Below are 49610 nucleotides of genomic sequence, written 5' to 3'. Positions count from 1 at the left end.
CAACACCCAATCAGGTGCACAATAGAAAAGGCCAGCTACGGGAGCTGGCCTAAAAACTGTCAACCTATATTAGGACGAGACATCTCTCGGTATTATGCGAAAGAATCACGCAGTGCAACCGTACGATTGAACACCAGATGATCAGCACTGGAATCCTTGCAGTCAGCACAGAAATAGCCTTCCCGCTCAAACTGATAAGCTTTCTCAGCAACAGCATCTACCAAACCTGCTTCCACAAAACCATGACGCACAACCAGTGAATCTGGGTTTAATGCTTCGTCCAAGGTATCAGCGCCAGCCGGATTCGCAGTACTGAACAAACGATCATACAAGCGGAACTCAGCAGGCAGCGCTGTAGCTTTATCCACCCAGTGAATGACGCCCTTAACCTTACGACCGTCGGCAGGATTAGTCCCTTTAGTATCAGCATCATAGCTACAATATACTGTGGTGACATTACCCTGTTCATCTTTATCACAACGTTCAGCTTTTACAATGTATGCGTTACGCAGACGAACTTCCTTACCCAATACCAGACGTTTGTATTGCTTATTGGCTTCCTCGCGGAAATCTTCGGCATCAATATACAGTTCAGCGCTGAAAGGTAACTCACGTTCACCCAGCTCTGGTTTATTTGGATGGACCGGAGAACTGATAATTTCAGTCTGACCTTGCGGGTAATTTTCAATCACCATCCGAATAGGGTTGATCACTGCCATTGCACGTGGAGCATTTTCGTTCAGCTCTTCACGAATACACGCCTCGAGCATACCGATTTCCACCAGGTTATCTTGTTTGGTAATACCAATACGCTCACAGAATTCCCGGATAGACGATGGGGTAAAACCGCGACGTCGCAAACCGGCAATCGTCGGCATCCGCGGATCATCCCAACCGTTAACTAATTTACGCGTTACCAGCTCATTCAGCTTGCGTTTAGACATCACGGTATACTCAAGATTTAACCGTGAAAACTCATACTGACGGGTACGACCTTCATAGTTAAAATCGTCCAGGTGATCCAACACCCAGTCATACAGACGACGGTTATCCTGGAACTCCAGCGTACATAAACTATGCGTAATATGTTCCAACGCATCAGAGATACAATGGGTAAAGTCGTACATTGGATAGATGCACCACTTATCCCCAGTCTGATGGTGATGAGCAAACTTGATGCGATACAGGACCGGATCGCGCATGCACATGAATGGCGATGCCATATCAATTTTGGCACGCAGACTACACTCACCTTCCTTGTAATCACCCGCACGCATTTTCTCAAATAACGCCAAGTTTTCTTCAATTGAGGTGTCGCGGTAGGGACTATTTTTACCCGGCTCCTTAAGCGTACCGCGATATTCGCGCATCTGTTCGCCATTCAGGAAACAGACATACGCTAAGCCTTTTTTGATCAGCTCTACAGCATAACCATGTAGCGCATCAAAATAATCGGATGAATAATGAATATTGCCACTCCACTGGAAGCCGAGCCAGCGCACGTCCTCCTTGATAGAATTGACGTAATCAATATTCTCCTTTTCCGGATTGGTATCATCAAAACGCAGATTACATTGTCCCTGGTAGTCGCGGGCAATACCGAAGTTCAGGCAAATAGATTTTGCATGACCGATATGGAGGAAACCGTTAGGCTCCGGCGGAAACCGGGTATGCACACTGGTGTGCTTGCCACTGGCTAAATCCTCATCAATGATATTGCGAATGAAGTTACTCGGACGTACTTCAGTGTCCAGCTGACTCATGTAATTCCTCTTTGCGAACCTTGCAATCTTTATAAAACGGGCATGATCCTACAGATCATGCCCGCTGACAATGCTTCTAGGATAAAAACTGTAACAACGCCCGTCAACGTTCCTTCAAAAAGAAAAAAGCAGCAAATAGCGCTGCTTTTTCAATCTAATGTCCGGAAATTACTCAGTAATAATTTTTATTCCGGGAATGATTTGCTGAGTCCGTTTGGCTTTACGTTTCAACCACAGATAAAAACTGACCAACGCCGCAGCGAAAAATGCGATCCAGGAACATGATTGCACCGGATGCTGAGGAATGGTTGCAGCTTGGTACACCACGGTTGAAGTGCCATAAGCTAAAGCCAGCGTCCAGCTTGCGGCAAAACTGGCCCAACGCGGTCCAAACTCATTCACTAAGGCTCCCATTGCGGCGACACAAGGTGTGTAAAGCAGGATAAACAACAGGTAAGTAAAGGCAGATAGCTGACCACTAAATCCTGTCTGTAATGCACTAAATGTGGTTTGTTCTACCCCCTGCTCTGCTGCTGCCTCATCGACATTATCAACATGGCCAACGGACAAAGACAGCGGATCACCAAGATTAATCCCTAATAAATTTTGCGGAATGGTGCTCAGTGCCTGTTTAAAGCTATCACTCAGAGGGGTTAATTCACCTTGAGTCTGGGACTGGCTGCTATACAGATTGTTGAGTGTACCGACTACCGCCTCTTTGGCGAAGATGCCCGTAACAATCCCAACGGTTGCCTGCCAGTTATCCGACTGTAATCCCATAGGGGCAAACACCGGCGTGATCTTCTGGCTTGCCACACTTAGTAAAGACTCTTTACTGTCCTGGTGACCAAAGGTGCCATCGGTACTGATAGAGTTAATAAAGTTCAGTACAGTTACGACTAACACGATGGTTTTACCAGCACCCAAAATAAAACTTTTAGTTCGCTTGCCGGTACGGCCTAAGACCATCCGCGGTTTAGGTAATTCATACGTTGGCAGCTCCATCACTACCGCAGTACTGTTGCCCGGTAACAAGGTTTTGCGCAACATCAAACCAGTGCCGATAGCGGCAAAGATCCCGATGACGTAAAGCATAAATACCAAATTCTGTCCGGATTCTGGGAAGAAAGCCGCAGCAAACAATGCATATACAGGTAACCGCGCACCACAGGACATAAACGGGGCCATCATACCTGTGACGATACGCTCACGTTCACTCCCTAAGGTCCGAGTCGCCATGATTGCAGGAACAGAACACCCGAAACCTACAATCATCGGCACAAAGGCTTTACCGGGAAGACCGATACGGCGCATCAGACCATCAACGACAAATGCAGCCCTTGCCATGTAGCCAGAACCTTCCAGTACTGACAATGCCAGGAATAACGCTGCAATTACCGGAATAAAGGTACAAACGGTTTGGATACCTTGACCGACACCACCAGCAAGAATAGTAATCAGCCACTCAGGGGCATGTGCACTCTGTAGCCAGGCACCGAGATGGTCAACAAACAACGCACCGGCAGAGATATCAAAAAAGTCGATAAAAGCACTGCCGATATTGATGGCGAACATGAAGGTGAGGTACATAACCAGCAGAAAGATGGGAACACCCCATATTGGATGCAGCACTATCTGGTCAAGCCGATCGCTAAACGTTGGTTTGTCTTCCGCATGAATTGCTGCTTGATAAAGGGCTTCAACAAAATCGAACCGAGTTGCCGCCGCATGGATCTCAATATCTTTACCATCTCGAGCAAAGGATTCTGCGCATTGTTCAACTTCTTGATTATTAGCGCCATGTTGACAGGCATTACACCCTTTTGCGTTAGCGAGCTTTGCCAATGCACGGCCACGGCTAAGGTTGGGCTCAGCTTCACGTAATGCGGCAACACTGGCTTCAATTTCAGGGCCGTAATCCAATAATAAAGGTGCAGATGACACATGGCCTTCAAAAAACTGCACCACCAGCGCTTTCACTTTTTCGACATCTTTAGCATCGCGAGAGGTCACACCAATCACAGGACAGCCAAGTTTTTTACTCATGGCTGCTGCATCAATGTTGATCCCACGCTTGGTGGCAGCATCGATTTTGTTCAGCACTACAACCATAGGGATACCCAGTTCCCTAAGTTGAACCGTTAAATACAGATGGCGCTCAATATTGGTGGCATCGACCATATTGATAATGCCATCCATTTTCTGAGTGGCGAGAAACTGCTGGGCAATCTGTTCGTCCAAAGAACAGTCGCAGTCGCTTTCTGATGGCAGAATATCGTATATGCCCGGCAGATCTGTCAGGAATACATCAACGCCATGTAGCGTGAAACGGCCGGTTTTTTTCTCAACCGTCACCCCTGCCCAGTTACCAACCTGTTGGTTAGCTCCAGTCAAAGCGTTAAACAGCGTTGACTTACCAGCATTAGGGTTCCCAACAGTGACACAATGAAACTGCTTAATCATCTGCCCTCTCCACTTCAACTATCTGTGCCAGCTCTTGGCGCACACACAATTTACTGCCACGGATTTCGAGTTCAAGACCCGACCCCATCGGTGCGCGACGAATAAGTGAGAAATGCGTATTGGGTGTAATCCCCAGAGACAAAAGCTTGCGTTTAACTGCGGATGGCAGTTCCAAACGCCCGATATCAGAAATTTTTGCGCGATCGCCGGGGTTCAATTCACTTAACTTCATAGCCTCTACCACTTAACTGCTAGCTCTGCACTACCGTGAGGCAACTGCAAGAGTCATTATTAACGCTAACTGTAAACGATAATAATTTTCAATTGTGTCTGTATTATGTGTCAAATCTACGCAGGAATAAACGGTCAAATGAAAATAAACTGCTGTTTGTGGCAACTTTGTGTGCTTGGTCAGAAAATTAGGGAACAGGCTAATTTTTGCGTCACAAAAAGGAGATATACATCAAGGTTTATCACTCAGCGCTGCGGCAGGTATTGTAATGCGGTTTTACAGTGCGCGTCGTCTACAACGCAAAAAAATTGTTGCCCAGATCGCTGCCAGATACTACGGCAAGCATTGCAGCGGCTCTGTCTGTAGGTTTGCTCAAAATGAAAAATGATTCATTTTTAAGATGAATTCCCTATTCATCAGTCTTTTAATAACCACTTTGTAAATTTGTCCAGAAACCTTACTAGTCGTTTATAAATAGTCAGATCTCAATCACATAACCTGGCTAAAATAACTGCGAATTGACTTACATTTGGATAGCCTTATGTATGGAAATCTCACTCCACTCACTGTAGCGACAACTCCAAAACTAATGCCCGTTACAGAGAGAACTATAAACCTTGCAGGGATACATAATGATGAAACGGTTTAATTTCAATGCCGCGAGCAAAGCGCTGTTGGGAGCCGGGCTGTTGTCTTTGGTGCTCGCCGGCTGCGGCGGAAGCGATGGCACAGACGGCCAAGACGGAGCCCCCGGTGAACCCGGATTAACTACGCTCAGCATCGACAACGCTACTACGCTAAAAGCCGATTTTACTGATGCTTCTATTTCCAACGGCAGCGTTAGCGTTACCTTCTCTTTAACTAATGCCAATGGTGTGGCGGTTGTCGGTCTTACCAAGGATTATGATCTACGCTTTGGCATCGCCCAATTAACCCACGTAGTTGACACAAATTCTGATGGCTCCACCGGTTTTGATCACGGTTACCAATGGCAGTCGTACATTAACGTCACCAAAGCGCCTTCTAACGTACCGACTGACGTAGACAACCTCAATCCATCCACTCAAACTCAAGCAACTGTTGAGTCTGTATCAAATTGCGACAATTGCCTGGTGGATAATGGTGATGGTACCTATACCTATACCTACCAAAACAATATCGCTAACGTGACAACGCCAGTCTCAGTGACTTATGACGCCGATGATACTCAACGTGTCACACTGGAACTCAAAACTGACACTCTCGCGGTCAATGCGCATTTTGACTGGCAGCCGTCCAGTGGCATGACCTCTGGTATACAGACCCGCAACGTCGTATCGATTGATGCTTGTTATACCTGTCACCAACCAGACAGTCTGAAAGCTCACGGCGGCCGTCGTCTGGATCTGGCAAACTGTGAAGCTTGCCATACGGCAACTTCCGGTGACCCAGAATCAGGCAATAGCATTGACTTCACTTACATGATCCATGCAATTCACCGCGGTTCCGCTCGCGTTACTTACGATGCGGATGGTAATGAAGTTGCTGACCCATACAAGATCGTTGGTTATGGCGGCAGCGTCGAAGATTTTAGTGAAGTTAACTTCCCGCAGACTCCTGCTGCAGATTGTTCCGTCTGTCACGTACAAGGTACTAATGCACCTAGTGATGCGGCACTGTTTACTGAAGAGAAAAGCAATACTGCGTGTATTGCCTGTCACTCAGAAAAACCTTCAGCCCATCACGACAGCACCGACTGTATGTCCTGCCACAATGCTGAATCTCCATATACCGGTACGGGCAGTGCAGTTAAACGTCATGGCGATGTGCTGAAAGCTTACACATTGGCACAAGAGATGAGTGTAAAAGTGTCCAATATCGGCCTTGATGCCAATGGTAAGCTGACCTTCGGTGTACAGGTACTGGATGCGGATGGTAATGCTGTCGATCAGACTTATATCAACCAAAGCAGTCGTATGGTTGTGGGCTGGGACATCGACAAAGACTTCCCAGCATACAGTGAAGCGTCATATAGCAACCGCCGCGCTAGTTTAAGCGCCGGAACATATGATGCCGCTACCAAGACTTACACTGTGACAATGACCAGTATGAATATGCCAGCAGATGCCAGCGGCAAGACTTTTGAAATTTGGTCTACGCTGCAAGCCTGCTTCAACAACGGCGGTTATGGCGTTGATGATATTCAGTTAACTGATTGCAGTGCAGACAACGTTCGTAAAGTTTATATCAAACAGGACCCGTATCGATTTGTTTGGGGCGATAACGGCGAAGATAGCAGCGTCACTGCGGCTACTCGCCGGACCATTATTGATACCACAAAATGCCAAGGCTGCCATGGTGAAGAGATCCACCACTATGACAACGGCGTGAACTGCCAGACTTGCCACACACCTGACAAACCATTGATCAGCAGTAGTACATACGCTGGTGGCAAAATCCCTTCAAGTTTCATGTTTAAAGCCCATGAACGGGATGGCCATTACCTCAAGTACAGCGGCTTAGGTTCAGGGACAGTACTGAAAACCGACTGTGAAACTTGTCATACTAGCACCGGAATTACCTTGGGCCGAGATCCGGATCGCGCTTGGCGTTATGGCGATACTGCCAATAATGGCGCAGAAATCTGGGTATCCTCCGATGCGGGTGTATGTTTGAGTTGCCATCAGCAATACCTGACCGATGCGGCTAAATCTCATATTGAGACCAATGGTGGGATTCTCGATGGCAGCAGCATCAGCGATGTACAGCAACGTGCGGCAGAAACCTGTAAGACTTGTCACACACCATCACAGCTGATGGAAGCTCATGGCAACTAACTAAGTAAGCGATACCACAAAAAATGAAGGAGGCCTAGTGCCTCCTTCATTTTTTGTAAACAATAAGTTAGATAGTGTATCAAGTTATTTAGTAAAAGCTGTAGTACAAGTTTCATTAGTTAACTATCTCTTTCAAAATAGAAAGATCCAAGTCACACATTAACGCCTGTTTAGAAGCATTTATTGATATTCTGCGTTAGCCTTTCCGTGGGAGATACTTTATCCAGCATGGGGTCAACAAGCTGATTACAACACCAATCTACCGGACAAAAACGGCAGGATGTTGACCGAGTGCTTCCATATTGCAGGGAAAAATAATGATGAACGCAAGTAACTCAAAATTCGCACTACTGCTTGCTGCCGGTGCGTTATCCATGACCTTAACGGGTTGTGGCGGCAGCGATGGAGCAGATGGTGCAGCCGGTTCTGACGGTTCGGCTGGTGGCAGCCCCGCCATGACGATCGATGCTTTAAACTTTACCTTTTATGATGAAACTATCACCGATGGTGTTGCCAGTCTTCGTTTCCAGGTAACCAACCAGGATGATCAAGCTGTGGTCGGGCTGCAAAAAATGCGTTTCTATGCATTGCAGCTGTTACCTCAGGGAGCAACTGGTGTCGGTAACGCCACACAATGGCAGTATATTGTCGATGAAACCTGTGACCTTGCTAGCACTTGTCCAGGTACCTTTGTAGACAAGAAAAACGGTGTATATACCTATACCTTCTCCACTAATTTCGCTGACACCTCTGCTACCAGAACCACTTTTAATGCAGAGCTCGCACAGCGTTTCATGATCCGTGCTTATAACACACCGTTACCTGATGGCACCGCAGTACCTAACTCTAATGCCATTGTTGACTTCACCGTTTCCGGTAACGAGCCCGGTTATTCCCGCAAGATTGTGGCCACGGCTAGCTGTAACAAATGTCACGGAGATGTGAGCACTGCACATCACAGCGGTTCTTATAACGACGTCAACATGTGTGCTAGCTGCCATACACCTAATCGTTTGAGTAACTCTGATGATCAGTTCAGCATGTTGATCCATGCTAAACATTTTACCGTCGATGCTGATGGTGTACCGCAACCGGTATATGAAAGCGAAGCACTTAAAACCTGTAGCACATGTCACAACGATCAGGGGGATTTAACTCCTGATTGGGGTAACTGGTCTAAGGTACCAACCGCTCAGGCCTGTGGTAGCTGCCATAGCGATATCGATTTTGCTACTGGCCAAGGTCACAGCCAGCAGTCTGACAACTCTAACTGTGTGGCTTGTCACAACAGCGAATGGACTGAAGAAGTTCACTCCACAGACTATCAAAACAAAGAAGCAGTGATCGCTAAACGCGGTATGACAGCTACCCTGGTTGCTAATGATGATGACAGCGCCACACTGACCGTTACGTTGATTGATGCTAATGGCAATACTTTGGACGCCAGTTCTGAACTGAGCAAAATTAAGCGCCTGGAAACTATCACCAACGTTGGCCCTGAATTCCCAATTATGGGTTACAACGTTAGCCCCGGTTCAGGTGTGGCCCATGTCACTAAAGACCTGATTACCGACAATACCTTGCAGAGTGATGTCAGTATTGTCGATGGCAAACTGGTTTACACTACACCAGCCTTACCCTTTGGTAGCGGTGATACAGACACAGCATTTACTTTCATCGGTCTGGAAATGTGTACTAGCGGTGCAGATCTAATTGCTTGTACCAGTGACAGTGATACTACCAGTATGAAAGCACAGCTGGCCTTTGGGACTAAGTCTGGCGATGCACCAACCTATCGTCATACTGACTCTGTTAGTTTTGCCGCTTGTCAGAAATGTCACGGAGATAGCTTCCAACTGCATAAAGGCCATCACACTGGGTTCGTGCTGAGTGATCAGTTGGGTCGTGAAGTGAATGGTGAAATGACTGTTGGTCTTGACGGTTGTGTTGCCTGCCATACTCCAGATGGCACATACGCCAGTGGTGCCAACAAAGGCGCATTTGAAATGAAACTCCACGTAGTTCACAACGAAGTGGGCGTTATCACTGAGTGTACTCAGTGTCATACTAGCTTCAATCTGGATTCATTTAAAAACAAAGGCGCACTGGCAACTGCTGCTGGTGAATACACCACACCGATCACAGCCGTTTGTACTTCCTGTCACGCACTGGGATCTGATGGTTTGCATTCTCAAGAAACACTTGAAAGTTATGGTGCGGTAGTCAACGGTGATTACACCGCTGCCAACCAAGCCGCGCAGTCAGAAACTTGTTTCTACTGCCACAAACCAACAGCTGCAGACCACACAGTGGTGAATATGTAATTTGCCCGAACCGCAGGGAGGAAACACCTCCCTGCTTTCTCCGAAGTTTGGACAAATCAAGGATGCCAAATGATGAATACAAACCAAAAAATACAAGCAATGCTGAATACTACGTTAGTGGCTGCAGTATTGTCTTTAGGGCTAGCCCATACTGCGCATGCCGCACCGTGGGATAAAAAAATGACTCCTGCGCAGGTAGAAGCTGCCCTCGATAAAAAATTTGAAGAAGGTAAATACTCACCTAAAGGTGCTGATACCTGTTTAATGTGTCACCGCAGAACCGGCAATGTCATGGAAATTTTTAAAGGGGTCCATGGCGCCATAGATTCCAGTAAAAGTCCGATGGCGGGATTACAATGTGAAGCTTGTCATGGTCCTCAAGGTAAACACAAAGGCGCTAATGAGCCGATGATTACCTTTGGTAAAGGGTCAACGCTGTCACCACAGAAGCAGAACTCAGTATGCCTTAGCTGTCATACAGATGATAAACGCATGAACTGGGAAGGCAGTCACCATGACAATGCTGATGTAGCTTGTGCTTCTTGCCACACTATCCATGCGGCTCAAGATCCTGTTCTGTCGAAAGCTACAGAAGTAGAAGTTTGTACCAGCTGCCATACCAAAGAAAAAGCGGATATGAACAAGCGTTCTGCACACCCGCTGAAATGGAATCAGATGACCTGTACCGATTGCCATAATCCTCACGGTACCAGTACCGAAGCGGATTTGGTAAAACCAACGATCAACGAAACCTGCTACAGCTGTCATGCCGAGAAACGTGGTCCAAAATTATGGGAGCATGCCCCTGTCACTGAAAACTGCGACAGTTGCCATAACCCACATGGCTCAGCTAATGAAGCCATGTTAAAAGCTCGGGCACCAATGCTGTGTCAACAATGTCATGCCAGTGACGGCCATACCAGCAATGCCTATCTGGGTAATACCGGATTAGGATCAACTGTGAATGGTAGCGCCTTTACCGGTGGTAGAAGCTGCCTGAACTGCCACAGTCAGGTACATGGTTCTAATAATCCATCCGGCAAATTGCTGCAGCGTTAAGGGAGCAGGAAGATGAAATTTAAATTTAATTTGATCACTATTGCTTTACTGGCCAACGCTAGTGCAGCAATGGCAGCAGATGGTTATGGCATCGCAGATGCCAACACTGCCCATCTCAATACAAAAAACTGGAAGTGCAGTGCCTGTAAGATTGAAACAGGCGCAACTGGAAGCGTTAGTGTCGGAGCCGGATACAATAACGGTGATGATATCCACTCAGCTAACGCGCTGGCCGCAGAAAATAAAATTGTTGGCAAAGTCGACGCAGATGTGACTTATCGTGGAAAAGATGGTTACAAAGCTGAAATTAAAGCCACTAATCTGGGCATGGAGAACGGCCGCGCTGAAGTGAGCTCAGGTAAGATTGGTAAGTACAAGGTTACTGCCAATTACCGTCAGATTGCCACGTACGGTAGCGAAACCGGAATGACACCGTATTCCGGTATTGGCTCAAGTTATCTGTCTCTTCCAGATAGTTGGATAACCGCAGGTTCCAGTGACAGCATGACCGGGTTACAATCAAGCCTGACTACATTCGAACAATCACTTAAGCGTAAACGCTATGGTATTGGCTTGGAGTACCGGGCAGATCAGCTCTGGAGTACATTTGTCAATTACCAGCGTGAAGATAAAACTGGTGTAAAAACGACTTCCGGTACCATCTATAATCAATCCACCATGTTGCCAGAGCCTGTCGACTACAGCACCGACACTGTCGCTGCGGGTGTCAAACTCAACGGTGAGCACTGGTTTACTGAGCTGTCTTATAACGGTTCATTCTTCCGCAATGATAATGAGAGCCTTGGTTTTGATAGCGCCTTCACTACCTTGGATGGGTCAACTTCTGGCTATAAATCACTAGATCCTGACAATGATGCCCACACGGTATCACTGAGTGGTCAGTACCATGGTGGTGGCAGTATGGTTAGTGGCCGGCTGATGATTGGCCGTATGTCACAAGATTCAGACTTTGTAACTTCCGGCTACAGCTACGCCTTACCAGAAAGTAATCTGGATGCAGAAGTCGATATCACCGATATGGATATTCGCGCGGTGCATAAGATCAGTAATGATCTGCGGATATCCGGCAGCTATGACTATTACGACCGTGATAATCAGACCGATGTTTACGAGTGGACCCAGATCAGTGTCAACAACGTTACCGGCAATGCCGTGTACAACACGCCTTACGACTCTACTAAACAGAGAGGTAAGCTGACAGCGGACTATCGCATTATCAGTGGTGTGAAACTGACCGGTGGCTATGATTACGATCGTACCGAACGTAACTACTCAGACCGTGAAATCAATGACGAAAATACAGTGTGGGCCCGCCTCGGGGTCAGTACTTTTGAGCACTGGAATATGTCAGTAAAAGGTAGTTGGGGCAAACGCGATGGTTCTAATTATGATGCCTCGCAATGGACCTCTTCTGAATCCAATGCCCTGTTGCGCAAATACTATCTGGCAAATCGCTATCGTAAGATGGTGGAAGCCCACGTGACTCATACACCACTGGAAAATCTTACCATTGACGTAGGTGGTCGATATGCACTGGATGACTACAGCGATACTGAAATCGGTCTGACACAATCACGTGACATGAATTACGATGCCAATATCAACTACCAGTTGCTTAAAGATCTGAACTTAAACCTGTTCTACAGTTATGAGAATATCAAGAATGAACAGGCTGGTAGTTCTACCTACAGCACACCTAATTGGTTCGCTAACACCGAAGACAAAGTGGATGTAGCGGGTGCGGGAGTATACTACGACAACTTGTTGGAGAAAAAACTGCGCCTGGGACTGGATTACACTTACTCAAAATCTAGCTCTACCACTAAAGTACGTCAGGGTGTAACCGGTGATTATGGTGATTACTATTCCAAGGAACATGATATCAATGCTTATGCTCAATATCAGGCCACAGAAAAAGTAGCACTTCGTCTGGATTACAAAATGATCAAGTATTTGGACAACGACGATGCCAATGATCTGGCCGTCGATAGTATCTGGAACGTACTCAGTTTTGGTGATACCAGCCACGATTACACCGCGCATTTAGTGATGCTAAGTGTCAACTACAAGCTCTGATATAAAAAAACGATTAGAAAGCCCGCATGTCGCGGGCTTTTTTCTTGCCAGAATAATCCATTAGTCTAATTTAAGCTGTTGAATCACAAAGATTCTATATTTCTCTTGCCAGCTGTGAAAACCTAACATAGAATCGCATTACATTTATTTAACATACAGATGTTATACTCGTTAAATAAGCATGAATTCCGGTTGTCAAACCGTCACAATTTTACCTTGTGATACTCAGGCGGAGGGACCCGCCCAATTTTTTACAAGGAATGTGACTCTCGGTGCACACAAGCCTTGCAACTAGCGCCGGTTTACGACAAGGTATGTCGGATTATTTATAACAAGCCCCATACGGTATGAACTCCAGTTCCTTTCTTCTTCGCATACGCATAGTTTTTGCAACCATTTTACTCACCAGTTCCCTGCCCGCTTTTGCTGATCAAACTAATGGCGTACTCGCCAGTGTCTTTGTGATCCTGGGGTTAGGTGGCTTCACCCTTGTGAATTTAGCGTTGCAGTTACTATTTTATTTTAACGGTCAGTACAACAGTCGCCGGTTTGTCATTACCCATACCTCGCTTTCGTTACTGATGCCATTAATTGCCGCTGCGATGGTCTTGGCGGATAACAGTTCTACCGCATATCTCACCCTAAATTTGGGGCTGATTATTATTGCAGCCGCCTTGGCATTATTGCCGCTTCAACTAAAAAACTCTCCCCGCAGAAGCGGTCCGCATGCGGGTTGGATAATGTTAGCTGCCGCCGCAGTACTGTCTTTATTATCCCTGTTAGCCTGGCCGTTATCTGTCATTGCAGCAATTCTCGCTTGGTTTACCGTCAATCGCCAACCCCAGGAAAACCGGTTGTTCAAAAGCTGCCGCTGGTTGTTAATATTACTACCTGCAGGCTGGTGTGTTTATAAGTTGTATTACATTTGGCAACTCTTACTGGGAAGTTAGTCTAGTGCTAATGAAATTTCCGTCAGACAGTCTGTTACAACAGGTAAGAGCCTGTAGTTTATGCCGGGAATTTTTGCCATTACCGCCCAAGCCCATATTACAGGCTGCCACCCCCGCTAAAATCTTGATTGCCGGACAGGCTCCCGGTCGGGTAACTCACGAGCGTGGGCTGCCTTTTGATGATGTCAGTGGGGACAGGCTTCGGCTATGGCTAGGGGTCAGTCGAGAACAGTTTTATGATCCACAACTGTTCGCACTCGTCCCCATGGGATTTTGTTATCCCGGTACTCAGGAAAAACAGGGGCGTCGCCAAGGCGATCTGCCGCCGAGGCCCGAATGTGCCCGCCAATGGCGACAGCAACTATTGAATGCCTTACCTAATATTCAATTGACTTTACTATTGGGAAAATATGCCATGGCGTGGCACTTAGCAGGCACCGAATTTGCCAAAGCCAATCTGGCTCAGGCGGTTGCCGCTTGGGAGTCACTCTGGCCCAAATTATTGGTGCTGCCACACCCCAGTCCACGTAATCGACTGTGGTTAAAGCAACATCCACTCTTTGAACAGACATTGTTGCCCTTATTGCAGCAGCGTATCGCTGAGCTGATAAACGGATAACCATCATGTACTTTCTCGACGCTGCCACCGCCCAACAGATTGTCGATCGCACCATGCGCATTATCGACCACAACATTAATGTCATGAATAGTCAGGGAGTTATTCTCGGTTCCGGCGACAGCAGTCGTATCAATACTATTCATGAAGGGGCGCTGCTAGCCATCAGCCAAAACCGCACTGTAACGATTGATCAAGGCAGTGTTCAGAGTTTGCATGGTGTGAAGCCCGGAATTAATCTGCCGTTGCATTATCATGGGCAGATCATCGGCGTGGTGGGTATTACGGGTGCCCCAGAGCAATTAGCCCAGTATGGCGAATTGCTAAAAATGACGGCTGAAATGATGGTGGAGCAGGCAAACTCCATGGAAGTGGAACAATGGCGGAAGCGACAACGGGAAGAATTCATTCTGCAGTTGATACGCCATGAAGGAACCTATCCAGAAGAGATGCAAACCTGGGCCAAGCAATTGCAGATTGATCTCAGTCTACCGCGAGTCGCCGCAGTTATTGAATTACCGTCACAGGAACAACAGCATACGAGTCTACGAGACATTCAATTGCTCCTGGAATATCCACAGCGTAACAACTTAGTCGCGCTGACAGCGATGGATCAACTGGTCATCCTCAAACCAGCATTTCTTGATGGTTGCAGCTGGGATCCCTCACTCGAAGATATTCGAATTGAAAAACTATTGGCACGCTTACCCACAGATACCAAAGGCCGACTGAAGATTGCATTGGGGCATTATTTTCCGGGTGCAGGCGGTATCGTGAAATCTTACCGCACCGCCTGTGAAACCTTAGCGCTAGGAAAGAAACGCGCGCCAGAGCAGACAAAATACCTGTATCAGGATCATGTGTTATCGGTATTACTGTCAGGACTTGGGGACGATTGGCGCGGTCAGGAACTTGCAGCCCCATTTCAATTGTTGCAAAAACGCGATCGCCGCGGCGTTCTGACCAAAACCCTGCAGGTATATCTGCAACATTTTGGTGATCAGCAACGTTGTGCTGATGCTTTATATATTCACCGCAATACACTGCGTTATCGGCTGGAAAAAATCACCCAAATCACCGGAATTGATCTGAACTCGCTGGATGGCTTACTACAGCTTTATCTTGGTGAAGTGCTGGAACGACTGCGCTCCTAGACTTTTTGTGCAAACCTCCAAAAAATTGTGATATCCAATCGCAATTTCCGTGATCATCCCCAAAGCCATTCCAGCCCTCCCTCCCGCATAATGGCAGAGTCCTTGTACCTATTAGATACGGGATATAAACGCCTATTGATACACCCAAATAACAAAAAATTAAGGGACCATCATGAACCTGGTATTGATATTACTGGGAGTGATCATTTTTATCGTGATCGCCACATCCAAACTTAAGCTTCATCCGTTTCTCACGCTGTTGCTGGCAACGTTTATCGCTGCACTCTGCTTCGGCTTACCGCTCAAGGATATTGCGAAAACCGTCAGTACCGGTTTCGGTGGTATTCTGGGTTATATCGGTCTAGTGATTGTATTGGGGACAATCATCGGAACTATTCTGGAAAAAAGCGGTGCTGCTATCACCATGGCAGACTCAGTAGTTAAATTACTGGGTAACCGTTTCCCCACACTTACCATGTCCATCATTGGTTATATTGTGTCAATTCCGGTGTTCTGCGACTCCGGCTTTGTCATTTTGAACAGTCTGAAACAATCCATGGCTAGTCGTATGAAAGTTTCCAGTGTTGCCATGAGTGTGGCGCTGGCAACAGGTCTGTATGCGACTCATACATTTGTACCACCTACACCGGGTCCTATTGCAGCAGCTGGTAACCTCGGCTTAGAAGATAGCTTAGGCTTAGTGATTGGGGTTGGTCTGGTCGTCGCTATCATTGCTGCGGCAGCCGGCTTATTGTGGGCCAATCGCTTTATGAAGGATGTGCCAGAAGGCGAAGGTGCTGATGAACTAGTACATCAGGCAGAAGAGTTCGAAAAGGTTAAAGCATCATACGGTAAACTGCCGGGCGCAATGGCCTCTTTCGCGCCAATCTTTGTTCCGATTCTGCTGATCTGTATTGGTTCTATCGCTAACTTCCCGTCAAAACCACTCGGCACAGGCAATCTGTTTGCATTACTGCATTTCGCAGGTCAACCGCTGATTGCGTTGATGGTAGGATTATTGTTGTCATTACTGTTACTGAAACCAGAAAAGCGCATGCATGAATTTTCTCAGCGCATTTCTGAAGGCTTAACCAGCGCTGCGCCCATTTTGCTGATCACCGGTGCCGGTGGTGCATTTGGGGCAGTGATCAAGGCCACCCCCATTGGTGATTACCTGGGAACTACCCTGTCTGCACTGGGGATTGGTATCTTTATGCCATTCATCGTTGCAGCAGCACTTAAATCCGCCCAAGGTTCCTCAACTGTAGCGTTAGTAACGACCTCTGCCATGGTAGCACCTATGCTTGAGTCAATAGGTTTAGGTTCTGAAATGGGCCATGTGTTGACCGTAATGGCTATCGGTGCCGGTGCAATGACAGTATCTCATGCAAATGACAGTTTCTTCTGGGTGGTTACCCAGTTCAGCCGCATGAGTGTGTCACAAGCCTATAAAGCTCAAACCATGGCAACGTTAGTTCAAGGTATAGTGACCATTATCTTTGTATGGTTGCTGAGTTTGGTATTGTTGTAATATTCCGTGTTGCTGCCGTCCCATTGGGCGGCAGCCTGCTGTAACAGGATCAATCAATGAAAATAGTCATCGCGCCGGATTCATTTAAAGAAAGTCTGAGTGCTATGGAAGTTGCGGCTGAGATAGAAGCAGCCTTTAAGCTTCACTTACCCCATGCTGAATATCTGAAAGTCCCGGTTGCCGATGGTGGCGAAGGTACTGTGCAATCAATGGTAGATGCCACTAATGGCAGCATCATTGAGATACAGGTGACTGGTCCGTTAGGAAATAAAGTCAGTGCCCACTACGGTATTCTTGGTCAAACCGCAGATGCACCGCTAACTGCGGTGATTGAAATGGCGGCAGCCTCAGGTCTGCACCATGTCAAAATGGCCGACCGCAATCCACTGTTCACGACGACTTATGGCACCGGTGAACTGATTAATGACGCATTGTCTCGCGGTATTCGTCATATCATTCTGGGGCTAGGCGGTAGTGCAACCAATGACGGTGGAGCAGGCATGGCACAGGCGCTTGGTGTCAGATTATTGGATCAGGCTGGTGAAGAATTGCCGGTTGGCGGTGGCGCATTGTCACAGCTGGCAAGTGTCGACCTGTCACAACTGCAACCGCTGTTGTCAGAATGTACGGTGGAAGTTGCCTGCGATGTTGATAATCCGCTCTGTGGTGAACGCGGCGCGTCAGCGGTATTTGGACCACAGAAAGGCGCGACACCCGAAATGGTACAACTGCTGGATAAGGCACTTGGGCATTATGCAGATGTGCTTGCTCGTAGCGGTTTTGCCGACCTACGTGAACAACCAGGGGCAGGAGCTGCTGGCGGTATGGGCCTCGGAGTGATGGCTTTTCTGGGGGGCAAATTGCGCCCTGGCATTGATATTGTCATGGAAGCTGTGGGACTGGCAGAAAAGCTCATTGGTGCACATCTGGTCATTACCGGTGAAGGGCGTATTGACGGTCAGACTATCTATGGCAAAACCCCAATGGGCGTTTTGCGACTGGCCAAAGCTCAGCAGATCCCAGTGATCGGTATTGCTGGATGTCTTGGTGATGGAGCAGAAAAAGTTCTGGAAAAAGGAATGGACGCCATTTTTGATGTGATCCCGGCGGCCACTGATATCGAACATGCATTGCAGCATGCCCGCCCCAACCTGCACAGAGCCGCCCGAAATATTGCCGCCATGTGGGCATTAGGACAACAAAGTAAAGCTTGATTGTACCTGTCCACTGTCGATGACCTGGAACGTGCTCCGTGCGGTTCCGGGTCATTATCTTCAGCCACGTGATCCAACTCCCACTCTTCAGAACTTGTCGCCATAAACGGCTTGCAGTAAAGTGAGCACCCCAACCAATTTCGCCGAGCCTTAGGCTGGCGTTTGTAAGCTGAGTTCCAAACCATACATGACTGAAAAGCCACGCAAAGCAACTGCCTCCACGCAGAGCATGATGCGCATCTTCACTGTGCCAGAAGCGCCTGAGTCTACCCTCAGCAAAATCGAACATGCATTGTCTGAAGATCTGGCTGGCTTTTTGACGCAGAGCATCGTTGCGCTGGAAAAGCCATTGGGTGAGATTGAAAAGGATTTTCAGGCTTACGACATTCCCATGGAACCGACATTTGTCTCTGATTACACTGAAGAGATGATGCAAAATTTGGTAGCGCACTCAGTGCACACCGCGGCACCGAGTTTTATCGGTCATATGACCTCCGCCATGCCCTATTTTGTGTTGCCACTGTCAAAAGTCATGGTGGGGTTGAACCAGAACTTGGTCAAAATCGAAACCTCAAAAGCGTTTACACCATTGGAACGCCAGGTTCTTGGCATGATGCATCATCTGGTATTCGGAAATGAAGCCTCGTTTTATGACCGCTGGATGCACAGTGCGGACCATTCGCTGGGCGCGTTCTGTTCCGGTGGTACCATTGCCAATATCACGGCATTGTGGATTGCCCGAAATCAGTTGTTAAAAGCCGATGGTGATTTTCCTGGTGTCACCAGTGCCGGATTGATGGCAGCACTACGTCATTATGGCTGGCAGGATTTGGCCATTCTGGTCTCTGAGCGTGGTCACTATTCCTTGGGGAAAGCGGCCGATCTGTTGGGGATTGGGCGGCAAAATATTGTATCGATCCCTACTGATGCCAATAACAAGGTTGATGTTGCGAAGATGCGCGCCGAAGCGGAACGCTTGACGGCTGCCGGCATTCGCGTGATGGCTATTGTAGGTGTTGCTGGCACCACTGAAACCGGTAATATCGACCCACTCCCCCAACTGGCCGATCTAGCAGCGGAATTCCAATGCCACTTTCACGTCGATGGCGCTTGGGGGGGAGCCAGCTTGATGTCATCGAAGTATCGTTATCTATTAGACGGTATTGAACGCGCCGACTCAGTCACGATTGATGCACATAAACAGTTGTATGTACCAATGGGAGCCGGCATGGTGTTATTCCGTGACCCAAAACTGGCACGGGCGATCGTACATCATGCCGAATATATTCTGCGGCGAGGCTCAAAGGATTTAGGATCACAAACACTAGAAGGTTCTCGTCCCGGGATGGCGATGCTGGTGCATGCGTGTCTGAATATTATCGGACATCATGGTTACGAAATTCTTATCAACAATTCACTGGAAAAAGCCCGCTTTTTTGCCGGACTCATCAAAGCAGATCCAGATTTTGAACTGATCAGTGAACCCGAGTTATGTTTGCTCACCTATCGCTATGTGCCACAGCAAGTGCAGCAAGCACTCAGCGCAGCAATCGCGGCCAACGATTGGGAAAAGGTTAATTGTATCAACGGGCTACTGAACGAACTCACGCAGGTTGTACAAAAAACTCAACGCGAACAGGGGATTTCCTTTGTTTCAAGAACGCGTTTGCAACCTGCACGTTATCAGCGACAAACCGTCACCGTATTTCGTGTCGTGCTGGCGAATCCATTAACCACCGAACAAATTCTCAAAGATGTGTTGGCAGAGGAACAATTACTCGCCAGCCAACAACATGGACTACTGATGAAGTTACAGGCCGCCTGTGAATAATCGGATAGGTACGGGCATGGTTTGATAAGCACAAAGCTAAAAAAGTTGAGTACGACATGAGATTGTCGTCCAATTCTGTGGTTATCGTCTTTACCGAAATGGCCTAAATTTCTGATAGATAACCATTGCCAAACGGCACATAATTGCACTGTTACACAGACGCAAAAATTCGCCCATTCTTTGAATGAGCCTAGTGCTAAGAGGTGAATCGCTATGCAATGTAATGTGGGAACAACTGATAAAGTCATTAGGGCCATTATTGGCCTCGCTATTATGGCCGCTGGCTATTATTACCAGTCTTGGTGGGGCATTATCGGCATTATACCGCTGCTTACCGCCGTCTTTGGCTGGTGTCCGCTATACGTGCCATTGGGCATTTCAAGCTGCAAGAAATAATGGCTTATCAGATTAAAACGCCGACATTGAACGTCGGCGTTTTTCATTTCAACTGTATGTTATTGCGGCAAAGAAGCCTGATGCTGTTTTATTAAGACATCCATCCGCAGATTACCTCTTGATTCAGCCGCCTCAAGATTGTCCTGTGGTAACAATGGCTCCACCAACTGGTAATAACATTTAATTTTGGGTTCGGTGCCGGATGGACGGACCACTACCCTACCACCATTCTCCAAATGATAAATCAGCACATCACTAGCAGGGAGATTAATCACCTCCACATGCCCGTCAGCAAAAACTTGCTGATGGGTCTTCAAATCAGCCACAGATAACACTTTCATACCGGCGATCGTTTGCGGCGGATTCTGGCGCAACCCACCGCCAATATCAGGAGTATCAGGCTTAAGTGCAATACTCACTTGCCGATTGAGATAGATTCCGTGTTCACGATAAATCGCTTCCAGTTGCTGCCACAGACTCTTACCTGCTGCAATAACTTCTGCCGTCATCTGCACAAAGGCCAACAAGGCTGATAATCCATCTTTATCCCATACCAAATTGCCAACCGTGTAACCCAGAGCCTCTTCATAAGCGAACAGGAATTGTTGCTTATCGCTCTGCTGTTTCATTCCCACATTGGCTAACCACTTAAATCCGGTAAGGGTGGTATAACATTCACCACCAGCAGCCTTGGCAATTTGCGAAAGTAACGCAGAAGACACAATAGTGGTGCCCACCAACCGTTGGTGCGCTGGTGCCTTCTGTAATAAATAATGGCCTAACAACGCGCCAACTTGATCCCCTGATAACATCTGATAATTATCACCACGACGCACAGCCACGGCGAAACGGTCAGCGTCTGGATCGTTGGCACAAGCGAGTAACGCTTGATACTTGCTTGCTTCTGCGATCACCAGATCCATTGCACCGGCTTCTTCTGGATTAGGAAAATTGACGGTTGGGAAGTGCCCATCAGGTTGTTCCTGTGCAGCGACTGAATACACCCGCGTGAAGCCCGCATCAGCCAATAGCACCTTGGCCATTTCAGCGCCCACACCGTGCATCGCAGTATAAGCAATACCCATATCTTTCTTGCGAGTGCTTGCTTGTAACAATGGCATCGCGCCAACAGCCTTACGATAACTCAGATAAAACGCATCCCCCAGCCATTGCAGCAGCCCTTCTTCTTCAGCATCAACCAATGATTTCACGGGCACTTTGTGAATGGCGGCATCGGTGATACAAGCAGCGATACCCGCGTCGTGCGGCGGAATAATCTGAGCACCATTGCCCCAATACACTTTAAAGCCGTTATATTGCGGCGGGTTGTGACTGGCAGTGACCACCACGCCAGCCGCAGCACCAAAATGTTTAACGCCATAAGCCACCAGAGGTGTTGGACAAACACGGCGGGTAATTCGCACGGTAATTCCCTGAGCAGTCAGCACTGCGGCAGTATCTGTGGCAAATCGCGCCGAATCCAACCGACCATCATAACCAATGATAACTCCGCGACTCTTGGCATCCGGGAGCTGCTGTAGCAAATACTGCCCCAGACCGGCAGCAGTCTGTCGGATCACTAATTGATTCATCCGAGTGGGACCAGCACCAACTTCGCCCCGAAGTCCTGCGGTACCAAAGGCTAAGCGTCCAGCAAAGCGCTTAACCAATTCTTGGTCATCGCGTTGCTGCATTAACTGTTGCAATTCTTCACGCGTCTGGGGATCAGGATCCATTTCCAGCCAGGCATTAAGTTGCATTGCCAATCGACTATCCATTTTCATCCTCTATTTTGGCAACTGAATGGCATTCACCATAGGCAAATTGCCCTTGCTTCTCAAGTCACATTGCCATCATTGGCGAGTTTCTCACCGTCCCAAAAAGAAGCCACCATAAATGGTGGCGGCTAATGTTTTTACGTTGTTTATTGCGCTCAGTGGTGTAACACAAACCAACATTAAGCGATCAAATTAAACCTTCGGCTTTCATGGCACGTTGTACCGCTGGTCGCTCAGCAACTTTGCCACACAATGCCTGCAATGTTGGCCATGGGCTTAAATCAAAGTTCACCAACCGCGCCCACCCCAACACGGTAAACAGGTAAGCATCTGCCGCGGTGTAACTATCACCGGTCAAATAGGGCTTGCCGGCCAATTCAGCGGCAATCCAGTTCAGGCGACGAGTTAACAATGTTTGAGCGGCTGCACGGGCGTCGTCACTCGCGTTAGGATTAAATAAAGAACCCATCGGTTTATGGATTTCGGTGGAGATATATACGAGTAAACTCAACAGTTGGTAACGTGCCTCACCGGCGGCGGGTATAAGTCCGGCCTCAGGTTTCAAATCAGACAGATATTGTGCCAGCACAGAAACCTCTGTCAGTACATGACCATTATCCAGAACTAACGCGGGGACATATCCCTTGCTGTTTATTGCAGAAAAGTCTGCGCCGCTTTTGGTGGTTTTAGTTTTTAGGTCCACCTGTTCCAGCTCGAATGCCAGTCCCAGTTCTTCGAGCAAAATATGCGGTACCAATGAGCAAGCGCCCGGAGTGAAATACAGTTTCATAAAGAGCAATCATCCTTTGTAAGTTAACTGGGTGATATACACCGCGGAGAAGAAACACCAGTCTACTGTTACATTTGTGGCAGACAAGTACTTACTGTGGAGTAAGTATCTGCCTGCGAATAACATTCATCCCATTTAAGCCGTAGCTAATTGCGGACGTTTTGCATAACGATTGGCTAGGATCGCACAGTAAAAAATCTGCAACGGGTGGTACAACATAATCGGCAGCAGTAGCATGCCAAGGCGCGGATCCGCACCAAAAATCACTTTCGCCATGGGGACTCCTGCCGCCAGCGTTTTTTTAGTTCCGCAAAATAGTGCTGCGATCTCATCTTCTACCGGGAAGCCTAAACCTCGGGTCAGTCGCTGTAACAAGTACACCACCAGCAATAGGATAATCACACACAACGCGATTGCAGTCGCCAACATTGGCACCGAGAAATCGTGCCAAATCCCTTGCGTGACCGAATCACAAAAAGCGTTATAGATAATCAGCAAAATCACCAATTTATCAACTTTGCCAGTCAATGACTTATGCCGTTGTACCCAGCCGAGCAGTGTCGGACGCAGTAACTGCCCGGCAATCATCGGTAACAACAACATTTCGGCGATGCTGACAATCGTATGTGTCAGATCCAGAGCACCACCGGCAACCCCCATAAACCATCCCACCAGCAACGGCGTGATAAAAATGCCGATGATATTGGAAAGCGAAGCATTAAATATGGCTCCTGGCACATTACCGTGCGCCACACTAGTCATGGCAACTGATGAAGAGATAGTGCTAGGCAACACTAGCAAATAACAAAATCCCAGGGCCAAGGCCGCAGGCAATAACAGATTGAACAACCAAGCAAAACAAAGCCATAACAGCGGATATAACACAAAGGTGGTGCTTTGGGTCAGCAGGTGCAAACGCCAGTTGCCTAGTCCGGCGCGGATCGCCGCAGGCGACAAACCAACCCCGTGTAAAAAAAAGATAATCCCGATACCAATACCGGTAATTTTATCCAGATGCATCACGCCACCAGAATGGCCAGGCCCGGGAAACAATGCGGCCAAAGCGATAGCCAATACCATGCCTAACAGGAACCACTCTTTTTTCAAGGTTTTTACTAACGATGTATACAGTGCCATTTTCTCTTCCATTAATACGGTGCGTATATTTACACATTGGCAATGTGCCGATAATTGCCCTAGAGTAATCCTCAGGAATTTTCCGACTAACGGCAAAAACCAAAAAAATGTCGAAAATAAGACAAAAGCGATTGATCCCGTCATTGACTGCCCTACCGCGACCGGTTTATGCGCGGGCAGAATCCTGGAGCGAAAATGGTAGCCAGACAGATTGGCATTGCCATCCTTGGGGTCAGCTGTCTTACGCATTGTCGGGTATCTTAATCGTCAACACCCGCCGTGGCCGCTATGTAGCGCCACCGCAATATGCCATCTGGTTGCCGCCCCAAGAACAACATGAAGTGGTATCTGGTGGTGCCGCAGTGATGCGCAGTCTATATGTGGATTCGTCGCAACTACTCCACCCCCGTTGGCAACAGCCTTTGGTATGCGAAATTACACCACTGATGCGAGAACTGATTATCCGGTTCAGCGCTAATCCAGCAGAATATCTGGCAGATACCCCCGCTGCACGTCTGGCTCAAGTGCTGCTGGATCAACTGGCTGAGCTGCCATCCGCGCCACTGCAACTACCCATGCCACAAGATCGACGACTCCAGCGCTTATGCCAGCAATTACAGCAAACAGATGACAATGTACCGCTGGCACAACTTGCCCTGTCACAGGGATTAAGTGACCGCAGTATCAGCCGGTTATTTAAAGAAGAAACCGGCATGACCTTCCGCCAGTGGCGCCGCTCATTACGCTTATTCAAAGGGCTGGAAGCTCTGCGTGATGGCACATCAGTCACCACGGTCGCCCTCGATTGCGGCTATGATTCAGTCTCAGCCTTTGTGGCCGCTTTTCGCGAACAATTTGGCAAAACACCAGGACAATATTTCAAAACCTGAAGCGTCTCAACGCACTAATGGTGACCGAGCGCGCCAATTTTTGCGCCAGCACTCTTTTCGCGTTGAATCTTATGTGCTTCTATAACCGCATCACTGTTAACGGACCAACGAAATGAAAGATGAAACGATTGCCATCCACTATGGCTACCAGACTGACCCCACCACCAAATCTGTTGCCGTGCCGATTTTTCAAACGGTAGCGTATGAATTTGATAACGCCCAGCATGGTGCTGATCTGTTCAATCTGGCAGTTCCCGGCAATATCTACACACGATTGATGAATCCAACAAACGACGTGCTGGAAAAACGTCTGGCGGCACTCGAAGGGGGTGTCGGTGCCCTGGTCGTCAGTGCCGGTGCCGCGGCAATTAACTACGCCATCCTCACATTGGCACAGGCAGGCGATAACATCGTCTCTACGCCGCAACTATATGGTGGTACCTATACGTTATTTGCCCACATGCTGCCGAGCCTTGGCATTCAGGTGAAATTTGCCAAAGATGATAAGCCAGAAAGTCTCGCGGCACTGATCGACGATAAAACGAAAGCGGTCTATTGCGAATCTATCGGCAATCCGGCAGGAAATATTGCCGATCTGGAAAACATCGCCAAATTGGCCCACGCGCAAGGCGTACCGGTAATTGTCGATAACACGGTTGCCAGTCCGGTGTTATGCAAACCCATTAATTTTGGCGCCGATATCGTGGTGCATTCCATCACCAAATATGTTGGCGGTCATGGGACGTCGCTTGGTGGTGTCATTATCGACTCAGGCAAATTCCCTTGGGCGGAACACAAAGAACGGTTCCCGGTATTTAATCAACCAGAACCCTCTTATCATGGTGTTGTCTATGCAGAAGCCTTTGGACCTGCCGCCTTTATCGGTAGAGCGCGTACAGTGCCACTGCGTAACACCGGCTCAACACTGTCGCCAATGAACGCATTCCTGTTGTTGCAAGGACTGGAAACCTTGCCGCTACGTATGGAACGTCATTGCTACAACGCAGCCAAAGTTGCCGAATTCCTCAAGGCGCATGACTTAGTCAGTTGGGTAAGTTACGCAGGACTGGAAGAATCCCCCTACTATGCACTGGCGCAGAAATATATGAACGGCACACCTTCTGCGATTCTGTCTTTTGGTCTGAAAGGCGGCTATGAAGCTGGCGTACGTTTTTATGATGCACTGAAGATGATTAAACGCTTGGTAAACATTGGTGATGCCAAGACCCTGGCATGCCATCCAGCGTCAACCACCCATCGTCAGATGGAGCCTCATGAACAGCTGCAAGCTGGCGTAAAACCGGAGATGATCCGCTTGTCCATCGGTATTGAACATATTGATGACATCATCGCCGACCTGGATCAGGCGTTGAAGGCTTAATGTCACTACGGGGCAGTTGCTATGCTGCCCCTGTTCAGGAACGTTTATGCATCCCGACAAAGTCGAACGTGACCAAGTTCACCAGCTGACTGACTTGCCGAATATTGGCAAAGCGATGGCGAAAGATCTTGAGCAACTGGGGATCTCTACCCCCAAACAGCTGTGTGGACGAGATCCATATAAGTTGTATCTGGCTCTGTGCGACTTGACGGGGCAACGTCAAGATCCCTGCGTATTAGATGTATTTATTTCAATTACTCGGTTTGCCGACGGTGAACCGCCAAAAGCCTGGTGGCATTACACTGCCGAGCGCAAAACTCGCTACCGTTTATAATGTCGGACGGTCGTTTTCCTCAGCTTAAGTATTAGTCAGTGTAGCGATAATCTGAGGCATCCGCTGTTTCATATTTTCAACAAACTGCCTTAACTTTGCCGGATAAAAGTACGCGCCGAAATGAATGCGGATTTTTAAACACATCCCCTGCACGTATGCACAGACCGTTGTTGACGCCTTCAATTTTGCAGCATAGATCTCATTTTCAATTTTGCATAATTAGCCGAACTTCACATTCTGATATCAGCAAAATCTAATCAGCTTTTTTTTTGACCAATACCGCAATTTCTATGTTCTCGTCCGGGTATTTTTAACATCCGGGCGTGATTAAATCGCCTTGAAATCTCCCCAGCAAAGCAGATCCGTCATGCGGCACAGGGTGTCACTTTGGCAGATCGTAAGGAAATCATCACATGAAAACAGCGGTTTTGGTTATAGACGTACAGCGCGCTTTTTTCGAGCAGGAACCTCTGCCATATAGAGCCTCCGCGACTGTCAACAACATTAACTCAGTAACTGAATGGGCAAGAGCACAACGCTATCCGGTTGTCTATGTTCAACACCAACGACCAGGGTTGGAACCCGGCAGTGACGGCTGGCATTTGCAGCTGGATTTGTTAGTTCGTCATGGTGATCAGTTTGTACAGAAGAGCACCCCAGATGCCTTCCAAAACACTATTTTGAAACCATTACTGGATCAGCATGGTATCGAGCACCTGATCATCTGTGGCTTCGCCACTGAATTCTGTGTAGATACGACTGTGCGCCGTGCCGCGGCCCTGGGATATTCCGTAGATTTGGTTGCAGATGCTCACACCACTATGGACAAGGCCCATGCCGATGCCGCATGCATTCGCCACCACCATAACTGCACGCTGCCCGCAATTACCAGTTTCGGCCCGACTATCCGCGCGATACCAACTGCGCAGTTAACTGCCACCGAAACCGTTGCGGCAACCCTGGCGCTTTAATTGCCCGCTGCTGAAGCGATCAGTGACTGCCCATAAAAAACCGTGGTGATTGGCCACGGTTTTTTGTTGCTGACGAGTATGGTTAGTTTGGGATGATGTTTCTCACCTGAAAATCAAACCAGCTAGCTCGACCATTAGGTGCGGTGGACTTAACCTGCACCTGCTGAAATCCATGCAGTGTCACTGGCACCCAACTCTTATTTTCGGCATCGATGGCAATATTATTCGCATCGTACCAGGTAAAGCGATACTGCAAATTCTGATCATATGACGTATGGCTTTGCAAGGTTGCATAGCCATTAAGCTGACCGCCGCCCGGATACGCTTGTATACCTTCAACACTGAGCTTGCGCCCCATGCTGCCATTGTCAACCCGATTAACGCCTTGAGAATTCGCATAAATTCCAGCGGTATTGGTCACACAAGCCCCAAGAGTGAATAATGCCATTATCGCTAGCACAGCCGTTTTCATCATAGATACTCCTTCATCAATCGATCAGAAAATGCGCTCTCGCCGTAGCAATCAACTGTTTGCGATTTGTTTGCCAGCAATTGATATGCACATTGGCGACACGCCGCCCTTGCCGAGTGATATAGCATTCAGCATAAGTGTCCTTGTAGTAACCAGCGCGCAGGTAATCGATAGAGAAATCCACCACCTTAGGCACTTTACTCGTTTGCATAAATACCATCAGTTGGATGATCGCCGACATCTCCATAAACCCAGCCATCACCCCGCCATGTAACGCAGGCAGCACCGGATTACCGATATTGTCTTCTTTGGCTGGTAAGCAAAATACCAACTCATCACCGAAGCGGTTGACCTCCATACCAATAAAACGGGCATAGGGCACGTGCTCCAGCAGATAGCTAAAATCATTGGTCTCGGCGACTTTAGCGACCAGAGATTTAACATCACTTATCTGAGTTTTGTTGTCGCTCATGCGTGCTACTCATCTCCCATTAACGCTTGCCTAAATGCGTCACCGATCATCTCTGGGCTTATCCGCATAAAGCTCCCCACGGCATGCGCAAGTGGATCATCAATGCTGTCCTGATAGGCAATACCGCGAGTAAAGGCCACCGTGGATGACAATCGATAACACTCGGCAAATCCATATATGGGTTTATGTGGTTGTGCCGGTTTCATATAGTCAACACGAAGATCCAGCGTCGGTGAGATTTCCAGTGAATCAAATTTCTGCTTAATCGCACATACAACCGCACAGCCACTGGCGGTATCCATCAGGGTGGTGATCACGCCGCCATGCAATACGCCGGTATCAGGATAACCAATCAGCTTTTCATTGTATGGCAATTCCAACAACACATGATGTTCGCTAGCTTCATGCACCTGCAATCCCAGACGGCGACACTGAGCTAACTGGTTAACAAACCGGGTTGCCAACCCGGTCATTGGGAAAAATTCGGGATTGGTCTTCATTTATCGCTCTTGCTACTGCTTTTGCGACTCAGCATCGGCCCCAAAGGTTCGCCACCTAACAGGTGCATATGAACATGGAACACTTCCTGACCACCATCTTCATTGCAATTGACGATTAACCGATACCCGTCTTTGGCAATCCCGGCTTCTGCAGCCAGCTTGGCCGCCACGGTAAACATCCTGCCCAATGCCTGCTCATCAGAGGACTTAACATCATTAACCGTTGGGATTACATGGTTAGGTACAATCAACAGGTGGGTTGGTGCCTTGGGCGTGATATCCCTGAAGGCTGTTACCAAATGGTCCTGATATACAATATCTGCTGCAATCTCGCGCCGTACAATTTTACTGAATAGGGTTTCTTCGGCCATAGTCCACTCTCCGGTGTATTACTCTCAACGCCTTAATATCACAGTTTTTTGTCTATTTAGCCATTATAACCGAAGCAATCACAGATGGAGCGCTCAAACCATCATGCCGTGTCGAATTTGCTGTAAACCGGCAGCAACAGCCTTCAGGTTGACCATCACGCTGGCAGCATGATGGCACGGCATAAAATCGTCGAAAATTGTTATCTGTGATTGCTGTCAACAGTCATTTTTGGCAGCATGATCGTCATCTTAAGCTCACCAAACTTTCTCGTCCCATGATCCGTTATCAGATTACCGCTATCGATCCGGTGGCTCATCTGTTTGAAGTTGCATTGCGCATCGATAAACCCGCCCCAGTACAACAACTGTGGCTGCCCGCCTGGCTACCCGGTAGTTATATGGTGCGCGACTTTGCAAAAAATCTCATTGATATTCGCGCCTTCGATGAAATCAATCGACCACTAGCGTTGCAGCAATTAGATAAGCAGCGCTGGCAGGTTGCATCAACTGCCGAAGTTCTGCATCTGCGTTACCGTGTCTATGCCTGGGACTTATCCGTGCGAACAGCACATTTGGACCAGACCCACGGTTTTTTCAATGGCAGTAGCGTATTTCTGGCAGTATCAGGCCGCGAACAACATGCTCACGATGTCGAAATTCTACCGCCGAAAGGCATTGCCGGATGGCAACTCGCGACCATGTTGCCGCGCATGAGCGGCGAGGACTGGCAGTTTGGCCGTTTTCGTGCCAAGGATTATGACGAGCTTATCGATCACCCGGTGGAGATGGGCACTTTTACCGTAGGAACCTTCGAAGCGTGCGGCGTGCGCCATGACGTGATTCTCACCGGCCGCCATCAATGCTGTATGCCGCGATTGCTGACCGATTTAACGGCGATCTGTGAAAGTCAGATCCAGCTTTTTGGTACGCCAGCACCATTCGAACGTTACCTGTTCATGACACAAGTATTGAAAGATGGTTTTGGTGGACTGGAACACAGCGCCTCAACCGCCCTGCACTGCTCTCGCCATGAGCTGCCAACGTCACTGGATGCACCGCTGGATAAAGACTATCGCAACTATCTGACGCTGTGCAGCCATGAGTATTTTCATAGCTGGAACGTCAAGCGCATCAAACCCGCCGCATTTATGCCCTATCAACTGGAGTCAGAAAGCTACACCAGCCAGTTGTGGGCCTATGAGGGCATTACCTCCTACTACGATGACTTGATGACCTATCGCAGCGGCCGTGTAGACAAACAAGGCTATCTGGAGCTACTGAGTCAGACATTTACCCGCGTTTACCGCGGCAATGGTCGCTTACTGCAAAGTCTCACTGATTCCAGTTTTAATGCGTGGACCAAGTTCTACAAGCAGGATGAAAACGCCGTTAATGCCATCGTCAGTTACTACACCAAAGGCGCGCTATTTGCCCTGTTCCTTGATTTGACGTTGAGATTAGAGACAAACGGTAAAAAATCTCTGGATGACCTGATGCGTGCACTCTGGCAGCGTTTTGGTCAAAAAGCCGTTGGCACCGATGATGATAGCCATCAACAGCTCTACGGTGAGTTGCTCGGCCGTGATGCCAGTGCTGAATTTGCCTGGCTCAGCAAGGTTGACGATCTGCCACTGGCAGAACTTTTAGCTAAATTTGGCGTTGAGCTAAAATTACGTGCCAGTAGCGGCAACAGCGATCAAGGTGGCGGCGATGCTGACGGACTCGCTATCGGCTTTGGCGCTAAGTATAAAGCGGAAGGCTTGGGGATTCGTATTACCAGCGTCAGCAATGGCTCTCCGGCGCACAAAGCAGGACTCAGTGCCAAAGACCTGTTGATTGCCGCCGATGGACTGCAAGTCGGAGCGCAGTTCGAGCAAGCACTGCAACGATATGCAGCAGGCGCAGCCATTACTCTGCATTGGTTCCGTGACGATGTGTTGATGAGTGGTGAGTTACCCATCGAGGTTGCCGCCAAAGACACAGTGTCACTTATCCTGAAAGATGAACAGCAAGCCAAAGCGTGGCTAGACTAAACCTTTTAGCATGCGGATTAGAAAAGAGTGGTGCCAACCGCTCTTTTCTTCGTTTGAATGCAGCGGCAAAATCCTCGCGATAAAGCAAACAAGTGAGTTAACACCCTCTGCGATTTGTAAACATCATCGACGCTTTAGCAACTTAAGCCATGAGATCTGTATATCTGCTTCGCAAATGTCACAGATTGCTTTACTATGCGCCACCCAGTCGAGTTTCATTAAAATGAAAAGGCCAATATGTCTGCCAATGCACTCTATACCGACCTTTCGGGCTATTACGATTTGATGTGTGTCGATATCGACTATCAAGCCCAAAGCCACTGCATCCGCAGACTTCACCAGATATTTGGCAATGGTGGCAATACACATCTCGATTTAGCCTGTGGCACCGGCCCACATGTGCGTCATTTCATCGATTTTGGTTATCAAAGTCGTGGACTGGATATCAATCAGCCCATGCTCGATATCGCGGCCTCTCGTTGTCCAGAAGCAGATTTTATCCTGCAAGATATGAGCAGTTTTGAGGTAGATGAACCACTGGATTTGATCACCTGTTTTCTTTATTCCATTCATTACAACGGCGGCATCACCAAACTGCAAGAATGTATTGCCCACGTTTACCACGCACTAAAGCCAGGCGGCACTTTCTGCTTTAATGTGGTAGCAAAAGATAAAATAAACAATGCCTTATTCGTCAGACATAGCGCCACGCAAGACGATGATTTATTTTCCTTTCGGTCCAGTTGGTATTATAGCGGTGAAGGCGAAATGCAATCACTAAAACTCAGCATTGAAAAAACCAATGCCACCGAAACCCAAATATGGCATGACGAACATCCCATGGTCGCGTTCAGTTTTGCAGACTTAATCGCACTGTTACAGCCTTACTTTGAAGTGCATATGTTTGAACACGACTACAACAAAATCATCCCTTGGGACCAGCAATCCGGCAATGCCATTGTGACTTGCGTGAAGCTTTAACACTCTCACAAAACAACACATTAATCCGGCACTGCTGAAATGGCGTCTCATTTGCGTTGTTAGACTCGTAACCACATGAAATTAAAATACAATTCATGTGGAATTGCCGTATTGTACGGATTCACTTTTTCCGTTTTGCGGTTAAAGTGACAATCGCTACCCCCGCTAACACCAATATTGCAGCCAGAGAACTTATCAACCTTATCGGTTCATCAAGAATAAGCACGCCGAGTATCGCGCTAATTATTGGCACTGACAGTTGCACCGAACCGGCGCTAATGGTGGCGATGCGGACCTTCACCCAATACCAGACTGCATAACCTAAACCTGATGCTAAACCACCCGATATAATCGCGTATCCCGCGCCAAGCTGGTCTAATTGTATTTGCGAATGAAATAGCAGCAGCATTATCAGTGACATGGGCACAGCGATAAGAAAACTACTTGCGGTGTTGATGATAGGAGCATCATCCGATTTTCCAATGATAGAAAAGCAGCCCCAAGCCATACCGGATATCGCCATCATCACCGCTGCGCCATAAGGTGGCGCCGAAGCGCTGGGTAACAAGAATAAGACCAATCCCCCCAGAGCCACGATCAATCCAATGAGACTAGCGCGCTCGCCTTTCACAAAACCATAGGAAATCATCGTCAACTGCGCCGCCGCAAACAGTATCAATGCTCCAGCCCCGGTACTTATTTCACGATATGCCAAAGCAAACGCCGCCGCATATGTAAAAAGAAAAACCGCAGAGAAGCTGGTAGTTAACGAAATAACCGGTCGGCGACGCTGCATTATCAATATGAAACTCAGCACTATTGCCCCGCTGATGATGCGGATGACGGTATAAGATACCGCGTCAATGGCGGTAGTTTGAAAAGCCAGACGCGCAAGTAACGAATTGGCCGCAAACGCAAACATAGTCAAACACGTCAGCAAGACGACAAAGACAACCACCTGCTTGGGGCCTTGCTGAACGGCAAAGCTTAACTTTTCGGGCAAGTTCTGACCTCACGCAATAATGATTAGTTAAATGGCTTAATGAAAAAATAATAGTTCATTCATCGTGAGACAAAGTCATTGCGTCGAGACAGTTATCGCCGTCACTGACGCGCATGATTAAGGGAGCGGCTCAAATCCGATAGCGATCCAATGACGATTATCGGAACATTCGCGACAACACATATTTAAGTCCATTCCGGTAACGTTTTATGCCCTTCCATTACTCTGCAAACATTCAGAGATTAGGCATATAAATATCAGCTTATAAATACCCAAAGGAAACTGGATAACTAACAACTGGCGACAATCTGTCATATTGCCGCCATGGGTTAGCGTCTTGGTCAAGCAGGTTTGATGTTCTGATTCATCCTGAACAGGTTGTGCGGATCAAATTGCTTCTTGATCGCTTGCAGTCGCGCATAGGTTGGACCATAAGCCGATTCAGTACGATCGGATTCGTCCTGTGTCAGGAAGTTAACGTAAGCACCACCACTGGCAAACGGTTTGGTCTTGGCAAAAAATTCACGCGCCCATGCAATACAATGCTGGTCGTCTTCAGCCAAATCCCATCGTCCATGCACATTCATCACGTAGTTGGCATCCCGACTTGAATAGGCCATCGCCTCGGGCGTTGGGCGACTGGTCGCACAACCAATTGAGGCAATAAAGATCTCGCACTGCGCGGAAGGTAACGTCGCGGCATATTCAATCGCAGCATCAATTACCCCATCACTGAGTTGGGTAAAATTATGCGATTTCCAGTAGTTTCTGGCCCCAGGGGTAAGCAACGGATCAAAGGCTTGTTGCCATGCGCTGAATGGTTGTACACCTACGTGCTCGCCAAGGACAGTGCCAAACTGCCGTAAAGGTGCGATGAGTTTCTCACCTTCGGCAGGATCACCTGCATAACATAAAGCAAGCGCAATCATCTCTTTGCCGTGCACCGCCTCCGGTAAGAAAGGTAAAGGCGGTGCTTTTCGGGCTACCATCCAGACGCTCAGTTCTTCCGGTGCCGTCTCGGTAAAGCGCGCAAATTGCGTGATAACAGATTTTGCTTGCTCGAACGGGAAAACAATCAAGCCACTGAGAACATCCGGACCAACTGGATGCAGCTGAAACTCAAACTGCGTGACAATGCCGAAATTACCGCCGCCGCCACGTAAGCCCCAAAACAAATCTGCATTTTCAGTCTCACTTGCATGTAACTGACGACCATCGGCGGTAACAACCTCCGCCGACAGCAGATTGTCGACAGTCATGCCATATTTTCGGCTTAACCACCCAAATCCTCCGCCCAGGGTCAAGCCGGCAATGCCAGTGGTCGAGTTGATGCCCACAGGCATTGCTAAACCGTACTTTTGGGTCGCCGCATCGACGTCAGCCAGGGTACAACCGGGTTCAACCTTAGCGCGTTGTGTTTGCGGATCCACCTTGACCTGATTCAACAGCGACAGGTCAATCATGATGCCGTCATCGCAAATGGCATTACCCGCAATATTGTGTCCGCCACCGCGAACAGCTATCAACAACCCATTTTCACGTGCGAAATTTACCGCTTCAACAACATCAGCAGCTGACTTGCAACGGGCTATGATGCCGGGTTTACGGTCGATCATGGCATTCCAAATCTTGCGAACTTCTTCATAGGTGGGGTCATTTGGCAAAATAACGTCGCCGTGGAATTGCTTTTTGAAATCGTCGATGACGGCTTTTTGTAAGCTTTTCATACGATTGTCCTCTCATGCTTTACATGAGCACTGACGAACATGGAATCGTATTAATTCGAACGGCGTTCAGCATACTCATAGTAAAACTTTAAAGATGAATAGTTCTTACTACGAAACTAGAACTGTTGGCATTTTTAGCGTAGCAGAAACTCACTCGGGGACATGCCGTATGTAAGTGTTCCGATCAGTCAGGGAGATGAGCCATGGCTCGACGAGGAGGTGACAAAAAAAAGGTAATGGTCAGATCGGCGTTGTTGCCGAGTCCGACTGCCTCCGCTTGTTAAGTGCATTGCTTCGCATATAGTTCCTTTGCTTTTGGCAACCGCTTTAAAATGGCCTGATACCTTGGGCCTTTTCTAACGTCAGCCATACCATCAGAGCCTCTTTTTGAATAAAAAGCCTCAACCTTTTCAATATACTGTTCACAGTAAAAGATTTCCTGTTGGTAATTTTTTTCTTTCCTAGAAAGAATGGCAACGCGCTCGAAATAGTAAGGTGCTGGAACCAACCCTGCTTTATCCATTGTTTTTAGTTCAGCGTCGCAGCAACGTTTCATGATCTCAATGTCATGCTTATTGTCTTCTGCCAGCTCCCAAGTTTGCTTACCATCGACCAAATTTGCTCCGCCCGTAACCTCGGCAATTAACTCTCCGCTAGTTTTCGGAGAGCTACATTTTTCCTTCTGGATCGAGGGCTGCATTTTCTTAAATAAGAAACTTAGAAAACTCACCTGAACTCCTTATGCACTTAACGCCACGCGTAACCCGCGCATATTTTGTGAGCAGAGCGAACGAGATGTTCGTCGGTGTTAACGCGATTGTTAGGCATTAATTCACTCCAACGGCAGCAGCAAACCGTTTTCCAAGCTCTGTTCGATATATGATTCCTCGTGTGTATTCCACTTTTCGTTCGTCATTGTTGAGAGAATCGCAAAGGCGTTTATATTCTGGGCGACTTTCCACCCAAGAGTAATGGGATGGCTCAGTCAAGAATTTATCGTACTCGACTTTGACGAGTCCAAGTCTAATCCAGTTGTCGACCATTGCTGCTAGTTTGGAATCTTCGACAGGCTGTCCGGTACTGGTGATCTTTAGGTTTAACAAATGACGTAGCTGTATTTCTTGCCCCTTACCATTTTTTAACTCAGTGTGAATTTCAACTATTGGTATTGGCGCTTCGGACTTCAGGGTGCCCTGCACCAGCCTTGCATCTTCGGAATCGAGCTGTTTTATTATCTCCACGAAGGCTGGATGAGCAATATCTGCTTTTCGTCCATCCATTGACGTAGCGAGGAGGTTTAGAAACATTTCTTTCAGGTTCGCCTCATCATGAGTAAACGCGAGGCCTTGGAGTGTTGGCCCTGCCACTGAGGCCTTAGGTTGAACGATGTGTTCTTCTGGAATGTTTTTGGCCTTATCGGTTAAGTCTTGTTGAAATTGCGATGAGAAATATTTCCGAGCCTTGTCAAATGCGAAGTTTATTGCAGCAAGTGGCAATAACGCGTTGTTTATTGTTTTCGTAAGAGTTACAGCGGTTTTACCGAGATTGCCAGCAGCTTCTTTTACGCTGGGATCATCTCCAGCAGCCTTGATAATCTCAGCAACAACAGATACTCCTTCTTTTGCAGTTTTGATAGGATCTTCTTCTGGCACGGAGCTCTCCTTTTTTGCCTAACAGTTTATTAGTGCGCATGCGCGTTTATCTCATTAGACCAGTAAAAACGCGCATTGTTAACTAATTGTATTGCAAAGAAGTTATCACCTTGTCTGCAAATACACTATCCGGCAAAACGCGCATGCGCGTTTTCCAAACCTATTATCTAATCCATGAAATTTATAGATATATGATTTTAAATATATTTATTTTGACTGAAATGTGAAAACGCGCACGAAGTTAGGATAAAAATCGTCATGATTTGGATATGACTGTACCCCTGTCCAGCTTTTAGGCATCGCAAGGAATTGCAACATTTGAGTTATATAGATGAAAATTTCTAGGTTAGAAAGTCTGCTTTTGACTGCTTCACTGGCAACACCAATTCCCCTCGGCGCGGCGAAGGAGCGTTGGGCAGACATTGAGCAATCGAGACAGGATGTCGAAGAAGCCGCGCCGAGGAATGGATTCCGAGTTGGCGGCGATTTGCGAAAATGGCAAACCAGAAGCGCCGTAGCGTTTCGCGACGTCGGGGCGTCCTCGGGGTTCCAAGGGGTAAGGGACGAGCATTACCCCTTGGCTCTGGTGTGGAACGAGCAGTTCCACGACGTTAGCGAGCGACAGCTTGCAATCACGCAGTGATAAATCTTGATCGCAGTGGGTGCGCGAAAGCTCACGACGTTAGCAAGCGACAGCTTGCAATGGCTGAAAGCCATAAATCTCTGCAAGCGGATGCTTGCAAGGCGCAGCCTTCAATCACATCAGCAACGCTAAAACCAACCCCAAAATCACCAACGCCTGAACCCCACAAACCACCTTAAAAAACCGCAACGGATCACGTTGCAGTAACGGCACAAACTGCCCTGCGACCACAACCCTTGCTGGCGTTGACAGCTCATGAAAAAACTCATGGGTATCGGTTTGGCGCTCTGCTGGATCAATACTGAGCGCACGGCGCACCGCGGCGTCCATCCACGATGGCACTTCTGTTGCGAGTTCAGTAATAGGTTGGTACTTAAGCGCGGCAAAATCCTTAGCAGTGCGACACGCTGCGAGTTTGCCATAAAACGGCAGTTTGCCGGTGAGCATCTCAAAGGTGATAACGGCAAGCGAGAATAGATCGCTTTGTAAATTGCCAGAGTGCCCCAGCAGCAACTCGGGCGCAGAATAGTCAGCAGTACCGAGAATATGGTCACGTTCGATTGGTGAAGCAATTTCAGCCAGACCGCGGACATAGCAGGAACCAAAATCCAGCAACTTGATACGCTTATCGTGAGTCACCATGACATTGCCGGGCTTTAGATCGCGGTGCACCATCTCGCGTCGATGCAAGGCTCGCAGTCCGGCCTCCATCTGCGACACTAAATGCAAGGTAGTTTCCGGGTCACATTTTTTAGCTGCAAGCCAACGGTCGAGCGGCTGGCCATTTAAATATTCAGTCAGGTAATACAGTGCAGATTTGGGTTTCTCATGGTCCACCAATGCCACCACATTTCGATGGCGAATGCGGCTGCCAATCCAGCTTTCCTGCATAAAACGTTCAATGTATGCGGCATCATCCAAGTAGTTCACTGATGGGGTCTTCATACACGCAAGTTTGCCTTGTGCATCTTCTACCAGATACACCTGACTGCGCTCGCTTTCATGCAGTATTTGCCGCACCCGATAACCATCCAGTTTCTGTCCTATGGCCATGGGCGGTGGAAACGGTTTGCTGGAAAGACTTAAATACAGGTCGTTTTTATCCATAGAAGGCAATGACGTTACCTGCAGATATTGGCAGCTGAGGTTGTCATCGCTTTCAGCGGCTAATGCCAGTTGCACCAACGAACGACACAGATGTCCACAATCTTCCTCGTCTTGTCGCGGATGTTGTCGCAGATGTTCGGCAATCATCTTGTCCGGCACATGCCCATAAATGCCATCGGTCATCAGCAACAAACCATCGCCAACCTGCAGCGGTAAACAGCGGTAATCGATTTCTAATTTGGGATCTAATCCCAGCGCTCGAGTAAGAAAGACCCCGCCGCCTTTCCCGCCCTTGCTACACGCATGATCACGCGTAAGTTGACTAAGTTCGCCCTCACGCCATAGATAAATTCTTGCATCGCCCACATGCAACAGATGCAGACTGCAAGATTTGACTATGGCCGCGCTAAAAGTACAGACATAACCGCGGCTGGCCTCACGGAAATCGCGGCCAAGGCCTAGTAACCATTGGTTGATAGCAGCTAGCACCCGCTGGCTGGATGTCTGTACCGACCAACTCTGCGGCGTTGAATAGTAATCGGAGAGAAAACTGCTTACGGCGGCGCGGGCAGCTTGCTGCCCGGCCTCTGCGGCACTCACACCATCACAAATAACTGCGGCTACGCCCTTGCTGTGTAAAAGCTCATCCTGCGGAATACGAATACCGATAGCATCTTCGTTTCGCGGTTTCACTCCTGCGCTCGAACATTGTCCAGTCCATAGTTGCAACCCACTGGTGACAGGCAACCCCGGCTCAATGAGCAAGTTGTCAGCGGCATCGCGCGTCGTTGTCGGGCATTGTGCAGTTAAGGACGTAGCAGCATTTACCATGGAAGTTCCTTATGCCGAGATTAACCCACGCTTATCAGCGTCACTTCACCATTTTCGTCCACTTCCGCCATATGGCCTTTAGGTTCGCGCATCAGAAACAGACAACCTAGTCCAAACAGCGCTGACACGGCAATGGTGTAGAAGAAGGCTTGTACTGACACCAGAGAATATACGGTCAAAAAGAATACCGCACCGACATTACCATAGGCACCCGTCATCCCGGCAATTTGTCCAGTCAAACGACGTTTGATCAGTGGCACCGCGGCAAATACGGCACCTTCACCGGCTTGTACGAAGAATGAGCATGCCATGACGGCCACCACTGCTAACGGCAGATTCCAGCTGCTATCAATATGAGCCACGGTGAAGTAACCTGCGGCCAGACCTGCGGTCAGGATCAACAACGTCGATTTACGGCCGAAACGGTCAGAGATCCAGCCACCACCGGGACGCGACATCAGGTTCATAAAAGCATATGAAGACGCCACCATCCCCGCTTGAGCCAAACCTAAGCTGAAGGTTTCCGCGAAGAACATTGGCAGCATAGAGACCACCGCCAGTTCTGAACCGAAGGTCGAGAAATATAACACATTCAAAACCGCCACTTGCTTGAACTGATAACGTTCAAACTCGGGGACTTCTTTTTCAAACACATGACGGTTTACCTGCCAAGTTTTGTAGAAGTCGATCATTAACAGCACCGCCAGCACCACAATCACGGTCGTCACCATCGTTGGTGTGAGCATTTTTACGCCAGCAGGTGACAGTTTCCAACACAATAGCCCCAGCGTGGCATACATCGGCACTTTCATCACCAGCAGCAGCCAGAAATCGCCTTTGCTGGTCACTTCCATGGCACCGGATTTCTTTGGTTTGAAGTACGTCGAGCCTTTCGGGGTATCGCTCGCGCCAAAGTAGTAAATCACACCGATGACAATGCTCATCACACCCGTAAGTGCAATTGCGGCACGCCAGCCGTAGGGTTCTCCGATAGCTAATGCCAATACTGGCAAGCTGAACGCGGCCGCGGCGGAACCGAAGTTACCCCAACCGCCGTAGATGCCTTCCGCAGTACCAAGCTCTTTGGCCGGAAACCATTCGCTAATCATGCGAATACCGACCACGAAACCAGCACCGATAAAACCCAACAAGAAACGGGCAATCGCTAACTGAGTAAAGCTGTCAGCAAAGGCGAACAGGAAACAGGGTGCCGAACAGATGATCAGCAATGCTGAGTAAACTTTTCGAGGACCAAATTTGTCAGTGACCATGCCAATTACCACCCGCGCTGGAATAGTCAGCGCCACGTTCAAAATCAGCAGGGTTTTCACTTGTTCTTTAGTCAGTCCCAAACTTTCACTGATCAGGCTCATCAGGGGCGCGGCGTTAAACCACACCACGAACGATACAAAGAACGCCATCCAACTTAAGTGCATGATTTTCATCTTGCCCTTGAAAGAAAACAGATTAAATTTTTCCTGACTCATGATTATGCTCCCGCCAGCCAGACGCCGGTCTCATCAATACGAATATCCACTTTTGTTGCCTTCAGCTGTGGTTCTTCCAGACACTCACCCGTGGTGAGACGGTAATGTTGCTTGTACAGCGGTGAACAGACGTATAACTCACCGGCTAATTCACAGATCTGGCCGCGCGCCAGCAGGCTAACGCCACTGGCCGGATCACGGTTATCCAGCGCATACACGCCTTGTTGTCCCAGATTAAAAATCGCCACTGCTCGCCCGGCTGCCCAGGCGGCGATACCCTTCCCTACCGGCAATGCGGAGGGATCACACACTTTTTCCCAGCTCATAGGGTTTCCTCCTCAGTTGCTGGTGCTACATTGATGACGGGAATGCGTTGCCCCCGCACCCGTTGGTACTGCAAAACAGCGCGCTCTGGCGCAGCCTGCGGATTGATAAACTCACTGAAGCGCGCACGCAATTCAGGGGTTTCCACACTGGTTTTCCACTCGCATTGGTAGTTGTCGACCACGGTTTGCATCTGACTTAACAGCTCATCACCGATGCAGAGGGAATCTTGCAGAATCACTTGTTTGAGGTAATCAAGACCGCCGTCCAGGCTTTCAAGCCACACCGAGGTGCGTTGCAGCTTGTCGGCGGTGCGGACATAGAACATCAACACTTTGTCGATCAGATCCACCAGCTCGGCATCGTTCAAATCACTGGCAAATAGGTCTGCATGGCGCGGTTTCATGCCGCCGTTGCCGCAAACATAGAGGTTCCAGCCTTTGTCAGTGGCGATTACGCCGATATCTTTGCCCTGCGCTTCAGCGCATTCGCGGGTACAGCCGGAAACGGCCATCTTCAATTTGTGAGGTGAGCGCAAGCCCTTGTAGCGATTCTCCAGCTCAATCGCCATGCCGACTGAATTTTGTACGCCGTAGCGACACCAGGTATTGCCGACACAAGATTTCACGGTGCGCAGCGATTTACCGTAGGCGTGACCGGTTTCAAAACCAGCGGCGATAAGTTCCTCCCAAATTTCTGGCAGTTCAGATAACTTGGCGCCGAACAGGTCGATACGCTGACCGCCGGTGATTTTGGTGTAGAGATCGTAACGTTTGGCGACTTCGCCGATGGCGATCAGTTTGTCTGGCGTGATTTCGCCGCCGGCGATGCGTGGCACCACCGAGTAAGTGCCATCTTTTTGCAGGTTGCCGAGGAAGGCATCGTTGGTGTCTTGCAGTTGATCACGGCTCTCTGACAACACATGACCGTTGTAGAGCGAGGCAAAAATTGACGCAGCGGCAGGCTGACAGGTGTTACAACCCACACCGTGAACATGCGATTTACCGTATTTGGCCAGCAAGGTGGCGAAGTCTTTAATGCCTTCCACTTGGCACAGGTGGAACAGCTCCTGACGGCTGTACTCGAAGTGGCTGCACAGCGCTTTGCTCACTTCAACACCTTGCGCCGCTAAGCCTTCGTTGATCACCTTCTGCACACTGGCAGAGCAACCGCCGCAGCCAGACGCCGCTTTGGTACAACGCTTGATATCGCCAAGCGACGCCGCACCATCAGCCACGGCCTTGAGAATGCTGCCACGGCTCACCTGATGGCAGGAGCAGATCAAATCGTTATTGGATTTTGGCAAGGCTGGCGCATCACCAGACAGCAACAAGGCGGCTGCGCTACCTTCAATCTTGTGGCCGCTGAGATAGAGGTTCAGCAGCGTGCCGTAATCACTGGTATCGCCGACCAGCAGCGCGCCGGTGATCAAGTTACCTGCATCATTGAGCCACAGCTTTTTGTAGATGCCCGCTGGCTCGTCCATCAGCTCAACATAGCGCGTGTCGTCGCTGCCACGGCTATTGCCGATCGCTGCCACATCGACGCCCATCAATTTGAGCTTGGTGCTCATATCGGCACCTAAGAAGTCACCGCTGTGTTGCTCGGCGATGTCAAGGGAATGAGCGATGTGCCCCAAGGCGATTTTCGCCATTTGGTAGCCAGGCGCGACTAAGCCAAAGATACGATCTTGCCAACTGGCGCATTCGCCGATGGCGTAAACATCAGCAACAGTAGTTTGGCAGAAGTTATCGACGGCGTAACCGCCGCGAGCACCTTTCTCCAGCGCACAGGTTTCAGCCAGATTGTCGTAGGGACGAATACCGGCTGAGAATACCAACATGTCGGTGTCGAGCAGTTCACCGTCAGCAAACTTGAGGCGCAGACGCCCCGTTTCACCGTCGACAATCTCTTGCGTGACTTTGCTGGTATGGATTTCCACGCCAAGTGCGGCGATTTTGTCTTTCAACAGTGCGCCTGCTTTGGCATCGAGCTGCACCGGCATCAACTGCGGGGCGAATTCCACCACATGGGTTTTCAAACCGAGCAGTTTCAGCGCATTAGCCGCTTCCAAGCCGAGCAAGCCACCACCAATGACCACGCCAGTTTTGGCATTTTTTGCAGCGGCTTCAATCGCCAGTAAGTCATCAGTAGTGCGATACACCATGCAGCCATCGCGCTCGCGGCCATTAATCGGCGGGACAAAACCGTAGGAGCCTGTGGCTAACACCAGCTTGTCGTAACTTTCACGGGTGCCGTCAGCCAGCAGCAACTGTTTAGCCTCGCTGTCGATGCCGACCACAGTGGCACCGAGTTTCAAACTCACGCCCCACTCGGCATATTGCTCAGCGGTAGTCATCGCTAAATCATCTAGTGCGGCACCATTAAAATAAGATGACAACTGCACGCGATCATACGCCACACGTTTTTCTGCGCCGATCACCAACACCTCTAGCTGTTGTTGCAGGCGTTGTTCACACAACTGTTCAACGAAGCTGTGACCAACCATCCCATTGCCGACTATGACCAGTTTTGGTTTTGTGTTTGACATGTAACCCCCGTGCTCTCGCTTGGTATTTCGAAAACTGTAAAAATAAATGGCGCCACCTCCTCAGCGGGAGAGTGGCGCCATTGCCATATTTAATTAACTGATTTTATTAATAATGCTGAAGCCCGTAGGCGCATACAGCATTAAGCTACCGCGACGTGCTGCAATAACTGTCTTGCTAATTTGTCCATGCTGATGCCACTATGCATCGATTTTTTCCGAAGCAGCTGAAAGGCTTCATCTTCGTTGTGACACCCTTGCTTGACCAACATACGACATAACGTGCTAATCGCATGATTCGCTTGTAATTTACTGTTATTTGCGCGCGTTAACGCTGCAGCAACACTGTTGTCCTGTTGCAGCAATCGCAGCATCACCGCCAGCGTGGCATTGACTGTTGCGGCTTGCAGACTGCTATCTGCTGCCCCAGGACGCGCCACATTAGCAAAACGCGCCAATACGTCTTCATCGGTTCCTAGTTGTTGCAATTGCGCTTGTGTACCTTCAGGTGCGCACACAGGTAATACTTCGCTGGTCACTACCCCATCACGCCAAAACAACAGTTGATTCTCTATCCGCGGATTGATTTCGGCTTCACCTTGGTGCCCACGAAAAATCACCAGGTCTTGCTTATGGCAACTCGTCGCCATCGCATTGAGCACCGCCAGATAATGTTGATCTAAGCCATGATGAAAATAGCTTCTGACCCCATATTGGCAGTTGGCTGGATTAAAAAAGCGGACGGCTTGTGTCAGCAGACTGCGCAGTCCCAGTGTGCGATGCAGTTCCCTTACCCGAGGCCAGAGCGGCAGCATGCTATCAAGCGCCATATACACCACGCCTTTGCTGTCGAGCGCTTTGGCTGCGCCGTTAGCATCAATGGCCGTAGGAATGCCCACTTGCTTGACGAATGCCGCGACATGATTACGCTTTGGCGACGCTAACTCATCGCCATGCAATAGAATGCGTTGTTGTTTTTTACCCAACCGCAGCGCGGCAAACAGTAACCAAGGAAATTGTTCACGTTTACCGGCATAACACGGCCAATCCAGCGTGGCGGCGAGTTCAGGCACGTTGGCAAACACACTAAGATCCCGGAGTCCCATCGCTGCACCGGCAACTTCTGCTGCAGTTTCACCACGATGACGCATGATCATCAGCACTGCACCCAATTGCAGATCATCCATTTCGCCCTGGGCCCACAAGTGGATCATCGAACGAGCCTCATCGACCGTCAGCGTACGCGCTTTTTTCGGCCCCGATGCCACCGCATGCACCAGCTCGCGCGCAGTCATCGCAACTTCAAAGTCAACCGGCGATAGCATGACGCACACCTCCGTTATCAAACTCACTATCGATCGTATTCAATAGTTGCTGTAGCTCGCTGCCCACGGATACCACCTCACCCAAAATCATCAAGGTTGGGCCCGCACTGGTGATGGTTTTGGCAACGGATGCCATGGTGCTGATAGTGGCGTAATGCAGCTGTTGTTCATTACGGCAACCAGCACTGATAAACACCATTGGTAAGTCAGCGGCAGCCCCAGACAGCAACAAAGAAGCCGCAATTTTTTGTGCCTGATCTTTGCCCATGTAGAAGACTAAGGTGCTGCCTAAATCCAGCAATGAACGCCAATGGTGAGTAGTATCACCGGTTGCCTGATGACCTGTGACTAAGGTGACAGAACGCGAAACACCACGATGAGTCAATGGGATCGCCGCTGCGGCAGCACAACCTAATGCAGCGGTCACGCCGGCCACAAATTGCGTTTTCACCCCATGACGCGCCAGAAATAATGCTTCTTCACCACCTCGGCCAAACACGCCAGGATCGCCGCCTTTAAGACGTAGCACTTTTAATCCTCGCAGCGCTAATGACAACAATTTGTGATTGATGGCATCCTGGCTCGCAGAAACATCACCGCCGCGCTTACCCATGTCGTAACGCTCACACTCTTCTGGTAACAGTGCCAAAATCTCGCTATCAACTAATGCGTCAAACACCACCGCTTCTGCACTACAGATCAGCTTAAATGCTGCCAGCGTCAGATTGCCCAAGCTGCCACACCCCGCGCCCACCAGCGCGACGTTTCCAGCAGACAATTGTGGTAATGAACTCCCGGCTAATAGCGCCTGCATTTCAGTTGCCATGACTCGCCTCCCCCGTACTTACGGCCTGTGTTTCTGACGTTTTTGGAAATTCGGCTTCCAGAATAGACAACAGCTCGCCACGACAACTGCCGCAACCAGTACCACACCCCGTCAGTTGTTGAATACCCTCCAAACGACTTGCTGGCGCAAAGCTGTGCCCGACAGTAATCACCTGTTCGCGGGTAACGCCTTTACAAACACACACCAACGGGCTGTCACCAGCTTTCACCAGTTGTTCCAATTGGGTAATGGTGTTGGCGTTGATAGAGAGACCGATCAGACGAGATACTGCTTCTTTATCGATGGCAATGCGTAACGACGATACCAAATGAATCGAGACGATTTTTCCCGCCTTGAGCTGACAATGCACATCCACTTGCTGCACTTGCCAACTGAGGCCATTGGCAAGGCCAGTGAGCTGTGTTTTGGCCACCGCGAAATGGTAACAACTGGCTTGCGGTAAGCGCTGTTCAAAACGATAGTCATATGGCAGATTATCGATGCTTTCGCCCCAGGCAATACCTTGCATCAGGTCATTTATGGGGCTCAATTTGACGCATTGCCCCTTGAATGCAGGCTGTTTGGAACAGAGATCTCGACGACTATCCAACAGCAGATTGACGCTGGCATTGGCTGTTTCGCGGCCAGTCCAGTGAATCGACATAAACAGCTGATCGGGCTGGAGATCATCATCAGCAAGCGCTTGCACAATCAACTGTTGACCATTGCTGTTGCTAATTCTGACTAATTGCCCCGCAACGATTTGCCTATCGGTTAATGTCTGCGAATGTGCGAGCACACAAGGTTGTGGTTCATGGGATGTTAGCGCTGCCACATGGCCAGTACGACTGCGGGTGTGCCACTGGTCGCGACTGCGGCCAGACAACAAGATCAGGTCGTCCGAGCTGACCGCCTGAACAACCACTTTCGGCACGACAAAACTGGCACGACCATCCTCAGTAGAAAACACGCCATCGGCATAAAGGCGACGGTTATCGGTGTAGCCGTTTACCGGCCATTGTTGGGGCTGCATGGAGGCATATTCAGCCTCAGTGATGTCTGCGAAGCCACTGAGATCCAACTGCTTACCAGGAAATTCACTGACCACCTTAGCTGACAGGGCAGCAAATTCCCGAAAGATCTCAGCTTCATTGCGATAATGAAATCCTGGATACCCCATCGCAGTTGCTACGTCGCATACCATCTGCCAGTCGGCTCGTGCTTCACCGGCGGCGTTCAAAAATGGCCGCTGCCGCGTGATGGTGCGTTCACTATTGGTTGTGGTGCCAGATTTCTCCGACCAACCCTGTGCGGGTAGTAATAAATCAGCAAGCTTGGCGGTATCGGTATCCTGGCTGATGTCTGACACCACCACAAATGGGCATGTTTGTAATGCCTTACGTACCAGCGCGACATCCGGCATGGACGCTGCCGGATTGGTCGCCAAAATCCACACGGCTTTGATCTTGCCATCAGCCATTGCCTGAAATAGATCCACCGCGCTCAGGCCAGGTCGGGTCGCCACATTACTGGCGGGCCAGAATTCAGAAAGTAACCGATGTTCTTTTTCCGAAAAGCCCATGTGGTTTGCCAATTGCGTTGCCAATCCACCAACTTCCCGACCGCCCATTGCATTTGGTTGCCCGGTCAGCGAAAAGAAACCACAACCCGGTTTGCCAATATGCCCTTTTAGCAGATGGCAATTAATGATTGCGTTGGTGGTATCGGTACCATTCAGTGATTGATTCACGCCCATACAGCTGGCGGTGACCACTTCTTCGTTATCCCGATAAAGCGCTAACAACTGGGCAAATACTGGTTCAGAAACACCACACTGTTTCAGTACCGAACCGTCATCTTTAAGCCAGCCCGCAAGCTTTGTAAGTGCGTTATCAAGACCAGAGGTATGAGCGTTAACGTATTCCTGTTTTACCGCATCGCTAACAGCAAGATGGCGGAATAACAGAGAGAATAACTGCAAATCTTTACCGGGTTTGATGGCGATGTGCAGATCTGCCTGACGCGCTGTAGCGGTACGACGCGGATCGATAACCACCAATTTGCTACCACGGCTTTCGCGCGCCCGCAGGATCCGCTGGAACAGTACTGGATGAGTCCACGCAGTATTTGCACCTACCAGTACAATCACCTTGGCAACATCAAAATCCTGATAACAACCCGGCACCACATCCTCGCCAAAAGCGCGCAGATGCGCGCTCACCGCAGAAGACATACAAAGCCTGGAATTGGTATCGACGTTAGCCGTTCCCCAGTAACCCTTCGCCAGTTTATTTGCGACATAATAATCTTCAGTCAGCAACTGTCCGGAAAGATAAAAAGCAACTGAATCGGAACCATATTGCTGAATGGCTTCAGCGAAGGTATCCGCAATCAATTGCGTGGCGTGAAGCCAACTGATGGTCTCATCAGTGGCGGTAAGGCGTGGGTAACGTAAGGCGTGCGGCAACGGCAACGTTTCCAACAAACGCTCGCCTTTCTGGCATAAGCGACCAAAGTTGGCAGTATGGTCAGCATCGCCTTTTAGCGAGTGACCGTTTGCCCCTATTTGAACCTGGATGCCGCAACCAACACCACAGTATGCACAGTTTGTCTGGATCTGTTTCACCGTTAGCCTCCCATTCAACTCACGAAAGACTAGTGCAACAGATAGGCCAAAATTTAGACAACCATGATTTATAATGAGTTTTTGAAATATAGGTTAAATTTTATCTTTAACCTTTGCGCAACAACAGGGCAAAAAAGTATTCCTCTGAACAAGAATGGTGCAATTTTTCCTTATAAATCATATACCTATAAAGAGGTATATATGGGTTTTCATACCTCTATATAGGTATATTTTATCGATGTAAAATTGAATTTCTATGGTGAAAATAGCGGGTTCACTCACCCAAACGCTCTAGACAACACCGACTCGCTCATCGGGCGTTTACATTGGAGCATTTAAACCCTGAGTGAAATTAATCATTGTGGCTGTCGAATTCACAAAAAAAATGCCGACGTTATGTCGGCATTTTTAAGTAATGGGAAGTAACTGTTATAGAGTTACTTATTTACCCAGAATTTTTTCAGCAGTACGACCATCATCGTGGCAGCCTTCACAAGTTGGGCGCTGACCTACGACTTCATCATGTACTTTGTGGCAATCGTTACACTGCAGTTTGCCATCGTGTGGCTTGTGCACAGCGTCCATATCAGCCAGCGGACCGTGACAGCTCTGGCACTGCTGGAACTCGTATACACCATCAGAAGATGGCGCACCATCTTTATGGCAAGTCTCACAACCACCGCCCATATCGGCGTGGAACTCATTGATCTTCTGATCTGCGGCAAATGCAGCAGGAGACATTGCCAGAGCAGCCAGACTTGCACCAAACAATGCACTTAACAGTTTCTTGCTCATAATCATATCCTCGAGTTTTGACAGCTACTGGGAATTCTTATGTCAGGGTTGACCCCCATCCAGCCGCCAGTAAATAGCACGACTTCAAATTAACTTAGCCAAGCTTTAGGTACTAAGCAAACTAAATTTAAGTCGGCGTTACTTTAACAACAACGGATTA

The 49610-nt window shown here is 48.7% G+C and carries 39 protein-coding genes; 17 read left to right on the top strand and 22 right to left on the bottom strand.

What is annotated here, in order from left to right; genetic code table 11:
* Nucleotides 1-92 precede the first annotated feature (92 nt).
* The 3 genes from glnS to PY479_RS08670 form a co-directional block, all read right to left on the bottom strand.
* A complete protein-coding gene (gene glnS, locus PY479_RS08680; protein ID WP_275483504.1) occupies nucleotides 93-1763 on the bottom strand; it encodes a glutamine--tRNA ligase in 1671 nt (556 codons plus the stop codon).
* Between the two features lie 168 nt (nucleotides 1764-1931).
* A complete protein-coding gene (gene feoB, locus PY479_RS08675) occupies nucleotides 1932-4226 on the bottom strand; it encodes a Fe(2+) transporter permease subunit FeoB (protein ID WP_212596132.1) in 2295 nt (764 codons plus the stop codon).
* Nucleotides 4219-4458 (bottom strand): FeoA family protein, encoded by a 240-nt coding sequence (locus PY479_RS08670; RefSeq protein ID WP_212596131.1) that lies wholly within the window; start codon nucleotides 4456-4458, stop codon nucleotides 4219-4221. The genes feoB and PY479_RS08670 overlap by 8 nt, the downstream gene beginning before the upstream one ends.
* A gap of 632 nt (nucleotides 4459-5090) precedes the next feature.
* On the opposite strand from PY479_RS08670, the gene PY479_RS08665 reads away from it, so the two are divergent.
* From PY479_RS08665 to PY479_RS08615, 11 genes are all read left to right on the top strand, one after another.
* Nucleotides 5091-7274 carry an OmcA/MtrC family decaheme c-type cytochrome gene (locus PY479_RS08665; RefSeq protein WP_275483503.1) on the top strand — a complete coding sequence of 728 codons (2184 nt, stop codon included), beginning with the start codon at nucleotides 5091-5093 and terminating at the stop codon, nucleotides 7272-7274.
* Between the two features lie 317 nt (nucleotides 7275-7591).
* The gene (locus PY479_RS08660) at nucleotides 7592-9598 is read left to right on the top strand and encodes an OmcA/MtrC family decaheme c-type cytochrome (RefSeq protein WP_275483502.1); all 2007 of its coding nucleotides are present in this window, start codon (nucleotides 7592-7594) and stop codon (nucleotides 9596-9598) included.
* 72 nt (nucleotides 9599-9670) lie between these two features.
* Nucleotides 9671-10657, top strand: coding sequence for a DmsE family decaheme c-type cytochrome (locus tag PY479_RS08655; protein WP_275483508.1), 987 nt, complete (start codon nucleotides 9671-9673; stop codon nucleotides 10655-10657).
* Nucleotides 10658-10669: 12 nt separating this feature from the next.
* Entirely contained in the window at nucleotides 10670-12754 is a 2085-nt protein-coding gene (locus tag PY479_RS08650; protein ID WP_212596128.1) for an MtrB/PioB family decaheme-associated outer membrane protein, read from the top strand.
* A 347-nt stretch (nucleotides 12755-13101) separates the two neighbouring features.
* Nucleotides 13102-13704, top strand: coding sequence for a hypothetical protein (locus PY479_RS08645; protein WP_212596127.1), 603 nt, complete (start codon nucleotides 13102-13104; stop codon nucleotides 13702-13704).
* Nucleotides 13705-13714: 10 nt separating this feature from the next.
* Nucleotides 13715-14323, top strand: a complete 609-nt coding sequence (locus PY479_RS08640) for a uracil-DNA glycosylase family protein (RefSeq protein ID WP_212596126.1) — start codon at nucleotides 13715-13717, stop codon at nucleotides 14321-14323.
* A gap of 5 nt (nucleotides 14324-14328) precedes the next feature.
* Nucleotides 14329-15474, top strand: a complete 1146-nt coding sequence (locus tag PY479_RS08635; protein ID WP_275483501.1) for a sugar diacid recognition domain-containing protein — start codon at nucleotides 14329-14331, stop codon at nucleotides 15472-15474.
* A 172-nt stretch (nucleotides 15475-15646) separates the two neighbouring features.
* Nucleotides 15647-17005, top strand: coding sequence for a GntP family permease (locus PY479_RS08630; RefSeq protein WP_275483500.1), 1359 nt, complete (start codon nucleotides 15647-15649; stop codon nucleotides 17003-17005).
* Nucleotides 17006-17061: 56 nt separating this feature from the next.
* A complete protein-coding gene (locus tag PY479_RS08625) occupies nucleotides 17062-18219 on the top strand; it encodes a glycerate kinase (protein WP_212596123.1) in 1158 nt (385 codons plus the stop codon).
* A gap of 187 nt (nucleotides 18220-18406) precedes the next feature.
* Entirely contained in the window at nucleotides 18407-20050 is a 1644-nt protein-coding gene (panP, locus tag PY479_RS08620; RefSeq protein ID WP_275483499.1) for a pyridoxal-dependent aspartate 1-decarboxylase PanP, read from the top strand.
* A gap of 213 nt (nucleotides 20051-20263) precedes the next feature.
* Entirely contained in the window at nucleotides 20264-20446 is a 183-nt protein-coding gene (locus PY479_RS08615) for a DUF2892 domain-containing protein (RefSeq protein ID WP_212596121.1), read from the top strand.
* A gap of 59 nt (nucleotides 20447-20505) precedes the next feature.
* Here PY479_RS08615 and PY479_RS08610 read toward each other — a convergent pair whose 3' ends face one another.
* The 3 genes from PY479_RS08610 to PY479_RS08600 form a co-directional block, all read right to left on the bottom strand.
* Nucleotides 20506-22224, bottom strand: coding sequence for a phospho-sugar mutase (locus PY479_RS08610; protein WP_275483498.1), 1719 nt, complete (start codon nucleotides 22222-22224; stop codon nucleotides 20506-20508).
* Nucleotides 22225-22411: 187 nt separating this feature from the next.
* Complete coding sequence (gene gstA, locus PY479_RS08605; protein WP_212596119.1) at nucleotides 22412-23014, bottom strand: glutathione transferase GstA; 603 nt, start codon at nucleotides 23012-23014, stop codon at nucleotides 22412-22414.
* Nucleotides 23015-23149: 135 nt separating this feature from the next.
* A complete protein-coding gene (locus PY479_RS08600) occupies nucleotides 23150-24151 on the bottom strand; it encodes a bile acid:sodium symporter family protein (RefSeq protein WP_275483497.1) in 1002 nt (333 codons plus the stop codon).
* A 107-nt stretch (nucleotides 24152-24258) separates the two neighbouring features.
* On the opposite strand from PY479_RS08600, the gene PY479_RS08595 reads away from it, so the two are divergent.
* The 4 genes from PY479_RS08595 to PY479_RS08580 all read left to right on the top strand — a co-directional run bounded on the left by PY479_RS08595 (nucleotide 24259) and on the right by PY479_RS08580 (nucleotide 27727).
* A complete protein-coding gene (locus PY479_RS08595) occupies nucleotides 24259-25041 on the top strand; it encodes a helix-turn-helix transcriptional regulator (RefSeq protein ID WP_212596117.1) in 783 nt (260 codons plus the stop codon).
* A 112-nt stretch (nucleotides 25042-25153) separates the two neighbouring features.
* Complete coding sequence (locus PY479_RS08590; RefSeq protein WP_212596116.1) at nucleotides 25154-26422, top strand: O-acetylhomoserine aminocarboxypropyltransferase/cysteine synthase; 1269 nt, start codon at nucleotides 25154-25156, stop codon at nucleotides 26420-26422.
* A gap of 46 nt (nucleotides 26423-26468) precedes the next feature.
* Nucleotides 26469-26756, top strand: a complete 288-nt coding sequence (locus tag PY479_RS08585; RefSeq protein WP_275483496.1) for a helix-hairpin-helix domain-containing protein — start codon at nucleotides 26469-26471, stop codon at nucleotides 26754-26756.
* A 413-nt stretch (nucleotides 26757-27169) separates the two neighbouring features.
* Nucleotides 27170-27727: an isochorismatase family protein gene (locus tag PY479_RS08580; RefSeq protein WP_212596114.1), complete on the top strand. Its 558-nt coding sequence runs from the start codon at nucleotides 27170-27172 to the stop codon at nucleotides 27725-27727.
* A gap of 82 nt (nucleotides 27728-27809) precedes the next feature.
* Here the strand turns inward: PY479_RS08580 and PY479_RS08575 are convergent, their stop codons facing one another.
* The 4 genes from PY479_RS08575 to hinT are packed head-to-tail and all read right to left on the bottom strand — an operon-like array spanning nucleotide 27810 to nucleotide 29542.
* Nucleotides 27810-28202: a DUF1425 domain-containing protein gene (locus PY479_RS08575; RefSeq protein ID WP_212596113.1), complete on the bottom strand. Its 393-nt coding sequence runs from the start codon at nucleotides 28200-28202 to the stop codon at nucleotides 27810-27812.
* A 13-nt stretch (nucleotides 28203-28215) separates the two neighbouring features.
* On the bottom strand, nucleotides 28216-28671 hold the full coding sequence (locus tag PY479_RS08570; RefSeq protein WP_212596112.1) for a PaaI family thioesterase: 456 nt from the start codon (nucleotides 28669-28671) through the stop codon (nucleotides 28216-28218).
* A gap of 5 nt (nucleotides 28672-28676) precedes the next feature.
* Nucleotides 28677-29171, bottom strand: a complete 495-nt coding sequence (locus tag PY479_RS08565) for a PaaI family thioesterase (protein WP_212596111.1) — start codon at nucleotides 29169-29171, stop codon at nucleotides 28677-28679.
* Complete coding sequence (gene hinT, locus PY479_RS08560) at nucleotides 29168-29542, bottom strand: purine nucleoside phosphoramidase (protein WP_275483495.1); 375 nt, start codon at nucleotides 29540-29542, stop codon at nucleotides 29168-29170. The genes PY479_RS08565 and hinT overlap by 4 nt, the downstream gene beginning before the upstream one ends.
* Before the next feature lie 275 nt (nucleotides 29543-29817).
* Between hinT and PY479_RS08555 the strand changes: the two genes are divergently transcribed.
* Together PY479_RS08555 and PY479_RS08550 are read left to right on the top strand one after the other, a co-directional pair.
* Complete coding sequence (locus tag PY479_RS08555; protein ID WP_212596551.1) at nucleotides 29818-31575, top strand: PDZ domain-containing protein; 1758 nt, start codon at nucleotides 29818-29820, stop codon at nucleotides 31573-31575.
* Between the two features lie 237 nt (nucleotides 31576-31812).
* Nucleotides 31813-32556 carry a class I SAM-dependent methyltransferase gene (locus tag PY479_RS08550; protein ID WP_275483494.1) on the top strand — a complete coding sequence of 248 codons (744 nt, stop codon included), beginning with the start codon at nucleotides 31813-31815 and terminating at the stop codon, nucleotides 32554-32556.
* Between the two features lie 121 nt (nucleotides 32557-32677).
* Here the strand turns inward: PY479_RS08550 and PY479_RS08545 are convergent, their stop codons facing one another.
* The 12 genes from PY479_RS08545 to PY479_RS08490 all read right to left on the bottom strand — a co-directional run bounded on the left by PY479_RS08545 (nucleotide 32678) and on the right by PY479_RS08490 (nucleotide 49450).
* A complete protein-coding gene (locus PY479_RS08545) occupies nucleotides 32678-33559 on the bottom strand; it encodes a DMT family transporter (protein ID WP_275483493.1) in 882 nt (293 codons plus the stop codon).
* A gap of 341 nt (nucleotides 33560-33900) precedes the next feature.
* Nucleotides 33901-35286 (bottom strand): FAD-binding oxidoreductase, encoded by a 1386-nt coding sequence (locus tag PY479_RS08540; RefSeq protein WP_275483492.1) that lies wholly within the window; start codon nucleotides 35284-35286, stop codon nucleotides 33901-33903.
* Nucleotides 35287-35566: 280 nt separating this feature from the next.
* The gene (locus PY479_RS08535; RefSeq protein ID WP_275483491.1) at nucleotides 35567-36016 is read right to left on the bottom strand and encodes a hypothetical protein; all 450 of its coding nucleotides are present in this window, start codon (nucleotides 36014-36016) and stop codon (nucleotides 35567-35569) included.
* A gap of 97 nt (nucleotides 36017-36113) precedes the next feature.
* Entirely contained in the window at nucleotides 36114-36938 is an 825-nt protein-coding gene (locus PY479_RS08530) for a DUF4393 domain-containing protein (RefSeq protein WP_275483490.1), read from the bottom strand.
* A 757-nt stretch (nucleotides 36939-37695) separates the two neighbouring features.
* Nucleotides 37696-39519: a bifunctional protein-serine/threonine kinase/phosphatase gene (locus PY479_RS08525; RefSeq protein WP_275483489.1), complete on the bottom strand. Its 1824-nt coding sequence runs from the start codon at nucleotides 39517-39519 to the stop codon at nucleotides 37696-37698.
* 20 nt (nucleotides 39520-39539) lie between these two features.
* Nucleotides 39540-41006: a NarK family nitrate/nitrite MFS transporter gene (locus PY479_RS08520; RefSeq protein WP_275483488.1), complete on the bottom strand. Its 1467-nt coding sequence runs from the start codon at nucleotides 41004-41006 to the stop codon at nucleotides 39540-39542.
* Between the two features lie 2 nt (nucleotides 41007-41008).
* Nucleotides 41009-41332 carry a nitrite reductase small subunit NirD gene (gene nirD, locus PY479_RS08515; RefSeq protein ID WP_275483487.1) on the bottom strand — a complete coding sequence of 108 codons (324 nt, stop codon included), beginning with the start codon at nucleotides 41330-41332 and terminating at the stop codon, nucleotides 41009-41011.
* Nucleotides 41329-43881, bottom strand: a complete 2553-nt coding sequence (nirB, locus tag PY479_RS08510; protein ID WP_275483486.1) for a nitrite reductase large subunit NirB — start codon at nucleotides 43879-43881, stop codon at nucleotides 41329-41331. The genes nirD and nirB overlap by 4 nt, the downstream gene beginning before the upstream one ends.
* A gap of 140 nt (nucleotides 43882-44021) precedes the next feature.
* A complete protein-coding gene (locus PY479_RS08505) occupies nucleotides 44022-45203 on the bottom strand; it encodes an ANTAR domain-containing protein (protein WP_275483485.1) in 1182 nt (393 codons plus the stop codon).
* Nucleotides 45187-46029, bottom strand: a complete 843-nt coding sequence (gene cobA, locus PY479_RS08500; protein ID WP_275483484.1) for a uroporphyrinogen-III C-methyltransferase — start codon at nucleotides 46027-46029, stop codon at nucleotides 45187-45189. The genes PY479_RS08505 and cobA overlap by 17 nt, the downstream gene beginning before the upstream one ends.
* Nucleotides 46019-48655 (bottom strand): molybdopterin-dependent oxidoreductase, encoded by a 2637-nt coding sequence (locus PY479_RS08495; RefSeq protein ID WP_275483483.1) that lies wholly within the window; start codon nucleotides 48653-48655, stop codon nucleotides 46019-46021. Before PY479_RS08495 ends, cobA begins: the two co-directional genes overlap by 11 nt.
* A 441-nt stretch (nucleotides 48656-49096) precedes the next feature.
* Entirely contained in the window at nucleotides 49097-49450 is a 354-nt protein-coding gene (locus tag PY479_RS08490; protein ID WP_212596087.1) for a cytochrome c3 family protein, read from the bottom strand.
* Nucleotides 49451-49610 lie beyond the last annotated feature (160 nt).

The organism is Shewanella sp. A32, from assembly GCF_029167175.1.
Taxonomy (GTDB): domain Bacteria; phylum Pseudomonadota; class Gammaproteobacteria; order Enterobacterales; family Shewanellaceae; genus Shewanella; species Shewanella yunxiaonensis.
This window is presented reverse-complemented; position numbering and strand designations above follow the sequence as displayed.

Coding starts and splice junctions, on each gene's coding strand:
- PY479_RS08640 (WP_212596126.1), top strand. CDS start 13,715: ATGAAATTTCCGTCAGACAGTCTGTTACAACAGGTAAGAGCCTGTAGT.
- PY479_RS08590 (WP_212596116.1), top strand. CDS start 25,154: ATGAAAGATGAAACGATTGCCATCCACTATGGCTACCAGACTGACCCC.
- cobA (WP_275483484.1), bottom strand. CDS start 46,029: ATGGCAACTGAAATGCAGGCGCTATTAGCCGGGAGTTCATTACCACAA.
- PY479_RS08650 (WP_212596128.1), top strand. CDS start 10,670: ATGAAATTTAAATTTAATTTGATCACTATTGCTTTACTGGCCAACGCT.
- PY479_RS08520 (WP_275483488.1), bottom strand. CDS start 41,006: ATGAGTCAGGAAAAATTTAATCTGTTTTCTTTCAAGGGCAAGATGAAA.
- PY479_RS08580 (WP_212596114.1), top strand. CDS start 27,170: ATGAAAACAGCGGTTTTGGTTATAGACGTACAGCGCGCTTTTTTCGAG.
- PY479_RS08630 (WP_275483500.1), top strand. CDS start 15,647: ATGAACCTGGTATTGATATTACTGGGAGTGATCATTTTTATCGTGATC.
- PY479_RS08660 (WP_275483502.1), top strand. CDS start 7,592: ATGATGAACGCAAGTAACTCAAAATTCGCACTACTGCTTGCTGCCGGT.
- glnS (WP_275483504.1), bottom strand. CDS start 1,763: ATGAGTCAGCTGGACACTGAAGTACGTCCGAGTAACTTCATTCGCAAT.
- PY479_RS08550 (WP_275483494.1), top strand. CDS start 31,813: ATGTCTGCCAATGCACTCTATACCGACCTTTCGGGCTATTACGATTTG.
- PY479_RS08670 (WP_212596131.1), bottom strand. CDS start 4,458: ATGAAGTTAAGTGAATTGAACCCCGGCGATCGCGCAAAAATTTCTGAT.
- PY479_RS08595 (WP_212596117.1), top strand. CDS start 24,259: ATGTCGAAAATAAGACAAAAGCGATTGATCCCGTCATTGACTGCCCTA.
- PY479_RS08570 (WP_212596112.1), bottom strand. CDS start 28,671: ATGAGCGACAACAAAACTCAGATAAGTGATGTTAAATCTCTGGTCGCT.
- PY479_RS08525 (WP_275483489.1), bottom strand. CDS start 39,519: ATGGTAAATGCTGCTACGTCCTTAACTGCACAATGCCCGACAACGACG.
- panP (WP_275483499.1), top strand. CDS start 18,407: ATGACTGAAAAGCCACGCAAAGCAACTGCCTCCACGCAGAGCATGATG.
- PY479_RS08600 (WP_275483497.1), bottom strand. CDS start 24,151: ATGGCACTGTATACATCGTTAGTAAAAACCTTGAAAAAAGAGTGGTTC.
- gstA (WP_212596119.1), bottom strand. CDS start 23,014: ATGAAACTGTATTTCACTCCGGGCGCTTGCTCATTGGTACCGCATATT.
- nirB (WP_275483486.1), bottom strand. CDS start 43,881: ATGTCAAACACAAAACCAAAACTGGTCATAGTCGGCAATGGGATGGTT.
- PY479_RS08540 (WP_275483492.1), bottom strand. CDS start 35,286: ATGAAAAGCTTACAAAAAGCCGTCATCGACGATTTCAAAAAGCAATTC.
- PY479_RS08585 (WP_275483496.1), top strand. CDS start 26,469: ATGCATCCCGACAAAGTCGAACGTGACCAAGTTCACCAGCTGACTGAC.
- PY479_RS08555 (WP_212596551.1), top strand. CDS start 29,818: ATGATCCGTTATCAGATTACCGCTATCGATCCGGTGGCTCATCTGTTT.
- PY479_RS08665 (WP_275483503.1), top strand. CDS start 5,091: ATGATGAAACGGTTTAATTTCAATGCCGCGAGCAAAGCGCTGTTGGGA.
- PY479_RS08575 (WP_212596113.1), bottom strand. CDS start 28,202: ATGATGAAAACGGCTGTGCTAGCGATAATGGCATTATTCACTCTTGGG.
- PY479_RS08565 (WP_212596111.1), bottom strand. CDS start 29,171: ATGAAGACCAATCCCGAATTTTTCCCAATGACCGGGTTGGCAACCCGG.
- PY479_RS08635 (WP_275483501.1), top strand. CDS start 14,329: ATGTACTTTCTCGACGCTGCCACCGCCCAACAGATTGTCGATCGCACC.
- PY479_RS08610 (WP_275483498.1), bottom strand. CDS start 22,224: ATGGATAGTCGATTGGCAATGCAACTTAATGCCTGGCTGGAAATGGAT.
- hinT (WP_275483495.1), bottom strand. CDS start 29,542: ATGGCCGAAGAAACCCTATTCAGTAAAATTGTACGGCGCGAGATTGCA.
- PY479_RS08490 (WP_212596087.1), bottom strand. CDS start 49,450: ATGAGCAAGAAACTGTTAAGTGCATTGTTTGGTGCAAGTCTGGCTGCT.
- feoB (WP_212596132.1), bottom strand. CDS start 4,226: ATGATTAAGCAGTTTCATTGTGTCACTGTTGGGAACCCTAATGCTGGT.
- PY479_RS08615 (WP_212596121.1), top strand. CDS start 20,264: ATGCAATGTAATGTGGGAACAACTGATAAAGTCATTAGGGCCATTATT.
- nirD (WP_275483487.1), bottom strand. CDS start 41,332: ATGAGCTGGGAAAAAGTGTGTGATCCCTCCGCATTGCCGGTAGGGAAG.
- PY479_RS08505 (WP_275483485.1), bottom strand. CDS start 45,203: ATGCTATCGCCGGTTGACTTTGAAGTTGCGATGACTGCGCGCGAGCTG.
- PY479_RS08625 (WP_212596123.1), top strand. CDS start 17,062: ATGAAAATAGTCATCGCGCCGGATTCATTTAAAGAAAGTCTGAGTGCT.
- PY479_RS08645 (WP_212596127.1), top strand. CDS start 13,102: ATGAACTCCAGTTCCTTTCTTCTTCGCATACGCATAGTTTTTGCAACC.
- PY479_RS08655 (WP_275483508.1), top strand. CDS start 9,671: ATGAATACAAACCAAAAAATACAAGCAATGCTGAATACTACGTTAGTG.